The following is a 52,210-nucleotide window of genomic DNA, read 5'->3' on the forward strand; positions in this document are numbered from 1 at the left end:
CACCCATACGCCGGTGATCACCAATGGCGCGCCGACCCATGTCGACATGCTGGCCGTGGGCGTGCCGCAGACCTGACGGGCGGAGCGGCCCCGCTCAAGTTTTCAGCTTGTAGCCGGTCTCGAACATCCAGAGGCAGGTGAAGGCGAAGGCGATGACCAGGCCGGCGGCCATGCCGACGCCGCCGATCAGCGAGCCTTCCGAGTGGCCGATGAAGCCGTAGCGGAAGCCGTCGATCAGGTAGAAGAACGGGTTGAAGTGGCTGGCCGTGCGGAACGGCTCGGGCAGCTTGTCGACCAGGTAGAAGGTCCCTGACAGGAAGGTCAGGGGCATGATGACGAAGTTGGTCACCACCGCCATGTGATCGAATTTCTCGGCCCAGAGGCCGGCCATGATGCCGAGCATGCCGAGGATCAGCGCCGCGCAGATCCCGAAATAGAGCACCGCCCAGAGGTGGGCGACGGGCAGCCAAGCGAAGGGCAGGATGGCCGCGAAGGTCACCGCGCCGACCACCACGCCGCGGGTCGCCGCGCCCAGCGAAAAAGCCAGCACCTGCTCCAGCGGGGTCAGCGGCGGGGTCATGAAATCGCCGACCAGGCCGTTGAACTTGGCCTGCAGCAGCGATGACGACGAGTTGGCGAAGGCGTTGTTGAGGACCTGCATCATGATCAGGCCGGGCGCCACGAAGGTCGCGAACGGCGTGCCGTGGATCGGCGGCGCCGCGCCCCGCACCGCCACGACGAAGACCATCATGTAGAGCAGCGCCGTGACCACCGGGGCGGCCAGGGTCTGCATCCCGACCTTCCAGAAACGGCGCACCTCCCTCGTATAGAGGGTCGCGAAACCCGCCCAGTTGAACCCGTGATAATCGCGGGGCTGGGGCGGAATGACGGCTTCGGCGGCGGGCATGTCCTTCATGCGCCAGGATTTGCGCCTGCTTGCGCCGGTTCGCAAGGCGCCCCTTCAGGGTGAAGCCTGTGGACAGAATCAATATCTGGTTTCTGTGGACGAACCCAAGGGCGCCTATTGTGGCTCTTAGGGGATGAGTTACGATATGTAGTAGTCGATGGCGGTCCCCGAGAGGGGGCGCCACAAGATGTTGATCCCGACTGCCGCGGGGGCGGCGACGGGACCTTACAAGCGGGTTGGAGGCCAGACATGGGTTGGACTGACGAGCGCGTCGAAAGCCTAAAAAAACTCTGGCAAGATGGCCTTTCGGCCAGCCAGATCGCGAAACAATTGGGTGGGGTCACGCGAAACGCGGTGATCGGCAAGGTCCACCGGCTGGGCCTGTCGGGTCGCGCTGCGCCTTCGAAGCCAGCCCGCCCGACCTTCAAGGCGCCGCGTCCGGCGCGTCCCGCCGCGGCTCCGGCCGCGCCGCGTCGCATCGCCGAGCAGACCGCTCCGGTGGCCGCCTCGCCGGCCCCAGCGCCGGTTCGCTATGTCGATGAAGCGCCCGGCACGGCCACGGTCCTGACCCTGGGCGCGCACATGTGCAAGTGGCCGATCGGCGATCCGTCGAGCGACAGCTTCACGTTCTGCGGCCGCCGCCAGGATGACGGCCCGTACTGCTTGGAGCACGCGCGCGTCGCCTATCAGCCGGTGCAAACCAAGAAGCGCTCGGGCGCCAACGAGCTGGCCCGCTCCCTGCGCCGCTACATCTAATCCGAGGGGATGGGTTGGGGCGCGCCCAGGCGACGGCTTGCCGTCGCCGGCGCGCCCTAGCTTTTTCTGGGGCCGCGCGACCGCTATGTCTCACCCATGACCGACATCGCGCCTGACACCGACAGCAACGCCAAGGCCTATTCGGTCTCGGAGCTGGCTTTCGCGCTGAAGCGGACGCTGGAAGACGCCTACGGCTTTGTGCGCCTGCGGGGCGAGCTGTCCAAGGTCACCCACCACTCCAACGGCCACGTCTACCTGACCATCAAGGACGAGCGAGCCGCCATCGACGGCGTCGTCTGGAAGGGCTCGGTCAAGAACCTCTCCATCCGCCCGCAGCAGGGCATGGAGGTGGTGGTGACCGGCAAGATCACCACCTATCCCGCCGGCTCGCGCTACCAGATGGTCATCGAGACCATGGAAGCGGCCGGGGTCGGAGCGTTGCTCGCTCAGCTCGAGCGGCTGAAGGCCAAGTTGCAGGGCGAAGGGCTGTTTGATCCGGCCCGAAAGCAGCCGCTGCCGACCATGCCGGCCGTGGTCGGGGTGATCACCAGCCCGACCGGCGCGGTGATCCGCGACATCCTCCACCGCATCCGCGACCGCTGGCCCTGCCGGGTGATCGTCTGGCCGGTCGTGGTGCAGGGCGACGCCGCCGCCGGCCAGGTGGCGGGCGCCATCGCCCGCTTCAACGCGATGGCTCCCGACGGCCCCGTGCCGCGGCCGGACGTGCTGATCGTGGCGCGCGGCGGCGGCTCGGTGGAGGACCTTTGGGCCTTCAACGACGAGGCCCTGGCCCGCGCCGTGGCGGCCGGGACCATCCCGCTGATCTCCGCCGTCGGGCACGAGACCGACACCACCCTGATCGACTTCGTCTCCGACCGCCGAGCACCGACCCCGACCGCGGCGGCGGAGATGGCGACGCCAGTACTGCCGGAGCTCCGCGCCTATCTGGGCGACCTGTCGGCTCGGCTGCATCGCAGCGGGGGACGCACGGTCGATGATCGCCGCGGCCGCGTCGAGCACGCCGGCCGGGCGCTCGCCCGCGTTCCCGATCTGGTCGAGATGGCGGCCCAGCGGTTCAACCTGGCCTCCAGCCGACTGGGCGCAGGGCTGTCGCGCAACGTGGCGGCGCACGGGACCGACTTGGTGCGGATATCCTCGCGCCTCAATCCCGGCCTGCTGCAGCGGCCCCAGCAGGTGCATTCCGACCGGCTGGCGCGCCTGACCGTGCGGTTGAAGCCCGCCATGGAGCGCGGCCTGGGGCGCACCGCCGAGCGGCTGGCCAGCCTCTCCAAGCTCTACGCCTCGGTCGACCCCAGCGCGCCGCTGAAGCGCGGCTTCGCCCGGGTGCACCGGAGCGACGGCACGCTGGTGCGCGAGGGCGGTTCGCTGGTCAGCGGCGAAGGCGTGCGCCTGGTGTTCGCCGACCAGGCCCGCGAGGCGACCATCGACGGGACGCCGACCGCCGCGCCCCCTGCCCCGCCAGAGCCTGCGGCGGCCAAGCCGGCGCGGGCGCCGAAACCTTCGACGCCTTCGAACCAAGGCGATCTGTTCTGAGCCGCATTCGCGCGCTACATAGAGATCCATGAACGCCCACGACCGTGACCTTACCGGCTCCGACCTCGCGACGCTGCACTATGGCGACGGCGAGTTCGTCGTGCTCAAGCCGGGACGCTACGTGATCTGCGCCGTCTCCAAGGTGAAGATCCCGGTGGAGGCGCTGCGCTACTGGAACCCAGCCCTCCAGGAAGCCTACGCCACGCCGGTTGAAGCGCTGGCGCGGTGGAAGGATCTGAATCCCTGACGCACGCCTGAACCGCCGCGCGGCGGTTCTCGGGCTGGCCTCCGCCGCACTGTCGGGCCCCGCAATGGCGGCGCCGGATCTTGCCCTGAGCGGTCGCTTCCAGCAGGGCGGCTTCGCCATCGGTCGGACCGACCGCGGCGCCAAGGTGTACCTGGATGGCCAGCAGATCGGCCCGGTCTCGGACAGCGGCTACTTCTTCCTCGGCTTCGACCGCGACGCCGGCCCGCGGGCCGAGGTACGGGTCAACGGCCGCTTCAGCCAGGCCTCCCGAACCCTCGACGTCGGCAGGGCGTCGTACGATGTCCAACGGATCAAGGGCATTCGGCGGGTCTATGAGGGCCAGGCCGACGCCGAGCTGGAAGCCCGCATCGCCGAGGAGACCCGCCGCAAGGCGGCCGCCTTCGCCAGCCGCATCGAGGGCGACAGCTTCCGAGAGGGCTTTTCCTCTCCGCTACGTGACTTTCGGGTGACGGCCAGGTTCGGCGGCCAACGGATCATCGACGGCCGCGCCCGCCCGCCGCACTACGGCATCGACCTGGCCGCCCCGCGCGGGACGCCGGTCTACGCGCCGGCCGGCGGAACCGTGGTGCTGGCCGATCCCCGTATGCTGTTCGAGGGCGGCATGATCATGATCGATCACGGCCAGGGGCTGGTGTCGGCCTACCTGCACCTCAACGCCGTCGACGTGCGCGAGGGCCAGAAGGTGCGCCGCGGCGAGCGGATCGGCGCGGTGGGCGCGACCGGCCGCGCCACGGGCCCGCACTTGTGCTGGCGGCTCAAATGGCGGGGCCGGAACATGAACCCGATGCTGCTGGTGGGCGTGCCGGGACCAGCCTAGCGATTGCGCTTGTAGGTCTCGTTCGGCCAGCGCTTGTGGGTCCAGAACCACTCGCTGGGCCTCGCCCGTACCTGGTCCTCGATGAAGGCGTTGACCTTGTGGACGCCGGCCTCGATATCGGCGCTCAGGTCGCCGGTGTGCTCCAGGCGGATCGGCTCGTGCACCACGACCTGGAAGCGGGCCTTATGCTGGCGCTGGACCGACATCGGCTGCAGCACGGTGTTGAATCGCAAGGCCAGGCGCGTGGGGCCCGGGGCCGTGTGGCAGGTCATGCCGAAGAATGGCGCAGCCACGCCGCCATTGAACTTCTGGTCATTCATCAGCGCCACGGACTCGCCGCGGCCCAGCGCGGCCAGCAGCTCGCGCGCGCCATCCCCGCCCTTGGGCGCAAAGTAGCGGACCCCGTAGCGGAAGCGGTAGTCGCGGACGCGCTTCTCGACATGCGGATTATTCATCGCCCGATAGGTGATCTGACACTTCACAGGCGAGTTGACGATTGCAGCGGGCATCACCTCGAAATTGGCGAAGTGACCCGAAACGAACACCACCGGCTCCTCCCGCGCGGCGATTTCGTCGAACCGCTCGCCGTTGACGATCTCCACCCGGCCGGGCGCGCCGATGATACGGTCCATAATCAGCAGCTCGAGGAAGGTGCGGCCGGTGTTGTCCCATTGCGCCTTCAGGAGGTCGCCGATCTCGGCGTCCGAGGCCTGCGGGAAGACGATGCGCAAATTGGTTTCGGCGACGTAGTGCGCGCTGGTTAGCGGCCCGAAGGTCCGGAAGAACCAGGAGCCGAAATCGGACACCGCATCGACGGGCAATATGCGCGCGAACGCAATGACCACGTCGAAGGCCAGCGCCTCGAGTCGCCACAAAACATCCTGCGCCACCGAGGGCTTAGAGTGCGTCATGCCCCTCTAGTAGTCGGGACTTTCCCTGTCGCGCAACGCGAACGGCGCTCGCTTGGCGCGCGACTTGCGAAAATCAGGTCAGGCCGTCTCGCTTTGGGACGGGCGGCAAGCAGAGGACGAGGGGCGATGGAGCCCATGGGCAACAACATCGACGTTCATCTGGGTAAGCGGCTGCGCCGTCGGCGGCGCCTGCTGGGCCTGACGCAACAACAGCTGGCCGGCGCCTGCGGCGTCCGCTTCCAGCAGATCCAGAAATACGAATGCGGCGCCAACCGCATTTCGGCGGCCCGCCTGTGGCAGCTGTCCGAGGCTCTGGAGGTGCCGGTCGGGTATTTCTACGACGGCCTGACCGAGGCGCCTCTTCAGCACGCCTCGCCCGGCGAAGGCCCCGGTGAAGGCGGCGGCGAGATGCTGGCCAGCAAGGAGACCCTGGACCTCATCCGCGCTTACTACCAATTGGGCGAGCGGCCGCGACGCCGCCTGCTCGACCTCGCCAAGTCGCTGAACGGCGACCACGAGGCGGCCTAAGGCCGAAACGACGTCTGCTTTGCGCCCGACCTTTGCGATAGCCTGGGGGATATCGCGGAGGCCGGCGGCGAGGTAAAGCGGGAGCCATGCCCGCCTCCGACCTCGCCGCCGGCCGTCTGGCCGAACTGGACGCCTTCCTGATCGAACTGAACGCCGCCTCGGCCGGCGTCATCCTTCCGCTCTACCGGGCCGACCACGGCCTGGAAGACAAGGGCGGAGCCAAGGGGTTCGACCCGGTCACCGCCGCCGATCAGGGCGCGGAGGTCGCCATTCGAAAGCTGATCGCCGAGCGCTATCCCGAACACGGGGTGATCGGCGAGGAATACGGCGAGGATCGCCCCGACGCGGAGTTCGTCTGGGTGCTGGATCCCGTCGACGGCACGCGCGCCTTCATCGCAGGCCTGCCGCTGTGGACCACCCTGATCGGCCTGCGCCACCACGGCCGCCCCGTGCTGGGCTCGATCGGCCAGCCGTTCCTGGACGAGATCTTCATCGGCCACACCGGCGGCTCGCGCCTGATATCGCGCGGCGAGACGCGTCCGCTGCACGTGCGCCCCTGCCCCAAATTGACCGACGCCATCATCGCCACAACCGACCCAGAGGCCTGTTTCGACGGCGCCGAGCTCGGCGCCTGGACCCAGGTGCGCGCGGCCGCCCGCCTAGCGCGGCTGGGTTGCGACGCCTACGCCTACGCGATGGTCGCCATGGGCAAGATGGACATGGTGATCGAGGCCGGCCTGAAGTCCTGGGACATCGAGTCGGCGATCCCTCTCATCGAGGGAGCCGGCGGCCTGGTCACCAATTGGCGCGGCCAGCCAGTGGGCCAGAATGGCGGACAGATCGCCATCGCGGGCGACCGGGCCTGCCTCGACGAGGCCCTGGTCGCCCTTAAGCGCTCGGCGAAATAGCTACTTCTTCGCAGCCGGCTTCTTGGCGGCGGCGGGCTTCGTGGCAGGCGCATTCTTCGGAGCCGCAGCCTTCTTCGGCGCGGCCGCGGCCTTCGCGGGGGGCTTTGCAGGGGCCTTGGGCGTAGCGGCCTTTGCCGGCGCCGCAGCCTTGGCGGGCGCGGGTTTCGCGGCGGGCGCCTTCTTGGCCGGAGCAGCCTTCGCTACAGCCGGCTTGGCTGCAGGCTTAGCGGCCGGCTTCTTAGCGGCCGGAGCGGCCTTGGCTGCTGCAGCAGGCTTGACGGCGGGCTTGGCGGCCGCGGCCTTCGCAGGGGCTTTCACAGCGGCCTTGGCCGGAGCCTTCTCCGCCGACGTCTTGGGGGCGGGCTTTGCGGCCGGCTTGGCCGCCGCCTTCGCCTTGGCGGCTGGAGCCGGCGCGGCCGTTTCGACGGGCTTGGCCGCCGGTGCGGGAGTAACAACCGCAGGCGTCGGCGCCGCGGCCGCCGGCTGAGGCGCGGGGGCTGGTTCGACCGGTTTGGCGGCGGGGGCGGCCGGCGCGGGCGCCGACTTGCCCAGCAGGGCGTCCAGCGCGCGCAGGAAGATGTTCCGCATAGAATCCGTCTCCATCAGGATTTCGTGGTAGGCGCCGGGCACATTGATGAACTCTCCCTTGGGGAGGTTCTTCGCCACGATACGCTGAGCATTGTTATCGACGAGCTTGTCTTGTTCGGCTGACACGATGACGACGGGGATCGTCACGCTTTTCAAGTTTTCCGGCCGAGCCAGGTAGCCGGTGGCCCGGAAGGCGAAGTCCAGCCAGCCCCAGGTCGGACCGCCGAGGCCGAGGTCGGGATGAGCCGTGACCTGCGCCTTGGCGCGCTCGTAGCGCGGGCGGTCGTGGGTGAGGACGTTGTTCTCGTAAGTCTCGGACGGTCCCGGCGGCCGGGCGTAGGCGCCGGCGCCGCCGAACAGGGTCCTGAACCCGGCCAGAGCGCGCGCGATCGACAGCGGGACGCCGCCGGTCTGCAGGCCGAGCATGGGGGCCGAGAGTATCGCGCCTTCGAAGCGCGGCGACTCGCCGTGGGCCAGAGCCAGCAGCGTCAGGCAGCCGCCCATCGAGTGGCCGATCGCGAACCACGGCTTCGGCAGCCGGCTTTCATAGGCCGCCAGCAAGGCGCGATAGTCGGTCAGGAAGGCCCGGTAGCCACTCGCGTGACCAGCCAACCGGTCGCCGAGCTCGCGGTGCGACAGGCCTTGGCCGCGCCAGTCATGGGCGAGCACCACGTAGCCGCGCCCGGTGAGGTCTTGAATGACCTCGAAGTACTTCTCGATCGGCTCGGTGCGTCCGCCGCTGAGCACGACCGAACCCTTGGTCGGCCCCTTGGCCGGGAACAGGGCGGCGCGCAGCTGGGCGCCATCGGCGCCCTTGAACCACGCGGCCTCGCCGCCGGCCGGGACCGGCGCGTCCGCAATCGCGATCAGTGGGGCCCCCGCCATGTGCTTCACGCCATCTTTGCGAACAGCGCCTGCATCTGCGGCTGCAACGACATGGCTAGCCCCATGTCAGACACCTTCAAACGACCGGTGATCACCGCGGTCATCGGATTGAGGTCACCGGCGCCCAGCGCCTTCAGATCCTTCCGGCTGACCGAGACCGTCAGGTCGGCGGGCTTGTCCTCGTTGGTCACAGTGGCGCCGTCGATATGAATGTAGCCCTCGCCGCGAAGGTCGACCTTGAACGACTTGCCGAGCCCGGAGTCGCCACCGACCGCCTCGGCCACCTTCTGCGTTAGTTCTTCAAGGTTCGTCATACGCCCGTCTCACGTCACCGTGAGAGGCAGCTTCGCCTCAAGCGCGAGCCAAGTAAACGGCTCAGCCATAGTTTGAGCGGCGATTTCGTCGCAGGGCCCGCTTGGCGCCACCTCAATCAGCAGGCGTCTCCGGACAGGTCTCGGAGATTCGCTTGGCGGTGGTCGTGGCCTTGGCGCTCAGAGGCACGCCGCCGTAGGTCGTGCTGATGTTGGCCACCATGTTGAACGTGGTCGGCGAATAGGTGCCGGTCGCCTCGATCGCAGCCTTGCTGCCATTCTTGGTGGCGCAGCTGCCCTTGAGGGTGATCTTGCCGTTCTTGAACACCCGGGTGGGGTAGTCGCACTTGTAGTGCCGGTTCGAGGGTCCCATCACGAACTTGGAGACCTCGCTCGGCGTGATGCAGCGCCGTTCGGTCTTGGACTGGCTGACAATGGCCGCGACCTTGTTGGTCACGTCCCAATAGCCCGGCAGGATGGTCTGTTCCTGAGCCGACGCCGGAACAGCCAGCAGCAGGCCGGCGGGGATCAGCACGAGAGCGAAATTGCGGAACATGAGGGACATGAGGGACTTTCTGCGCATTGCGTTCGCGACCATCTAGCGGGCTGGACCTGACTGCAACCTGACCGGCCTTCGCGCAACCTGTTCATCTCGGCGTGACAGCGGTGTGCTTCAAGGGCAATATTGCGATTAATTCGCAAGAGCGAACCTGGGAGGTATTGGATGAAGACCCTGGAACTGGGCGACCTCGAGCGCCTGTACAAGCCGCCGGGCAAGCTGGTGCTCGACAAATCGCTTTGCCAGGTGGACCGGCACGGCCGCGCCTTCATCGCTCTCTCGCCGTTTTGCGTGATCAGCTCCGCCGGTCCCGAGGGCGCCATGGACGTATCGCCGCGCGGCGGCGAACCGGGCTTCGTGCACGTCAGCGAGGACGGCAAGACCCTGTTCCTGCCTGACCGCCCGGGGAACAACCGGCTCGACAACATCCGCAACCTGCTGAGCGGCCCGGGCCGGATCGGCATGATGTTCATGATCCCCGGCTTCGACGATGTGTACCGGGTCAACGGCCGCACATCGGCCACCGACGACGCCGAACTGCTGGCCCAATTCGTGGAGTTCGGGAAGACGCCGCGGCTGGTGATCATGGTCTCGGTCGAAGAGGCCTACTTCCACTGCCCAAAGGCGATCATGCGCGCGCGGCTGTGGGACCCGGAGGCTCAGGTCGAGCGCAGCGCCCTGCCCTCCGGCGCCGAAATGGTCATGGACCAGCTGAACATGGGCAAGCCGCAGGTCAGCGATGAGGCGATCATCGAGAGCTACAAGACCCAGCTCTAGACTCTTTCCGGTTCAGGTGAGACGCCTGAACCGGAGAAAAAGGGTCTATCTTCAAAAATTTAGAGCGTGACGGTCGCTTCAACCGGCATCCACTTGAAGCTGTCACGCTCTAGCTGGCGGGCTTCACGAACCGCAGGGTCATGCGGTCGCTTTCGCCGATCGCATCGTAGGGCGCGCGGTCGAACTTCGGATCGGCCGGCTCGCCACGCGGCGAGGTGAGCCGCACCGGCGGCAACGTCCAGACGCCGAACGGATGGTCTTTGGTGTCCTTGGGGTTGGCGTTGATCTCGCTGGCCTTGTCGAGGACGAAGCCGGCCTCCTGGGCCATGCGCACCACATAGGCTTCCTGCACATAGCCGTCGGGCGCCAGCACGTCCTGCACGCCGCCGGCCGGCGCGCGGTGCTCCTCGATCCCGAGGACGCCGCCCGGCTTCAGGGCCGCATAGGCGTCGCGGAACGCCTTCTCGGCGGTGCCGGCCGCCATCCAGTTGTGCAGGTTGCGGAGGAAGAGCACGAGGTCGGCGCTGCCGGCCGGCGCGACCGGCCCGCTGGTGGCGCCGAACGCCGCGATCTCCACGTCGCCATAGATCTTCGGCTTGGCCTTCAGCCTGGCGCGATAGGCTTCGACGATCTCGGTGGACGCCGGATCGGCCGGCTCGAGATTGGCGGCGATCAGCTTGCCTTTGTTGGCGGCGAGGTAGGGGGCGAGGATGTCGGTGTACCAGCCGGCGCCCGGCCAGAATTCGACCACCGACTGTCCCGGCTTGAGACCCCAGAACTCAAGGGTCTCGACCGGATGACGCCAGGGATCGCGGGCCTTGTCGGCGGGCGAACGCCACTCGCCGGCCACTGCCTCCGGCAGCGTCATGCCGGCCTTGGCCTTGTTCGGCGCGGGCTTGGGCTGGGCCTCGCCCTTTTTGCCGCAAGCCGCCAGAGCCAGCGCTCCGAGCATCAGGCCACGGCGCGAGAACGAGTTCATCGAAGTCGAGAGTGAGCGCCGCATACGGATCCTGAAGTCACCACCGTCCCAGGTTGGCTAGGCTGACCCGGGACGATGGTCAAAGCATGGCCCTATTGTTTCACGAAACGCAGCGTCATGCGGTCGCTTTCCCCAATCGCCTCGTACTTCGTGCGATCGAAGCTCGCGTCCGCAGGCTGGCCGGCGGCCGCCGATCGACGCACCGGCGGCAGGGTCCAGACGCCGAACGGGTGATCCTTGGTGTCCTTCGGATTGGCGTTGATCTCGGACTTGGCGGCCAGCTTAAAGCCGGCCTTCTCGGCCGCGGCGATCACGAAGTCGGTCGCCACATAGCCGTCCGAAGCGCCCGGAAGCTGATCCCGGGTCGGATCGGAGCGATGCTCCTCGACCGCCAGCACGCCGCCGGGCTTCAGCACGTCGTGGAAGTCCTTGAACACCTTGTCGAGCAGGCCCGGCTGGCCCATCCAGTTGTGGACGTTGCGAGCGGTGATGACGACGTCGGCCGAGCCCGGCGCGCCGAGCGGAGCCGAAACCGGGCCAAAGCCCGCATAGACGATCTTCCCGTACTTGGCCTGGTCGGCGTACTTGGCCTCGAAGTCGGCACGCGCCTTGCGGGCGCCTTCCGAGAGCTTGGGGTTGGCGGTGTCGGCGACGCCGGCCACGTAGGTTCCGCCGGTCGCCTTGGCGTAGGGCGCCAGGATCTCGGTCCAATAGCCGGTGCCCGGCGAAATCTCGACGATCGTCTGCTTGGGCTTCACACCCCAGAACGCCAGCGTCTCGTAGGGATGGCGCGCGCCGTCGCGGGCGACGTGATCGGCGCCTCGCTGCGGACCGGCGATAGCGGTCTTCAAAGCAGCATCGTCCGCGGCCGCGGCGGGTTGGGCGAGGACGGCGACCGACGCGAAGGCGGCGGCAAGGGCAAGCTTGTGGGGGGACATCTCTGACGAGGCCTCTCGATTTGTTCCTGGGCGAGGCGAACCCTAGAGGTGCAAGCGCTGCTGGCAAGCGGGTTGAGAATTCAACGCGGCCGCTCGGTGGAATTGTCGTTCAACGGTGATCTTGAACGGACGAAACGACGTCCCACCTAAGCACTCGAAGGCGCTGGACATCCGGGCCTTCCGGACACAGGGCGAGGCCGATCTTGGCTCGCGCGACGTCCGACCCAACGCAACCTTGCTTAAGCCAAGAAGGTAATTCCAATGCGCACGATCGACTTCTCCCCCCTCTATCGCTCTGTCGTCGGCTTCGACCGCCTGGCCTCGCTGCTGGAAACCGCCAGCGTTGACGCCGCGGCCGGCTATCCGCCGTACAACATCGAGCGCACCGACGAGAACGCCTACCGCGTCGAGATCGCGGTCGCCGGCTTTCGGCCGGAAGAACTGAACATTGAGGTCAAGGAAAACCTCCTGACCGTCCAGGGCCGCAAGGCCGCCAACGACGACCAGCGCCGGTTCCTTCATCGCGGCCTGGCCGAGCGCAATTTCGAGCGCCGGTTCCAGCTCGCCGACTATGTGATCGTCACCGAAGCCAAGCTCGCCGACGGCCTGCTCTCGATCTCGCTCAAGCGCGAGCTGCCGGAGGCCCTGAAGCCCCGCACGATCGAGATCAGCACCTCGGCCCAACCTGAGCTGATTGAAGGCGAGAAGGCCGCCTAACCCTCCCCCCGAGGCGGCCTCCGTTCTTCCGGGGCGGCGCAGCGACCTGCGCCGCCCCACCCCTCCCTCTCCCAGTCCCCTGGGCGGCGCTTCCCCCGGCGCCGCCCTTTCTTTTGCAGGCTGCTGACGGTCACGCTGGTCGGGGCGTCGCTCAGCCTGGCGCCGACCACGACAAATGGCTTGAGTTCAGCCACACAGACGAGGTGACAGTGACCGTCCCCCCGCATGCCGACGTGGCGGCTTTTCGGGGCGCTTGAGGCGGCTTGACGATAGGGCCTATCCGATCCGCGGCGGGGTCAGCCTGTAGACGGCATAGCCTCGATCCGCCCCGTACACCGGGGTCAAGGTCCAGCCCTCGGCCGCCAGCGCGGTCGATAGGCGGGACCAGAACGGATCGTCGCAGCGGTCTATAAAATAGCGGGCATCAGATTGGCGGGCGATTTCGTCGAGCGCCTTGCCAACCGCTCGCCCTTGGCTTGGCAGGGTCCAGCGCTGATGCGCGGAGATGGAAGCGGGCGTCTTGAGCCCGACCAGATCGATGAGGTTGAGCCGCGACCTGAAGGCTGCGACACCGGCGTCATGCACCAGGACCGGCGTCCCGGCCGGCAGGTTTCCGGACGCCCAAGCGGTCGCGGCATCGGCTTCGCGCACCAGGCGGCGGCCGTCCTCGATGCCGCCAATCGACTTGGGAAGCGTGGCGACCGCAAAGGCGACAAGCACCACGATGACGGCTTTCGACAGGAGCCCGCCCCGCTGGGCGAACGTCATGTAGCCATAGAGCGCGATCGGCGCGAGGACGTAGGGATAGCGCCACCAGTTGTGCGCGAGGCTGGACGGCAGCGCCAGGGTGAAGGCCAGCACAAAGGCGACGAGGAAGACCAAAAGCGCTAAGCCGACCTTGTCGCGCCGGATGCAAAGCAGCCCTAGCCCCAAGGCGCCGAGGGCCGTGACTAGGTGTCCAAAGGCCGTGGCCGCCTTAACGAAAGGCGCCTTTGGCGCGTCGGCGAAGAAGGCGACTTTGGCGCCGAGGGTGCCGGGCGACAGTTGGCCGATCGCGAGCCAGGACCACGCCAGCCAGGGGGCGGCGGCGGCGGCAAAGGCGGCCCAATCGAGCAGGGTGGCGCGCACATCCGAACCGCGCCGCCATGCCTGGAGCAGCATCAGCGGGCCGGCGAGCGCGGCCAGCTCCGGTCGCAGGAACGGCATCAGGCCGCACAGGACCGCCAGCCACCGGCTCGGCCGTTCGGCGGTCGCCATCAGGATCGCGGCGGTGACGGCCGCCATCGCCCAAGCGGTCTCCAGGCCGTTGAACAACTGGAACGGGATGTAGTTGGCGGCCAGGCCGACGAAAACCACACCGGCGCGCATCGGCCAGGAGATAGCGGCTCGGTTGGCGAGTTGCAGCAACGCCAGGCCGTAGGCAAGGACGCCTAGTGTGGCCACAAGGAAACCGCCAGCGACGCCCGGCAGAACGCGCGTCGCAAGGGCGACCATCGCCAGGTGGACGAGGCTCGTGGCGCCGGTCAGCGGTGATGTCTGATAGTTCGCGTCCCACCCCGCCCAGAGCGCCTCGGCGTTGTGCAAGGTGATGTAGGCGTCATCGAGCGGGAAAGCGAAGGGCCGCCCGGTCAGCCACAGCGCCGCAGCAGCCGTTAGGATCGACGCCGTCACAAGCAAGCGCGCGCAGTTCAAAGCTGAGACCCGAACCATTCGCAAGCTCTACCATAGCGCGCCCGCAGCCGCTACGCGCCGGCTGCTGACAGCATGTTGACAGCAGACTGGGCGTTCTCTCCCGCAATCACAGCGCGGAGAAAAATCATGGCCCTGAAGGGAAGCTGCCATTGCGGCGCCACGCAGTTCGAAGTGACCGAGCCGCCAGCGAGCGTCACCAGCTGCAACTGCTCATACTGCTCCAAGCGCGGCGGGCTGTGGGCGTACTACACGCCTGAGCAATTCAAGCTGACCACCGCCCGCGACCGGGTCTCCACCTATCAGTGGGGCGGCTATTTCGGTCAGCATCACTTCTGCGGAATCTGCGGCTGCACGACCTATGGCGAGAGCCCGAGCTGGGTCGACTACAAACCCGACTACGAGCATCCGAAGATCGGGGTGAACGCTCGCCTGTTCGACGACTTCGACCTGGCCGCCGTGCCGGTCGAGCACGTCAACGGCAAGGAGGACTGGTAGGTCAGAAGGCTCCGCCGCGGCCCTGACCGGCCACGAAGCGGTTGGCGCCGGCCTGGGCCTCGCCGCTGGCCAGGGTGGCGCGGCCGAGCTCGATCTCGCGAGCGGTGGCCGCGTCCCAGTCCAACGACCACTGGCCGATGGCCGAGGCGCGGTCATTGCGAAGGCAGGTCTGCGGAAAGGCTGAGATCTGGGCGGCGAGCTGCAGCGCCGCCTCCAGCGCCCGGCCTTGCGGCGCCAGCCGATTGGCCAGTCCGATGGCGTAGGCCTCGGCCGCATCGACCGGGCGGCCGGTGAGGATCAGGTCCATGGCCCGGGAGTGGCCGATCAGCCGTGGCAGGCGTACCGTGCCCAGGTCGATCAGCGGCACGCCGAACCGGCGGCAGAAGACGCCGAACACCGCGCCCTCGGCAGCCACTCGCAGGTCGCACCAGGCCGCGACCTCCAGCCCGCCGGCGACGGCATGCCCCTCGACCGCAGCGATCACCGGCTTGCTCAGCGCCAGGCGGGTGCAGCCCATCGGGCCGAGGTCGCCCTCCCTGTGCACCGGATTGCCGCGCCCCTCGCTGACGCCCTTGAGGTCAGCTCCGGCGCAGAAGGTCCCGCCGCGCCCCTGCAGGACGGCGACGTCCAGCGCCTCGTCGGCGTCGAAGGTCTTGAAGGCCTGATAGAGCGCGGTGGCCGTCTCGCCGTCGACGGCGTTGCGGCGCTCAGGGCGCTCGATGGTGACGATCGCTGTACGGTCGCGGACTTCAACGCTGACGGTCGACATGGCAGGGCCTCCTGGGTCGAAGCCCCACGATAGGCGCTTGCCCAGACGTCAGCCCACGCCCGATCAGATCACGTCGTCGAGACCGCGCGCCCCCCACTTCTGGGCGTTGGTCAGGTTGGCGCCTCGGACCATGGCGCTGGTGAAGTTGGCGCGGCTGAGGTCGGCTTCGACGAAGATCGCGTGACGGCAGTCGGCGCGCGCCAGGTCGGCGTTCTTGAGCACCGCGCCGGTCAGGTTGCTGGGCAGGGTGCGGTCGGCGCCCAGCAGCAGCGGGCCCATCTGGGCGTCGCGCAGGTCCGCGCCCGACAGCTTGGCGCCGATCAGCCGCGCGCCGCGCAGGTCGGCGCGGCGGAGGTTGCAGTTGCGCAGGTCCGCGCCGTCGAGCTGGGCGCCCTGAAGCTGCACGCCCTCCATGTCGAGGCCGTAGAACACCGCGCCCTTGGCCGACAGGGCGGTCAGGTTGAAGCCTCGGATGGTTTCCAGCGCCCGCAGGTCGGCGTTGTCGAAGACGCTGGGCGTGCCCTCGGCGCCGCCGGTCTCGCACCACTTCGCATGGTCGCGGATCATCGTCTTGTAGGGCAGGTCCTGCACCGACTTGCCGACCGGATCGTCGGTCAGCACGCCGCGCATGTCGGCCTGGGTGACGTTCCAGGCGAAGGTCTTAGCGCCCACGAGGATGACGTCGCGCATGTCGGCGCCGGCCAGGTCCGCGCCCGAGAGGTCGCAGCCGGCCATATTGGCGCCGGACATGTTGGCCTGCTTGAGGTTGGCGCGCACCAGCTTGGCGTCCTTGAGGATCGCGTCGCTGAAGTCGGCCTTGATCGCCATCACGCCAGACAGGCGCGAGCGCTCGAGGTTGGCGCCGGCGAGGATCGCCCCCGAGGCTTCGCCGACCCGGTTGATGTGTTCCAGGACCCGCAGGCCCTTGTCGCGATCGCCGACCGCGATCGAGCCCTCGCGCAGGTCGGCTTCGAACATGTCGGCGGCGGTCAGGTTGGCGCCCCGCAGGCAAGCGCCCCGCAGGTCGGCGCGGCGCAGCGAGGCGTCGGTCAAATTGGCGTTCTGGAGGTCGGCCCCGAACAGGTTGGCGTGGTCGAGGCGCACGCCCTGCATCTGGCAGTTGGCGAGCACCGCGCCGGTCAGGTCGGCGTCGCAGAGATTCTTGTTGCGCAGGTCCAGCCCCGACAGGTCCTTCCAGGCGAACACGGCGCGCGCGCCGCCGGGCTTGGACGTCCAGAGGCGGTCATGCTTGGCGCAGACGGCGTCGAGCTCGTGCTGATCGAGCTTGCGCAACTCCTGGGTTGGAGCGGTCTGGGCGGACATAGATAACCCCACTGATTTCGGCGTCGAATCTAAGCCGGACGCGATTAACGCGCCCTTTCCGCGGGTTCGTTTGAGCGTCGTTAATTTCCGGGCGGAACGTAGTCGGCGTAGAGGAACGCGGCCTCGTCGGCGAGCACGCCGAGCCGCACCGGCACCCTGGCGGCGCGTAGGCGCTCCGCGCCCTGGCCGGCTGCAAAGGGCGAGGCGTCCTCGCAGGCGATGACCACCTCGGCGACCTGCGCTGCGACCAGCCGCTCGGAGCACGAGGCCGTCCCGGTGGAGCGCGCGCCGCAGGGTTCGAGCGTCACGTAGGCGATCGCGCCACGCGCATTTTCTCCAGCCTGCTCAATAGCTTGCTCTTCGGCGTGCGGGCGGCCGCCCTTGCCGGTCACCGCTTCGCCGACCACCACGCCGTCCTTGACCAGCACACAGCCGACGCTGGGATTGGGCAAGGTCAGGCCGAGGTGCGCGCGCGCCGCCGCAATGGCGCGCCGCATGTATTCGCGATCGGCCTGGACGCTCATGCCGCCTTGGGCAGGGCGGTCGCACGGGCCTCGTCGAGGTAGCGCCCGGACACCGGCTTAAGGTTAGCGTCGAGCTCGATCAGCAGCGGATTTCCGGTGGGGATTTCGACACCGATGATCGCCTCGTCGGAGAGGCCGTAGAGCAGCTTCACAATCGCCCGTAGAGAGTTGCCGTGGGCCGCAACCAGGAGGGTCTCACCTGACTTGAGGTGCGGCGCGATCTCGGCGTCCCAATAGGGCTGCACCCGCTCGAGCGTGGTCTTCAGGCTTTCGGTGTCGGGCAGGACGGCGCCGGCGTAGCGGCGGTCCTTGGCGAAGTCGAACTCGCCGCCTGGGGCCAGCGGCGGCGGCGGCACGTCGTAGGAGCGCCGCCAGACCTTCACCTGGTCGTCGCCGTGCTTAGCGGCGGTCTCGGTCTTGTTGAGCCCGGTGAGCCCGCCGTAGTGGCGCTCGTTCAGGCGCCAGTCCTTGGTCTCCGGCACGAACACCTGGCCGGCCGAGGTGAGCGCCAGCCAGAGGGTGCGGATCGCCCGGGTCAGCACCGAGGTGTAGGCGCGGTCGATCTGCAGGCCGGCGGCCTTGATCAGCTCCCCGCCCTTGCGGGCCTGAGCTTCGCCCTCGGCGGTCAGATCGACGTCGACCCAGCCGGTGAAGCGGTCTTCGAGGTTCCACTGGCTCTGGCCGTGACGAAGAAGGATCAGGGTGGGCAAGGCGCGACGCTCCGACTGCAGGTTGCCTGCGGGCTAAGGCCCGGGGGCGCGAGCGTCAAGGTCCGCTGGCTCCGGAGGGCGGCGCTGGCTATATGAGCAGATCATGTCCGATCGCCTGTTCTTTCCGCTGATCGCCGCGCTGTTCCTGGCCCTGGTGGCGCTGGGCGCCGTCTGGCCCCAGGGCCTTGGCTCGCGCTCGCCGGGTCCGTTCGGCCACACCCCCGTACAGCAGACCGCAAAGGTGCAGGCCGCCATGAAGCGCGAGACCGAAGCCTCCGAGGCGCGCCTGAAGGCCGCGCGCGAGGCTGTCGCCGACATCCAGACCCAGAAGCTCAGCCCGACAAAATGACCGACGCAGCCACCATCCAATTCGACGCGGTCGCCGTGGGCCGCCGCGTGCTGAGCGCCGAGGCCGACGCCCTGCGGCTGCAGGCCGACACCCTGGGCGAGGCCTTCGCCGAGGCGGTCGACCTGCTCTACAACGCCAAGGGCCGGGTCATCCTGACCGGGATCGGCAAGTCCGGGCACGTGGCCAAGAAGATCGCCGCGACCTTCGCCTCGACCGGCGCGCCGGCCTTCTTCGTGCACGCCAACGAGGCCAGCCACGGCGACCTGGGCATGATCGCCGACGGCGACGTGATCCTGGCGCTGTCGAAGTCGGGCCAGAACTCAGAGCTGGCCGACGTGATCGCCTATTCGCGCCGCTTCCATATTCCGCTGATCGCGGTGACCGGCTCGACCGAAAGCCCGCTCGGCCAGGCGGCCGACGTGGTGCTGCTGCTGGCCGACGCGCCGGAGGTGACCTCCGAGGTCAAGGCCCCGACCACCTCGACCACCTTGCAGATCGCGCTCGGCGACGCGCTGGCGGTGTCGCTGCTGGAGCGCCGCGGCTTCACGGCGAAGGACTTCAAGATCTTCCATCCCGGCGGCAAGCTGGGCGCCATGCTGCGCACGGTCGGCGACCTGATGCACGGGGCCGACGAACTGCCGCTGGTCGGCATGGACACCCCGATGTCCGAGGCCCTGCTGATCATGACGGAGAAGGCGTTCGGCATCATCGGCGTCACCGACGCCAGCGGCGCGCTGAGGGGCGTGATCACCGACGGCGACCTGCGCCGGCACCTCGATGGGTTGCTGACCCACAGCGCCGGCGAAGTGATGACCCCTGGCCCGAAGAAGACCGCGCCGCCGCAGATGCTGGCCGCCGAGGCCCTGGCGCTGATGAGCGATCCGCTGCCCATGGTCACGGTGCTGTTCGTGGTGTCGGACGGCAAGCCGGTGGGAATTCTGCGGGTGCACGACCTGGTGCGCGCCGGCGTTTGACGAACGTCTGTCGGTCACGCGCGTTCGGATGGCCTTAAGGGTCGTCGGCTTTTAAGAGTGGCCTACGCGTAGAGATAACGGAGTTACGATGCTGCCCACCCCGCGCGCCGACCTCACGCCCAACACCTTGGAATACGAGGTCGCCCCGCTGGTGAAGGCGACCGGCTTTCGCGAATACGACGCGCGCTGGCTGTTCGGGCCGGAGATCAACCTGCTGGGCGTCGAGGTGCTCGGCCTGGGCCTTGGGACCTACATCCAGGAACTCGGCCAGACCAAGATCGTGGTCGGGCATGACTACCGCTCCTATTCGCTGTCGATCAAACAGGCGCTGACCGTGGGCCTGCTGTCGGCCGGGTGCGAGGTGATCGACATCGGCCTGGCCCTGTCGCCGGTCGCCTATTTCGCGCAGTTCGCGCTCGACGCCCCGTGCGTCGCCATGGTCACCGCCAGCCACAACGAGAACGGCTGGACCGGCGTGAAGATGGGGGCCCAGCGCCCGCTGACCTTCGGCCCCGTGGAAATGGGGCGGCTCAAGGAGATCGTGCTCGGCGGCCAGGGCGTGGTCCGGGCCGGCGGGTCGCTGACCCATGTGCAGGGTTTCGCCGAGACCTACATCGCCGACGTCTCCGCCCGCGTGGCGATCAAGCGGCCGCTGAAGGTGGTCTGCGCCTGCGGCAACGGCACGGCCGGGGCCTTCGCGCCCGAGGCGCTGCGCCGGATGGGCGTCGAGGTGGTCGAGATGGACTGCGATCTCGACTGGAACTTCCCGCGCTACAACCCCAACCCCGAAGACCACGAAATGCTCAAGGAGATGGCCAAGGCCGTCCGGGAGCATGGCGCGGACCTGGCGCTCGGCTTCGACGGCGACGGCGACCGCTGCGGGGTGGTGGACGACACCGGCGAGGAGATCTTCGCCGACAAGATCGGCCTGATGCTGGCCCGCGACCTCTCGGCCCTGCACAAGGACGCCACCTTTGTCGTCGACGTGAAGTCGACCGGCCTGTTCGCCACCGATCCGGTGCTGAAGGCCAACGGCGCCAAGACCGTCTACTGGAAGACCGGCCACTCCTACATCAAGCGCAAGACCGCCGAGCTGGGCGCTCTGGCCGGGTTCGAGAAGAGCGGCCACTTCTTCTTCAACGACCCGATCGGCCTGGGCTACGACTGCGGCCTGACCGCGGCGGCGGCGGTGCTGGCCATGCTGGACCGCAATCCCGACAAGAAGCTCTCGGAGCTGAAGGCGGCGCTGCCGATCGCCTACACGTCCCTGACCATGTCGCCGCACTGCCCCGACGAGGAGAAGTACGGCGTAGTCGACGAGGTGGTCGCCGAGTACGAGGCCCTGGCCAAGGCCGGCGGGACCATCCTTGGCCGCAAGATCGTCGAGGTGATCACGGTCAACGGCGTGCGCGTGGCGTTGGAGGACGGCTCGTGGGTGCTGGTCCGCGCCTCGTCCAACAAGCCCGAGATCGTGGTGGTCGTGGAGAGCACGCAGTCGGAAGCCGACATGCGCGCCCTGTTCCGCGAAGAGGTGAAGCCGCGTTTGGCCAAATGGCCACAAATCGGCGCCTACAATCAGGAAGTCTGATTCGGGTCGGCGACGGCCCTCCCGCCGCAATTGCCCGCGCGCGCGCGGCGTGGTGAAAGGCGGGACGCGAACCGTTCGTAAGGATACCCCATGCACGTCACGATGATCGGCACCGGCTATGTGGGCCTGGTGAGCGGGGCCTGCTTCGCCGACTTCGGGCACACCGTGACCTGCATCGACAAGGACGCCAGCAAGATCGAGCGCCTGCGCGCCGGCGGCATCCCGATCTATGAGCCCGGCCTGGAGAATCTCGTCGCCCAGAACGTGAAGGCCGGGCGGTTGTTCTTCGACACCGAGGCGGCTGAAGCCGTGAAGAAGGCCGACGCGGTGTTCATCGCGGTGGGCACGCCGTCGCGGCGCGGCGACGGCCATGCCGACCTCTCCTACGTCTACGCGGCGGCCGAGGAGATCGCCGGCCAGATCGACGGCTTCACCATCATCGTCACCAAGTCGACGGTTCCGGTCGGCACCGGCGATGAGATCGAGCGGATCATCAAGGCCAAGCGGCCGGACGCCCAGTTCGCCGTGGTCTCCAATCCGGAGTTCCTGCGCGAAGGCGCGGCGATCGAGGACTTCAAGCGGCCCGACCGCGTGGTCGTCGGCATCGAGGACGAGCGCGCCCGCCCGGTGATGACCGAGCTCTACCGGCCGCTGTACCTCAACGAGACGCCGATCGTGTTCACGGGCCGGCGGACCAGCGAGTTGATCAAGTACGCGGCCAACGCGTTCCTCGCCATGAAGATCACCTTCATCAACGAGATGGCCGATCTCTGCGAAGCGGTCGGCGCCGATGTTCAGCAGGTCGCGCGCGGCATCGGCCTGGACAAGCGGATCGGCGGCAAGTTCCTGCACGCCGGCCCCGGCTACGGCGGCTCCTGCTTCCCGAAGGACACCTTGGCCCTGGTGCGCACCGCAACCGACGCCGGATCGCCGGTGCGGCTGATCGAGACCACCGTCCAGGTGAACGACAGCCGCAAGAAGGCCATGGCCGCCAAGGTCTCCGACGCCCTGACCGGTGATCTGGCCGGCAAGACGGTCGGCGTGCTGGGCCTGACCTTCAAGCCCAACACCGACGACATGCGCGATGCGCCGAGCCTGGACATCGTGCCGGCCCTGCAGGCCATGGGCGCGCAAGTGCAGGCCTTCGATCCGGAAGGGACCCACGAGGCGCGCCAACTGCTGCGCGACGTCGACTTCAAGGCCGACCCCTACGAGGCGGCGGCCGGCGCCGACGTGCTGGTGATCATCACCGAGTGGGACCAGTTCCGCGCCCTCGACCTCGACCGCGTGAAGCTGCTGATGAAGGCCCCGGTGCTGGTCGACCTGCGCAACATCTACCGCCCTGAAGAGGTGCGCAGCCGCGGCTTCAAGTACGCCTCAATCGGCCGCGCCTGAGCGATGCCGACGCCGCGCCTCTTCCACGTGAGCGAAGAGGCCGGCATCGAGCGCTTCGTTCCGCGCCCGCCTCCCTCTCCGGACGCCGGAATCGTCGGCGACTGCGTGTTCGCGGTGGACGAGGATCATCTCGTCAACTTCCTGCTGCCTCGCGATTGCCCTCGGATCACCTTCCGGGCGGGGCCGCAGACCACGGCCGAAGACGCCGCGCGCTTCCTGGCCGGCGCCGAGAAGGTGGTGGCGTTCGAGGCGGCCTGGCTCGACCGGGTGCGGGCCTGCGCCCTTCGGCTCTATGAATTGCCGCCGGAAACCTTCAGCCTTGCGCTGCCGGAAGCCGGCTATTGGATCTCAAGGGAAACGGTGCGTCCGACGGAGGAGCAGGCGCGGACCAATCTCATCGACGCCGTGATCGAAGCGGGCGCGGAAGTGCGCATCCTCCAGGACTTCTGGCCGCTGTGCGACGCGGTGGCCGCGTCCAGCCTGAAGTTCTCCATCATCCGCAAGCGCAACGCCTTACCCAGAGCGTGACAGCTTCAAGTGGAAGCCGGTTGAATCGACCGTCACGCTCTAGCTATTGAAGATAGACCCTTTTTTGTCCGATTCAGGTGATCCCACCTGAATCGGAAAGGGTCTAGGCGCTGAACGTCAGCCCGTCAGGATGTGGATCAAGGTGTTGCCGATCCAGAGCGCGCCCGCCCAGAAGGCAATGGCTAGGACGGCGACAAAGGCGAGGCAGGCGATCGAGGTCAGACCCCGAGCAGTGCCCCGCGAGACGCCCCCGAAGGCGACGTTCCGTGGCATGTTTCGCTCCCAGACTTTTTATCGATCCACGCCGGTCGAGCGACATGGTCAACAAGAGGCTGACACGAATTTACCCGTCTGCAAAGTCCTGCGGCCTCTTACAATAAATACGCGCAAGAAAAGAGTTTGATCCCAGCACCACCTTCACTGTGGATAAGTTCTCGAGGCGCCGCGCTTTGCGCAATTGCAGCGCTTGCGGACATGGCTAGAGTTCGCCGCTTCCGCGCCCGTCGGCGCCGGAACCAAGGGGGCCCTAGAGCTTGCTTTCGCTGATCGGCATCGCCGTTGTCGTTGTGGGCTTCATGGCCCGCCTCAATCCGCTTCTGGTGGTCACCGTCGCCGCGCTGGTGACCGGGGTGGCCGGCGGCCTTGGTCCAGTCGAGGTCGTCGAGACCTTCGGCAAGGCGTTCAAGGAAAACCGCTATGTCAGCGTGGTCTGGGTCGTGCTGCCGGTCATCGGTCTGCTGGAACGGGCCGGCCTGCAGGAGCGCGCTAAAACCCTGATCTCGAGGGTGCGTTCGGCGACCACCGGGCGCCTGCTGCTGCTCTATTTCGTGCTGCGCCAGATCACAGCGGCGCTTGGCCTGACCTCGCTCGGCGGCCACGCCCAGATGGTCCGGCCGCTGATCGCGCCGATGGCCGAGGCCGCCGCCGAGACCCATCACGGCCCCCTGCCCGACCAGACCCGCCAACTGATCCGCGCTCACACCGCCGCCGCCGACAACATCGCCCTGTTCTTCGGCGAGGACATCTTCATCGCCATCGCCTCGATCCTGCTGATCAAGGGCTTCCTCGAGCAGAACGGAATCCTCGTCGAGCCGCTGCAGCTTTCTGTCTGGGCGATCCCGACGGCGATCATCGCCCTGCTGGTGCACGGTACCCGGCTGATGCTGCTGGATCGCCGGCTGGCCCGCACCCTGGCCGAGGCCCGCTCATGATCGGGCTGGAGGTTCTCTACGTCATCGGCGGCGCGTTCTTCGCAGCCATCGCCGTGCTCAGCGCCCGCGACGCCAGCAATCCCAAACGCTGGAAGAACACCGCCTTCTGGGGCCTGTTCGCAGTCAGCTTCCTGTTCGGCTCGCACCTTCCGGACCTGGCCAACGGCCTGGTGGTCATCGCCATGGTGATGGTCGCCGGCTTCGGCGGACTAGGCCGCGGCGAGCCGGTCACCACCACTCCGGCCGAACGCGCCGAGAGCGCCGAGCGGCTCGGCAACCGCCTGTTCCTGCCGGCCCTGGCGATCCCGGCCACGGCGCTGCTGGGCACCTTCGCCTTCAAGCGACCGGAGCTGGCCGGCCTGGTCGATCCCAAGCAGGCGACGCTGGTTTCCCTGATCCTGGGCGTGTTCGTGGCCCTGGCGATCGCCATGCCGATGCTGCGCGCCAAACCCGCCGCGCCACTGCAGGAGGGCCGGCGACTGCTGGACACCGTCGGCTGGGCGGCGGTGCTGCCGCAGATGCTGGCGGCCCTGGGCGCGGTGTTCGCCGCCGCCGGGGTCGGGACCGCGATCGGCCAGATCGCCAGCCAATGGCTGCCCGACGGCAGTCAGCTGGCGGCGGTGGCGGCCTATACTTTCGGGATGGCGATCTTCACGATGATCATGGGCAATGCGTTCGCGGCGTTCCCAGTGATGACCGCCGGGATCGGGCTTCCGCTTATCGTTCAAAGGTTTGGCGGAGATCCGGCGATCATGGGGGCGATCGGCATGCTGTCGGGGTTCTGCGGGACGCTGATGACGCCGATGGCGGCCAACTTCAACATCGTCCCGGCGGCGCTGCTGGAGCTCAAGGACCGCAACGGCGTGATCCGGGCTCAGGTCCCGACCGCCATCCTGCTGCTGCTCGCCAACACGGTGCTGATGTATGTCCTCGTCTTCCGTTTCTGAGCTCAATCAAGAGCTTGGCGAGCAGTTCGCGCGGCTCGCCCTTGGCCACGTAACCAAGCCGTACCCGTACAAGCTGGACCAGGTGCTGGCCGGCGACGCGGACGTTCTGCCGCCGCGGGTGCTGCATCCGATCTTCCACGGCAGCTTCGACTGGCACTCCTGCGTGCACGGCTACTGGCTGCTGGCGACCCTGCTCCGGCAGGTCGCCGACCTGCCTGCCGCTGGCGAAATCCGCAGCCTGTTCAACGAGATGATCACGCCCGAGAAGGTCGCCGGCGAGTTGGCCTATCTGGCGCGGCCGACCAGCGGCGGTTTCGAGCGCCCCTACGGATGGGCCTGGCTGCTGATGTTGGGGGCCGAACTGGAGCGCCACGAAGACGCCGAATGGGGCGCAACCTTGCGCCCGCTGGCCCGCGCCTTCGCCGATCGGTTCAAGGCCTTCCTGCCCAAAGCGACCTATCCGATCCGCACCGGAACCCATTCCAGCACGGCCTTTGCGCTCGCCCTGGCCAGCGAATACGCCGCGCAGGTCGGTGACCGCGAACTGGCCCAATTGATCGAAACCACGGCCCGCGGCTGGTACCTCGGCGACGCCGGCGCCCAGGCCTGGGAGCCGAGCGGCGACGACTTCCTGTCCCCGACTTTGGTGGAAGCCGAGTGCATGAGACGGCTGCTGCCATCGGCAGATTTTCGGCTGTGGTTTTCCAGGTTCCTGCCGAACGCGGCCGAGCGTCAGCCGGCGACGCTGTTCACCCCCGCCACCGTCAGCGACCGCAGCGACGGCAAGATCGCCCACCTCGACGGCCTGAACCTGTCGCGCGCCTGGTGCTGGCGCTCGATCGCCAAGTCGCTGGCCCTGAACGACCCGGCCCGGCGGGTGGTGTTGGCCTCGGCGGACGAGCACCTGGCCTCAGGACTGGAGCACGTGGCCGGCGACTATATGGGCGAGCACTGGCTGGCGACCTTCGCGCTGCTGGCGCTGAAGGCTTGATCAGTTCCTCCCCCGGCGCGAAGCGCGACGGAGTGGGACAGCTGAGTCAGCAAGCCCCCTCAGTCAGCCATTCGGCTGACAGCTCCCCCAGTGGGGGAGCAACTAGGGGTCAGTTCGCCGCCACGTAGGCGTCGATCTGCGCCAGGTGGGCGGCGATCTCGTCGGGGGCGAGGAACGAGCCGGTGAAGCTGTTGCGGGCCAGGGTGACCAGCTCGTCGCGGGTCAGGCCGAGCGCCTGGGCGGTCTCGATCCAGTTCTGGGCCAGGTAGCCGCCGAAATAGGCCGGGTCGTCGGAATTGACCGTGGCGCGCAGGCCAAGGCCGAGCATCTGCTTGAGCGGGTGCGCCGTCAGGTCGTCCACTACGCAGAGCTTGAGGTTCGAGAGCGGGCAGACGGTCAGGGTCATGCCCTGGCGCACAAGCCGCTCGGTCAGGGCGTCGTCTTCCAGCGAGCGGTTGCCGTGGTCGATGCGGTCGACCTCCAGCATGTCGAGCGCCTGGTAGACGTAGTCGGGCGGCCCCTCCTCGCCGGCATGGGCGACCACCTTGAGGCCGAGCTTGCGGGCGGCGGCGAAGACACCGGCGAACTTGGACGGTGGATGGCCGACTTCCGAGGAGTCCAGGCCGACCCCGACGATGCGGTCGAGATAGGGGCCCGCCTGCTCCAGGGTTTCGAAGGCGGCCTCTTGGGAGAGGTGGCGCAGGAAGCAGAGGATCAACTTGGAGGTCAGGCCCAGCTCCTGCTCGGCCTGGTCCATGGCCGAGAACAGGCCCTCGGCGACGACCGCGAACGGCACGCCGCGATCGGTGTGGGTCTGGGGATCGAAGAAGATCTCCGCATGGCGCGCGCCGTCTGCGGCGACCCGCCGGAAATAGGCCATGGCCAGGTCGTGAAAGTCGGCCTTGGTCAGCAGCACCTGGGCGCCCTGGTAGTAGATGTCCAGGAAGTCCTGCAGGTTGGAGAAGGCGTAGGCGGCGCGCACCTCTTCGACGCTGGCGAAGGGCAGCTTCACGCCGTTGCGCTGGGCGAACTCGAACATCTGCTCGGGCTCGAGGCTGCCCTCGATGTGCAGGTGCAGTTCGGCCTTGGGCAGGCCGCGGATGAAGGCGGCCAGGTCGCCCATCAGGCCGCCGCCTTCTTCACCGCGCCGACGATCTCCTTGACCACCTGGCTGACCAGCTTCTCGTCGTCGCCCTCGGCCATGACCCGGATCAGCGGCTCGGTGCCGGAGGCCCGGACCACGATGCGGCCCGTACCGTTCAGGCGCTGCTCGGCGGCGGCAATCACGCCCTTCACGGCGTCTGTCTCCAGCGGCTTGCCGCCGGCGAAGCGGACGTTCTCGAGCAGTTGCGGCACAGGCTCGAATTGGCGGGCCAGCTCGCTCATCGGCTTGTCGGAATCCTTGAGGACCGCCAGCACCTGCAGTGCGGCCAGCAGGCCGTCGCCCGTGGTCGAGAAGTCGGACAGGATCATGTGGCCGGACTGTTCGCCGCCGAGGTTGAAGCCCCCTTCGCGCATGCGGGCCATGACGTAGCGGTCGCCGACCTGGGTGCGTTCGAGCTTCAGGTTGCGGGCGGCCAGGAAGCGTTCGAGGCCGAGGTTCGACATCACCGTCGCCACTACGCCGCCGCCCTGCAGGCGTTCGCGCTTAGCCCAGTAGTCGGCGATCAGAGCCATGATCTGGTCGCCGTCGACCACGTGACCCTTCTCATCGCAGATCACCAGGCGGTCGGCGTCGCCGTCCAGCGCGATGCCGACGTCGGCGCGGAATTCCTTCACCGCCCGGGCGATCGCCTCGGGATGGGTCGAACCGCAGTCCTCGTTGATGTTGGTGCCGTCGGGATTGACCCCGATCTTGATGACCTCGGCGCCCAGTTCGTAGAGCACCACCGGGGCGACCTTGTAGGCCGCGCCGTTGGCGCAATCGATGACGATGCGCAGGCCGGCCAGCGACAGGCGGCGGGGGAATGTCGCCTTGGCGATCTCGACATAGCGGGCCTGGCTGTCGTCGACGCGGGCGACGCGGCCGAGCTCGGTCGGCGCGGCCAGACCTTCGGCCAGGCCGGCGTCCATGAACGCCTCGATCTCAAGCTCGCGCTCGTCCGACAGCTTGTAGCCGTCCGGGCCGAACAGCTTGATGCCATTGTCGGTATAAGGGTTATGCGAGGCCGAGATCATCACGCCGAGATCGGCGCGCAGGGAACGGGTCATCATGGCCACGCCCGGGGTTGGCATAGGGCCCAGCAGGCGCACGTCCATGCCGACGCTGGCAAAACCGGCGACCAAGGCCGGTTCGACCATGTAGCCGGAGAGCCGGGTGTCCTTGCCGATCACCACCAAGTGGCGGCGCTCGTCCTGGGACATGAACAGCTTGCCGGCGGCCAGGCCGACCCGCAGGGCGACCTCGGCGGTCATCGGATGGCTGTTGGCCAGGCCGCGGATGCCGTCGGTCCCAAAGTAGGCGCGTTTGGTCATTCGTGTTCCCGAAACGATACGAAACTCAGATTTAGTCGACGCCGCGTTTGCGAATGCTAAAGGCGGCGCAGGATTATCACGCCTTAGAACGGCAAAAGGAACTGCGCGGGCATGTGCGGCATCATCGGCATCGTCGGGAAGACCGGGGTCCAGGACCGTCTGATCGACAGCCTTAAGCGGCTTGAGTATCGGGGCTATGACAGCGCCGGCGTCGCCGGCGTGGTCGACGGCAGGGTCGAACGCCGCCGGGCCAAAGGCAAGATCCGCGCGCTCGAGGACGTGCTGGCGGCCGATCCGCTGAACGCCACGGTCGGGATCGGCCACACCCGCTGGGCGACCCACGGCGGGCCATCCGAGCGCAACGCCCACCCGCACAAGGCCGGCAAGGTGACGCTGGTGCACAACGGCATCATCGAGAACTTCGCCGAACTGCGCCGCGAGCTGGAAGCCGCCGGCCGCGTCTTCGAGAGCGAGACCGACACCGAGGTCATCGCCCAGCTGCTGGATTCCGAGCTGGCCACCGGCCTGGAGCCGCTGGCGGCGTTGAAGGTCACCCTGGACCGGCTGACCGGCGCCTATGCGCTCGGCGTGCTGATCGAGGGCGAAGAGAACCTGGTGATGGGCGCCCGCCGCGGCAGCCCGCTGGTGGTCGGCTACGGCGACGGCGAGATGTTCATCGGATCGGACGCCCTGGCGGTCGGTCCCTTCACCAACAAGATCGCCTACCTGGAAGAGGGCGACTACGTCGCCATCGACCATGCCGGCGCCCGCATTTTCGACGAGAACGGCGAGCCCGCTATCCGCAAGCTGCAGGTGGTCTCCGCCTCCGCCGCCCTGGTCGAGAAGGGCAACTACCGGCACTTCATGGAAAAGGAGATCCATGACCAGCCGGACGCGGTGCAGCGCACGCTGTCGGCCTATCTGGACCCGGTCTCCGGCAAGGCTTCCGCGCCCGGCGGGATCGATTTCACCAAGATCGATCGGCTGCAGATCGTCGCCTGCGGCACCGCCTATTACGCCGGCCTGATCAGCCGCTACCTGTTCGAGCGCCTGGCGCGCCTGCCGGTGGACATCGATGTGGCCTCGGAGTTCCGATATCGCGAGCCGCCGGTCACGGCGGCCACCCTGGCGATCGTGGTTTCGCAGTCCGGCGAGACTGCCGACACCCTGGCGGCGCTGCGCTGGTGCAAGGCGCAGGGGCTGAAGACCGCCGCAGTGGTCAACGTCCATGAATCGACCATGGCCCGCGAGGCCGACGTGCTGTTCCCGACCCATGCGGGTCCGGAGATCGGCGTCGCCTCGACCAAGGCGTTCACCGCCCAGGTCACCGCCCTGGCGGCCCTGGCCGTGGCGGCGGCCGCCGCGCGCGGGCATATCGACGCCGCCGAAGAGGCGCGGCTGTCAAAGCTGCTGCTGGAGGCTCCGCGCCTGATCGCCGAGTCGATCAAGTGCGAAGAGGCGATCCGCGCCCTGGCGCCGGAACTGGCCAAGGCCCGGGACGTGCTCTACTTCGGCCGCGGCGCGATGTCGGCGTTGGCGCTGGAAGGCGCTCTGAAGCTCAAGGAAATCAGCTACATCCACGCAGAGGGCTATGCCGCCGGGGAACTGAAGCACGGCCCGATCGCGCTGATCGACGAGGCCACGCCGGTCATCGTCATCGCGCCATCCGACGCGCTGTTCGAGAAGACCATGTCGAACATGAGCGAGGTCATGGCCCGCGGCGGCCCGATCCTGCTGATCACCGACGCCGAGGGCGCGCGCCATGCGCCCAAGGGCGCCAAGGTCATCGTGGCCCCGACCTGCGATCCGCTGATCGCGCCGCTGGTCTTCTCCGCGCCCATCCAGCTGCTGGCCTATTACGTGGCCGTCCAGAAGGGCGCGGATGTCGATCAGCCGCGCAACCTGGCCAAGTCGGTGACCGTCGAGTAGCGGCCTACTTGGCCGGCGGCGTCGTCGCCGGCGCGGCCGGAGCATCGACCGGCGGCGGGGTGGCGGCCATCGAACCGGTCGCCGGCGGCGTCGAGGACATCATCGAACCGGTGGCGGTCGGCGGCTCGGTCGGCTGGGTGGTGGCCATGGCGTTCGTGCCCGGCGTGGCCCCCATGGTGTCGGACGGGACGGTCGTGGTGTCGGCCGCGGTGTCGGCGGCCGGGGTCGCCTCTTCCGCCTTTTTGCCGCAAGCGGCCATGGTCAGCGACAGCGCGGAGACCGTCGCCAAGGCGGTGATGGTGCGAAGTTTCATGGGATGCCCTTCTCGAGAAGAATAGGTGGCGCGCCCTGAACCGTTCACGGCCTCGTGAGTTCCGAAGACCGCCGACGAAACAGGCTGGAAACCCCGCTTGGGCTTTAGACCAATACGGAATCACCTGTGCGGAACGGTGGATTTCGCGCATCCCGTCGTCTAGTCGGGGAATGTACGGGAGGGTTGCATGAGCAAACGCGTGCGCAAGGCGGTGTTGCCGGTGGCGGGTCTGGGCACCCGTGTGCTGCCGGTCGCCCGCGCGACCCCCAAGAACCTATTGAACGTCTTCGACCGCCCGATCCTGTCCTATGTGGTCGAGGAAGCGCGGGCCGCCGGGATCGAGCACCTGATCTTCATCACCGGCCGCGGCCAGGGCGCGATCGAGGACTATTTCGACGGCGCGCCGGAGATCGAGAGCGCTCTGGAGGAGAAGGGCCGGACCGAGCTGCTGGCGCAGGTGCGCCGGGACATGCTGCCGCCCGGCATGACCAGCTTCGTGCGCCAGGTCTCGCCGCTGGGGCTGGGCCACGCTGTCTGGTGCGCCAAGGACATCATCGGCGACGAGCCGTTCGCGGTGATCTTGCCCGACATGCTGATGTCGGCGCAGACCCCGGCCCTGGCGCAGGCGGTGGCCGCCTATGAGCAGGTCGGCGGCAACATCGTGGTGGTCGAGCCGGTGCCCGACAGCGAGACCCACAAGTACGGCATCGTCGCCCTGGACGGGCGCGAGGGCCGGCTGAACCGGATGACGGCGATGGTCGAGAAGCCGCCGCAAGGATCGGCGCCCTCGAACCTGATCATCTCCGGCCGCTACATCCTGCAGCCTGAGATCTTCCCGCTGCTGGAGCGGCAGGGAAAGGGCGCGGGCGGCGAGATCCAGCTCACCGACTCGATGATCGAGCTGATGAGGGCCCAGGACTTCCACGCCTTGGAATACGAGGGGACCACCTTCGACTGCGGCGACAAGATCGGCCTGCTGAAGGCCAACATCGCCTTCGCCCTGCAACGTCCCGAGTTCGCCGACGCCGCGCGCCGGGCGATCGCGGAACTGCTCTAGGACGCGGCGATGCGCCTCTTCGTCTATGGCTTCGGGTTCGCCGGCCAGGCCCTGGCCCGGCGGCTGATGGCCAAGGGCTGGGAGGTCAGCGCCACCTATCGCACCCCCGAGGCCGCCGAGGCCATGCGCGCGGCAGGCGTCGATCCGGTTCCAGCCGAGGACAAGGAGGCGGTCGCGGCGCGACTGGCCGACGTCCAGGCGCTGCTGGTCACGCCGCCGCCGGGGCCGGAGGGCTGCCCGGCGCTGCAGGTTCTGGTTCCGGCCCTGGCCAAGGCCGGGGCGTTTCCGGACTGGATCGGCTACCTCTCCACCACCGGGGTCTATGGCGACCGACGCGGCGGCTGGGTGTTCGAAGGCAGCCGGCTGGCGGCGCATTCGCCCGAGGGCGCGCGGCGGGTCGCGGCCGAGCGCGACTGGCTGGAGGTCGGGCGCGGCATGGGCCTGACGGTCACCATCCATCGGCTGCCCGGCATCTACGGTCCCGGTCGCTCGGCCTTCGACCGGCTGCGCGAGGGCCGCGCGGTGCGCTACGCCGCGCCCAGCCACGTGTTCAGCCGCATCCACGTCGAGGACCTGGCGGCGGGGCTGGAGGCCTCAATCGCCCGGCCGCGGGCCGGCGGCGTCTACAATCTCTGCGACGACGAGCCGGCGCCCAACAGCACGGTGATCGCCCACGCCGCGCAGCTGCTGGGCATTGAGCCGCCCGCCGAGCGGCCGCTGGACATCGAGGCGATGGCCCCGCAGGCGCAGCGTTTCTACACCGAGACCAAGCGGGTCTCGAACGCCCTCGCCAAGGCCGAGCTCGGCTGGCGGCCGGCCTACCCGACCTATCGCGAGGGCCTGGCGGCGGTTCTAGCGGCGGGGGGCTGACCCTCTAGTTCCTCCCCTCACGGGGGAGGTGGATCGTCGCTTCAGCGACGAGACGGAGGGGGACGACCGATCGTAGTCAAAGTCCCCCTCAGTCAACCATTCGGCTGACAGCTCCCCCAGAAGGGGAGCAACTATAGTCTCTTAGCCTCACCCGAGATCTTCGAGCGCGGCGATCAGGCGGGCGAGATCCTGCGGTCGCGAAAGGCGGTGGTCGCCGTCCTTGATCAGGCTAAAGACCACGTCGTGACCGCGGATCGCCTGGGCCAGCTCCAGCGCGTGGCGCCAAGGCACGTCGGGGTCCTCGCCGCCCTGCAGGACGCGCACCGGGACGTCGATGTTGACCGGGCCAGGCAGGATCGACCAGCGCGCGCCGTCCTCGATCAGCTCACGGGCGATCGGATAGGGCTCGCCGTACTCGGAAGGGCGCAGCCAGACGCCGGTCGCTTCCATCTGGGCGCGGTCGGCGGGGGTCATCTCCGGAGCCATCAGCTTCTCGGTGAAGTCGGGAGCCGGGGCGATCAGCACCATCGCCGAGACCCGCTCGGGCGCGGCGCCCGCGACCAGGCAGGAGATCCAGCCGCCCATCGACGAGCCGACCAGGATCGCCGGCCCTTCGACCAGCTCGTCCAGCACCGCCAGGGCGTCGGCGCGCCAGCGGGTGATCGTGCCCTGGGCGAAGTCGCCCTCGGACTCGCCGTGGCCGAAATAGTCGAACCGGACATAGGCCCGGCCGCGCTCCAGCGCCCAGTCGGCCAGGGCCTGGGCCTTGGTTCCGGCCATGTCGGACTTGAAGCCGCCCAGCCAAACCACCGCGGGACCGGCGCCCGCCACCCGCCGCCAGGCCAGCTTGGTCCCGTCCGGCCGGGTCAGGAATCCTGTGGTCTCGCTCATGTCAGCCTCGATTGCGCGCGCTTCTGACGTGCATAGCGCGCCGTCGGGCTTTACCAAACCGAGGCTTACGTTATGCAGAAGCCCGTGACGCTGCCCCCGGACTTCACCCTTTTGCAGGTCGTGCCCGAGCTAGAGACGGGCGGCGCCGAACAGACCACGATCGATGTGGCGCATGCGGTCGTGCGCGCCGGCGGCAAGGCGCTGGTCGCGACGCGCGGCGGACGCATGACGGCGCGGCTGGAAGCCGACGGCGGACGGCTGGCCCAGATGCCGGTGCAGACCAAGAACCCGCTGGTGATGCTCGGCAACGCCGCGCGGTTGGTCGACCTGATCCGGCGCGAGAAGGTCTCGATCGTCCACGCCCGCAGCCGGGCTCCGGCGTTTTCGGCCCTGTGGGCGGCGCAGTCGACCCGCACGCCGTTCGTGGCGACCTATCACGGCGTCTATAACGCCAAGAACAGCGTCAAACGCTGGTACAATGCGGTGATGACCCGCGGCGATCTGGTGATCGCCAACTCGGACTACACACGCGACCACGTGCTCAGCGAACACCACATCGACCCGGCCAAGATCGTCTCCATCCCGCGTGGCGTGGATCTGGAGCGGTTCAATCCGAGCTGGGTGACGCCTGAGCGGACGCAGGCGCTGCGCAGCGCCTGGGGCCTGGACGCCAAGGACCGGCGAGTGAAGCTGCTGCTGGCCGGGCGGCTGACGCGGATCAAGGGCCACCTGCTGATCGTCGAGGCGGCCCGGCGGATGCGCGAGCAGGGTGAGGACAATTTCGTGATCATCTTCGCCGGCGACGACCAGGGCCGCACCGGCTACCGCGAGGAGGTCGAGGGCGCGGTCGCCGCGGCCGGCCTGGCGGGCCAGGTGCTGGTGGTCGGCCATTGCGACGACATGCCGGCGGCCTATCAGATCTGCGACATCGCCATGCTGCCGACCACCAAGCCGGAGTCGTTCGGTCGCACGGCGGTGGAACCGCAGGTAATGGGCAAGCCGGTGCTGGCCTCCGACCACGGCGGCACCACGGAGACCGTGGTGCACGGCGAGACCGGCTGGCTGGTGGCCGTGGACGACGCCGACGCATGGGCCGGCGCGATGAGCAAGGCCATCAAGATGGGCCCGGCGCGGCTGGCCGCGATGGGCCAGGCGGCGGCCAATCGAGCCCGGCGCCTCTATTCGGTCGACGCCATGTGCGAGGCGACCCTAGACGCGTACGCTCGGGTGTTGGCGGCGCGCAATTCGGGGTTCAGCAACTGATGGCGCGCGAGATCAAGAAGATCCTGGTGATCAAGCTGTCGGCCCTGGGCGACTTCGTCCTGGCCCTGGCGGCGATGAAGAAGATCCGCGAGGCGCACAAGCGCGCGCACATCACCCTGCTGACCACTCCACCCTTCGAGAGCCTGGCCAAGGCCTGCCCCTATTTCAACGCGGTGGAGACCGACGGCCGGCCGCAGGGCCTGGGCGAGTGGCTGGCGCTGCGCAAACGGCTGAAGGCGGCGAAGTACGACCGGGTCTACGACCTGCAGACCTCGGCCCAGTCGGCGCGGCTCTTCCACCTGCTGACGCCGTTCCCGCCGGACTGGTCGGGCATCGCGGCCGGCTGCTCGCTACCGCACAAGAACCCTAACCGCAACCGCATGCACACGCTGGAGCGGCAGGCCGACCAGCTGAAGTTCGCCGGCATCTGGCCCGACGCCCCGACCGAGCCCGGCAGCGCGCCGGGGCCGGACCTGTCGTGGGTGACGCCCAAGCCGAGCCAGCTGCGCCCGGTGCCAGGCGGGGTGAAGCCGCGGCCCTACGCGCTGTTCGTGCCGGGCGGCTCGGCTCACCGGCTGGACAAGCGGTGGTCGGCCGAACGCTACGGCCAGCTTGGCAAAATCCTCTCCGAGCGCGGATACGACATCGTGATCATCGGCGGGCCGCAGGAGAGCGCTCTGGCTCGGCAGATCCAGCGCGAGGTCGGCCAGGCCCGCGACCTGACCGGCCGCACCGATTTCGCCAAGGTCGCGATGCTGGGGGCCAAGGCCGCCCTGGTGGTCGGCAACGACACCGGACCGCTGCACCTGGCGGCGGCGGCCGGCGCGCCGACCGTCGTGCTTTTCTCCAGCGCCTCGGACCCGCAACTGGCCGCGCCGCGCGGTCACGTGACCGTGCTGAGGTCAGGCAATCTGGCCGATCTTCCTGTGGCCGAGGTCCTACAGGCGGCGAACGCATTGTTGCCGCAGCAGTAGCGCCGCTTGATTGGGGGCATCGCCTTCGTCATATATGGCTGCCCGACCGGAGCCCCCAGCTGCCGGCCGCACCCGTTTCAACAGCTCTAGGAGCGAAAGCCTATTCGCCGCCCGATGCAGGCGCCGCCCGTCAAAGACGGACCGCGCATCAATGATGAAATCCGCGTCCCCAAAGTTCTGCTGATCGACCAGCACGGCGAGAAGCAGGGCGTGATGCCGACTTCGTCGGCCATGGAGGCCGCCGAGGAAGCTGGTCTCGACCTGGTCGAGATCGTGCCCAACGCTGATCCGCCCGTCTGCAAAATCCTGGACTACGGCAAGTTCAAGTTCCAGGAGCAGAAGAAGAAGAACGAAGCGCGCAAGCGCCAGAAGGTCGTCGAGATCAAGGAGATCAAACTCCGCCCGAACATCGACATTCACGACTACGACGTGAAGACCAAGGCGATGCATCGGTTCTTCGACGAAGGCGACAAGGTGAAGGTCACCCTGCGCTTCCGCGGTCGCGAACTGGCCCACCCGGAACTCGGCATGAAGCTGCTCCAGAAGGTCAAGGCCGACTTCGACGAAGTGGCCAAGGTCGAATACGAGCCGCGCATGGAAGGCCGCCAAATGATCATGATCCTGGCCCCGCGCTAGGGCATCTGATCCGGACACCGAAGACGGCGGGCCCTGGCCCGCCGTTTTTGTTTCCGGCGACTTCGTCGCCTCGCTGCGAAGCTTCATCTCAGGGGCGATGACCGGCAAAGCCGGAAGCGCTAGGCCTTGGGAGCCTTGACGGAGCTCCCCTTGCGCCTGATCCCGATCGCCCTTGCGGCCTGCCTCCTGTTTTCGAGCGGCGCCTTCGCCAGTCCGGCGGACGACCTCGTTCAAAGACAGATGGCGCGCAGCCATATTCCGGGCGCGGCGCTCGCGGTGGTCCGTGACGGGGAGATCATCAAGCTGCAGGGTTTCGGGACCGCCAGTCTCGAATGGGACGCCGCCGCCGACGCCGACACCGCCTTCCAGATCGCGTCGGCGACCAAGCTGTTCACCGGCATCGTCCTCATGCGGCTGGTGGAACGCGGCCAGATCCGCCTCGACGATCCGATCACCAAGTTCTTCCCGGATGCGCCCGAGAGCTGGGGGACGATCACCGTCGCTCATCTGGCGAACCACACCTCGGGCCTGCCCCAGGGGATCGAGGGGCCAAGGCCCACCGACCTGGCCCAGACCCTGGCCAGCGCCATGCGATCGCCGCTGCTGCACCCGCCGGGCGCCAAGTCGCAGTACGGCCTGACCGACTTCGTCGTCCTGCTGGCCATCCTCGAGAAGGTCTCAGGCCAATCCTTCCCGGCCCTGATCGACGCCGAGATCGTCAAGCCTCTGGGCCTGACCCGGACCAGCTTCAGCTTCGCGGCCAACAAGGGCCCGGCGCGCTGGTCGAAGGTCCTGCCGCACCGCGCGCCGGTCTACGCCTGGGAGGGCGGCGCCCAGCACGTCAGCGACGGGCTGTACCCGGAGATCACCTATGCCGCCGGCGGCCTGTTCTCGTCGGCCCGGGATCTGGCCAAGGTGTTCGCGGCTCTTGACCAGGGCCGGCTGCTGAAGCCCGAAAGCCTGCGCATTCTCGAAACCCCGCCGACCCTGACCGGGGGCGGCCGGGGCGGGTTCGGGGTCGGCTGGACCACCGGCCTGCTGCGCGGCGCGCCGGTGGTGGGCCACAGCGGCGGACCGGCCCTGGCCGACGTGCTGCGCGCCGAGGACCGCAAGCTGACCGTCATCGTGCTGACCAACCAGCAGCGGCTCTACCCCCTGCTCGCTCCCGCCGTGATGGCGCTGTACCTGCCGGCCGGGCAACAGGCCCCGGCGATCGCCGACACCCGTCCGGCGCTCACGGATCTCGCCCGTCGGACACTGGTCGCGGCGGCGGAGGGAAAATTCGACGCCGAGGTCTTCACCGCCGCCGGCGCCGAGGAAATGCGGCCGTTCTTCAATGAACTGCGCTCGATCATGCTGGACGCCATCGGCCCGATCCGCTCGATGGAGCTGGTCGCGGAGAAGTCCAGCGACGCGGGCGTCAACCGCAAGTATCGGATCGGCTTCGACGACCACCTGACGTACTGGACCCTCGAAGCCGATCGGGACGGCCATATCGCAAGCTTCGCCCCAACCAGCGAGTCCGACGACCTGAACCCGCCAGGGTGAGGCGTCGAAGTCGCACCGGCCGATCCGAACAACCAAGCGCCGAACTCGGGCTTGCGGCGCACGACGGGTCCGCTTAACAGCGTTCACATGTCAGTCGTCGCACCTCAAGGGGCGTCTCCGTCCCGATGGGCGGCGCCGTCGCTCATCGCCGTCATTTTCATCAACATGCTGGGCTTCGGGATCATCGTCCCGCTGCTGCCCTTCTATGCGAAGTCGTTCAACGCCCCCGGCTGGCAGATCGGCGTGATCTTCGCGGCCTATTCCGTGGGCGCCTTCTTCGGCGAGCCCTTCTGGGGCCGCCTGTCGGACAAGTACGGCCGCAAACCGCTGCTGATTTCGACGATCACCGGCAACTGCCTCTGCTATCTGGCCCTGGCCTTCGCCCCCAATATCTGGATCGCGTTCCTGATCCGCCTGGTCGGCGGCCTGGCCGCCGGAAACGGGGCCGTGGTGCAGGGATATCTTGCCGACGTCACGCCGCCGGAGAAGCGCGCGCGCCAGATGTCGTACCAGAGCGCGGCCTGGAACGTCGGCCTGATCGTCGGCCCGTCCGTCGGCGGGCTGTTTGTCCATACGGGGGCCGGCCCGACCGGCTTCCGCATCCCGCTGTTCATCGCCTCGGGCCTGGCCCTGCTCTGCGTCATCGCGATCATGCTGTTCATCCGCGAGAGCCGCATACGCGACACCAGCATCACCGATCGCCCGAGCCGCTGGTCGGCCATCGGCGAGGCGGTCAGCCATCCGGTGATCGGCCGCCTGATGCTGCTGACCTTCCTGGTCGGCTTCGCGTTCACCGGAATGGAAGCGATGTTCGGCCCCTGGGCCAACGCCCGCTTCGGCTGGGAGCCCCGCGACATCGGGATCTGCTTCGCCTTCGTCGGCGTGTCGGCCTTCCTCACCCAGACCCTGGTCACCGGCAACATGTCGGAACGGTTCGGCGAAGGTCCGATGCTCGCCGTCGGCATGGCCATGACCGTGGTCGGCGCTGCGCTGCAGACCGTCTCCACCGGCGGCCCGATGACCATCGCGCTGATGTGCTTCACCGCCGTCGGCCAGTCCGTGGCCTTCCCCAATGTGGGGGCGCTGATCTCGCGCACCGCCGATCCGCATAAGCAGGGCCAGATCCTGGGATTGAACAACGCTTGCGGCGCCGCGGCCCGGGTCGTCGGCCCCATCACGGCCGGCTTCGTCTTTGAGCACGTGCTCAACGGCCCCTTCATCATCGGCGCATTGGTGGTGGCGCCGGCGATCTTCCTGGCCCTATCGGCGGGCCGGCGAGCCAAGGCCCACCTGCAGGCGCAACAAGTAGAGCAGGCCGAACAGCCATGAGCCCGGCCACGCCACCGCCCGCGGGCGATCGGCGGGCTCTCATCGTGCTGCTGTCGGTGATCTTCCTGAACATCGCCGGGTTCGGCCTGGTCATCCCGTTGCTGCCGTTCTTCGGCAAGTCGCTGGACGCGCCCGCCTGGCAGATCGCCATCCTGTTCTCGGCCTTCTCGTTCGGTCAGTTCCTGGGCGAGCCGTTCTGGGGCCGGATGTCGGACCGCACCGGCCGCCGCCCGGTGCTGATGATCACCATCGCGGGCGGCGCCCTGGCCTATGTGGCCCTGGCTTTCGCGCCGAACATCTGGCTGGCCTTCCTGGCCCGGTTCGTGGGCGGCTTCCTGTCGGGCAACATCTCGACCCTGCAGGGCAGCCTCGCCGACATCACCAAGCCGGAAGAACGCGCGGCCAAGATGGGGTTGATGGGGTCGGCCTTCTCGCTGGGCTTCATGATCGGCCCGGCGATCGGCGGCCTGCTGGCTCGCCCTGAGCTCGGCCGCTTTGGCTTCCAGATCCCGCTGTTCGCCGCCGCCGCCTTCGGTCTGATGTCGGCGCTGTCGGTCATGATGTTCGTGCGCGAGAGCCGGCCCGAGCGAAAGACCGGGCCGCGCCTGGGTCAGGTTGAGGTGCTGAAACTGGCCCTGGCCCACCCGATCATCATGCGGGTGATGTTCATCAGCTTCATCACCGTGGCCGGGTTCGCCGGCATCGAGGCGACCTACGGCCTATGGACCGAGTATCGGTTCGGCTGGGGTCCGCGGCAGATCGGCTTCGCCTTCATGGCCATCGGGGTGCTGGGCGCCTATTGCCAGGGCGTGGTCACCGGCTCGCTGGTGCGCCGCCATGGCGAGGCGCGGGTGCTCACCGCCGGCCTGGCCGCGATGTGGATCGGCATGATCTTCCAGTTCGCCTCGCCCACCTGGCACGTGGCCATGGTCGGATTCGCCTTCGTCTGCTTCGGCCAGTCGATCTGTTTCCCCTGCCTGACCGCCCTGATCTCGCAGGCGACGCCGCCGGACCGTCAGGGCGAGACCCTGGGCCTCAACATGTCGAACATGGCGCTGGCGCGGATCGGCGGACCGATCTTCGCGGGCCAGATGTTCTCGCTGGTCAATCCGGGCGCGGCCTTCGTGGTCACCGCGATCCTGATCATCCCGGCGACCTACATGGCGCTGCAGATCCGCAAGCGGATGCCGCGCCCGGCCTGAGCGCCAGGGCCGCATAATCGCGATATGCCTCCAATCGCGGCGCGGTTTTCAGTAGCGTGCCGGCCATGTCCACTACCAACACCCCACAGGCTGGCGGCCTGCGCGCGCTGATCCCCTACGCCGCCCTGATCGGGGCTATCGTCTCACTGTGCGTCGGCACCTCGTTCGCCAAGCAGCTGTTCCCGTTGGTTGGCGCGCAGGGCGCCACGGCATATCGGGTCGGCTTTTCGGCCCTGCTGCTCTGCCTGATCTGGCGGCCCTGGCGCGCTTGGCCGCAGACGCAGGACCTGGCGCGGCTGGCGATGTACGGGGCGGTGCTGGGCCTGATGAACCTCAGCTTCTACATGGCGATCCGGACCATCCCGCTGGGCCTGGCCATCGCCATCGAATTCATGGGGCCGCTGTCGCTGGCCCTGGTCCATTCGCGCCGGCCCATCCATTTCCTCTGGATCGCGCTGGCGGCGCTCGGCCTCTACCTGCTGCTGCCGCTGCGGGACGCGAGCCACGCCCTCGACCCAGTCGGGGTCGGCTTTGCGGCGGCGGCCGCGGTGTTCTGGGCGCTCTACATCGTGCTGGGCAAGCGCACCGGCCACCTGCCGGCCGGGCAATCGGTGGCGCTGGGCATGAGCACGGCGGCGCTGATCGTGGTTCCCATCGGCCTCTTCGAAGCCGGGACGACGCTGTTCGATCCGGCCATTCTCGGCCTGGGTCTGGTGGTGGCGGTCGTCTCGAGCGCCATACCCTACTCGCTGGAGATGATCGCCCTGCGCGGCATTCCCAAGCGCAGCTTCGGGGTGATGCTGAGTCTGGAGCCGGCGGCGGGCGCGGTCGCCGGGTTGCTGATCCTAGGCGAACACTTGGCCGGCCTGCAGTGGCTGGCCATCGGCCTGGTCATCGCCGCCTCGGTCGGCACTATCCTGACCGACCCCGCCGCCACCAGCGAGCTGGCCGGGGAGGGCGCAGTCGCCCCCTAGGCCGTCAGAACAAGCCGGCCAGCAGGTTGATCGTCAGCGCCAGCACCACTGTGTTGAAGGTGAAGGCGACGACGCCGTGCACCGTGCCGATGCGGCGCAGCGGCTTGGACGTGAACTCGATGTCCGCGGTCTGGCAGGCGACGCCGATGACGATCGAGAAGTGCAGGAAGTCCCAGTAGTCGGGTTCCTCGCCGCCGGGGAACTTGAGCCCCTCGGCGTCCCGGGGCGTGTCGCCGTCCGGGGCGTAGTACTCGTGCGCATAGTGCAGGGCGAAGATCAGCTGCACCATGAACCAGGACAGGGCGACCGTCGCGAACACCAGGATGACCCGCAGGGCCTTGATCAGGCCGGCGTCGTGCTGGGCGGCCGAGAGCTCCTTGGCGATCACCCAGATGCTGGCCGCCGCGGCGGCGATGACCAGGCTGAGAATCACGGTCTGGCCCTGGTCCTGGGTGGCGGCGACGGCGCGCATGCGGGCCGAATTCGCGCCCCACATCATGGCCACGGTCAGGGCGATGAAGGTGACGCAGTTGGCGTCCCAGGCCAGGATCGCCGAGGTGACCAGGCTGAGATGGTTGGGCGTGAAGAGGCAGAGCAACCAGACCGCGACACCGGCCGCGCCGCCAAGCAGCAGCCGCGGACGGGCGACGAAGGTCCCGAGCAGGCGACGGCGGCGAGCCTGGCCGGAGCCGGGCGGTGCGGGCTTGGCGGTCATCGGACCCCTCGTTCCAGACCGGAGCAAACTCTATAGCGCAGCAGGCGCCGAGTCGCCGCAGGCGGACTCAAAGCCTTGCCTTCCCTCACCCTTTCGCGTAAACGCCCCGCTCTTCGGAGTCGTCTGGCCAAAGGCATGCCAGGGCGATTCATCAATACACCAGAGGACGGGGTCGCGAGGCTCCGCAGAGAAATGCCGAAGTTGAAGACCAAATCGGGCGTGAAGAAGCGCTTCAAACTGACTGCGTCTGGCAAGCTGAAGGCCGGCGTCGCTGGCAAGCGCCACCGCCTGATCAGCCACAGCGCGAAGTACATCCGTCAGAACCGTGGCACCAAGGTGATGAGCGAAGCTGACACGAAGATCGTCAAGCTTTGGCTCCCCTACGGCCTTTAAGGAGAACTGACACATGGCTCGCGTGAAACGGGGCGTTGTCGCCCACGCCAAGCACAAGAAGGTTCTCGAGCAAGCCAAGGGCTTCTACGGGCGCCGCAAGAACACCATCCGCGCCGCCAAGGCGGCCGTGGACCGCGCCGGACAGTACGCCTACCGCGACCGCAAGGTCCGCAAGCGCAACTTCCGCTCGCTCTGGATCCAGCGCATCAACGCCGCTGCGCGTCTGGAAGGCTTCACCTACTCGCAGTTTATCTTCGGCCTTGATAAGGCCGGGATCGAGATCGACCGCAAAGTCCTGTCGGACATCGCGGGCGCCGATCCGGTTGGCTTCAAGGCCATCGCCGACAAGGTTCGCGCCGCGCTGGCTTGAGGCCATTTGAGTCCAACGACTCACTGAGCATTCGAGAAGCCCTCCGGTGTGAACCGCCGGAGGGCTTTTTGCTGTCTCCGCTTCCCGCGCCCCGTCCGTTCCCTTAGACGAGCCCGTCATGACCGCCCAACTCGAAGCTGAAATCCTCGCCGCCGTCGACGGCGCGAGCGACGCCGCCGCCCTAGAGGCCGTGCGCGTCTCCGCCCTCGGCAAGTCCGGCTCCATTTCCGAGCTGCTGAAGTCGCTCGGCTCCATGAGCCCGGACGAGCGCCGTGAGCGCGGCCCGCAGATCAACGGCCTGCGCGATCGCGTCCAGAGCGCCATCGTCGCCCGCAAGCAGGTGCTGGAAGCCGCCGAGCTCGACGCCAAGCTGGCGGCCGAGCGCGTCGACCTGTCCCTGCCCGCGCCGCCGCGCCGCAAGGGCAGCGTCCACCCGACCATGCAGGTCATGGACGAGATGATCGCCGTCTTCGCGCAAATGGGCTTTTCGGTCGCCGAAGGCCCTGACATCGAGACCGACTTCAACAACTTCACCGCCCTGAACTTCCCCGAGAAGCATCCGGCGCGGGAGATGCACGACACCTTCTTCCTGCCCGAGGACGAGCACGGCGAGCGCAAGGTGCTGCGCACCCACACCAGCCCGGTGCAGGTGCGGGTGATGCATCAGGTCAACGAGAAGCTGCCGTCCTGGATCGCCAACGGTCAGGAGCCGCCGATCCGCGTGATCGTGCCGGGCCGGACCTTCCGCAAGGACTCAGACCAGACCCACACGCCGATGTTCCACCAGATCGAAGGCCTGGTGATCGACAAGGCCATCCACATGGGCCACCTGAAGTGGACGCTGGAGACCTTCCTGGCGCGCTATTTCGAGACGCCCGAAGTGGTCACCCGCTTCCGGCCGCACCACTTCCCGTTCACCGAGCCGAGCGCCGAGATGGACGTGCAGTGCGACCGCTCCGGCGGCGAGGTGAAGATCGGCCAAGGGACCGACTGGCTGGAGATTCTCGGCTGCGGGATGGTCCACCCGAACGTGCTGCGCAATTGCGGGCTCGATCCGGACGTCTGGCAGGGCTTCGCCTTTGGCTGCGGCGTCGACCGCCTGGGGGTGCTGAAGTACGGCATGCCCGACCTGCGCGACATGTTCGCCAGCGACGTCCGCTGGCTGCAGCACTACGGCTTCAGCCCCTACGCCACGCCGAACCCGGCCACGGGGCTCTCCTGAGCCTCACCGATCAGATGCTCCCCCTCTGGGGGAGCTGTCCGCGAAGCGGACTGAGGGGGACTTTGATCCCAGCCGTCGCTGCCCCCCTCGGTCATTCGTCGCTTCGCTCCGAACGCCACCTCCCCCAATGGGGGAGGATCTAGAGAGACGCACTCGATGAAGTTCACCCTCTCCTGGTTGAAAGACCACCTCGACACCGAAGCGACGACCCAGCAGGTCGTGGACGCCATGACCATGGCCGGCCTGGAGGTCGAGCATGTCGACGATCCGGCGACGAAGCTGGCCGCCTTCTCGGTGGCCAAGATCGTCGCGGCCGTGCAGCACCCGAACGCCGACCGCCTGCGCGTCTGCCAGGTCGACACCCGCGACGGGCGCAAGGAAATCGTCTGCGGCGCGCCGAACGCTCGGGCCGGGATCACCGTGGTCTACGCCCCGATCGGCGCCTATGTGCCGGGCCTGGGCGTGACCCTGGTCGAGAAGCCGGTGCGCGGCGTCGTCTCGCACGGCATGCTGTGCTCGGCCTCCGAGCTCGAGACCGCGGCGGAGTCGGACGGCATCATGGAGTTGCCGGACGACCTGGCCGTCGGCACGCCGGTGGCTCAGGCGCTTGGCCTGGAAGCCGTGATCGACTTCGAAGTGACGCCGAACCGTCCTGACTGGCTGGGCGTGGTCGGCATCGCCCGCGACCTGGCGGCCGCCGGCCTCGGGACGCTGAAGGACGTCGGCGTCAAGCCGGTGGCCGGTCAGTTCGCCAATCCCGTCGAGATCCGCCTGGACGGCTCGAACGGCTGTCGGCAGTTCGCCGGTCGGCTGATCCGCGGCGTCAAGAATGGCCCCTCGCCGGCCTGGCTGCAGCAGAAGCTGACCTCGATCGGCCTGCGCCCCATCAACGCCCTGGTCGATGTCACCAACCTGATCTCCTACGACCGTGCGCGGCCGCTGCACGTCTATGATCTCAGCAAGCTGAGCGGCGGCTTCGTCGAGGCCCGCGCCGGCAAGGACGGCGAGAGCGTCGAGGCGCTGGACGGCAAGACCTACGCCGTGAGCCCCGAGATCACCGTCATCGCCGATGGTTCGGGCCCGATCGGCCTGGGCGGCGTGATGGGCGGGCTCTCGACCGGCTGCTCGGACGAGACCACCGACGTGTTCGTGGAAAGCGCCTGGTTCGACCCGATCCGCATCGCCCAGACGGGCCGTTCGACGGGCGTCACCTCGGACGCGCAGTACCGCTTCGCGCGCGGCGTCGATCCCGAGAGCCTGGTTCCCGGTCTAGAGCTGGCCACCAAGCTGATCCTGGAGCTGTGCGGCGGCGAGCCGTCGGAAATCTCGATGGTCGGCGAGGCCCTGCCCCGGCCGTCGCCGATCGCCTTTGACCGCGGCTATGTCCGACAGCTGTCGGGCCTGGAGCTGCAGCCGCAGCGGATCGACGACATCCTGCGCGACCTGGGCTTTGGCCTGGACGGCGAGATGGTGCAGCCGCCCTCGTGGCGCCGCGACGTCGAGGGCAAAGCCGACCTGGTGGAAGAGGTGGCGCGGATCGAGGGCTACGACGCCCTGCCCGCCCTGCCGCTGCCCGAACTGCCCCCGGCCGCCGGCGGCGTGCTGACCGTGCGCCAAGGCCGGATGCGGGCCGGACGCCGCGCCATGGCCGCCAAGGGCTATGCCGAGGCCATCACCTGGAGCTTCACCAAGCGTGACACCGCGCGCCTGTTCGGCGGTGGACAGGACAGCCTGGTGATCACCAATCCGATCGCCTCGGACCTGGACTGCATGCGCCCCTCGATCCTGCCGGGCCTGATCGAGGCGGCCGGCCGCAACGCGCGGCGCGGCTTCCCCGACGTGGCGCTGTTCGAGATCGGCCCGCTCTACGCCGGCGACCAGCCGGCCGACCAGACCACGGCGATCGCCGCCGTCGTCGCCCCGCATCCGCCGCGGCGGTGGGACGGCGCCTCGGCCGACCCGCTGTTCGAGCTGAAGGCCGACCTTATGTCGCTGTTGGACGACCTGGGCGCGCCGACCGGCTCGCTGCAGGTGGTGCAGGGCGGACTGTCCGACTGGTGGCATCCCGGCCGCTCGGCCGCGCTGCGGCTGGGCAAACAGACCCTGGTCGAGTTCGGCGAGATCCATCCGCGCATCCTCAAGGCGTTGGACGTCGAGGGACCGATCGTCGGCTTCGAACTGGTGCTGGACGCCATTCCCGAGCCGAAGAAGAAGGCGACCAAGACCAAACCGGCGCTCGCGCTCTCGCCCCTGATGCCGCTCAGCCGCGACTTCGCCTTCGTGGTCGACGAGCAGGCGGCCGCCAGCGACCTGCTCAAGGCCGTGGCCGGCGCCGACAAGGCGCTGATCACCCAGGCGCGGGTGTTCGACGTCTATCGCGGAACCGGCGTGCCGGAGGGCTCGAAGTCGGTGGCGGTGGAGATCCTGCTGCAGCCGCGGGAGAAGACCCTGACCGACGCCGAGATCGAGGCCCTGTCGGCCAAGGTCGTCGCCGCCGCCGAGAAAGCCGTGAGCGCCAAGCTCCGCGCCTAGGGCTAAGGGCCTCTCCGACCAGGAGGGGCCCTTGCTAGGCCCTGGCGAGCTCGTCGAGGATGATCTCGCGGCAGACGTCCGGGGCCTGGCCCATTACGTCGTGGCCGCAGCCCTCGAGCACCTTCAGCCGCACATTCGGATAGGCGGCCAGCAAGGCATGGTCGGCTTCGTCCATCAGCGATGGGGCGGGACCGCTATCGCGCACCGGCGCCAAGGGCGCGTCCCCGCAGACGATCATGGCCGGCGCCTTGAGTCGGTCGAGTAGACCGCCATAACTGCGATTCTCGGCCAGCGCCCCGTCGCGCCAGCCCAGGGTGTCGAACAGGAAGTCGGCGTTGGCGGTCGCTGCGCCGTTGATCTGCACGAGCGCCGATTCGATCGGCCACTGCTTGGCGGTGCTGAAGTAGGGGTCAAAGGCGACGCAGGCGTAGCCTCTGGCGTTGAGCGCCAGGGCCAGGACGCCGCCGAGACCGGCGCCGGCGACGAGCACCCGCCGACCGGGGAGCATGACCTTCAGGCTCTGCTCGTAGGCGTCCACGATCTGCTCCCAGCCCCGGACGGCCAGCGGCGGCGCAGTCCCGTGCCCGGGCAGCGCCGACAGCAGGAGCTCGGCTTCGGGCTCGAGCCGGCCGAACCAGTCGGCAAGCTGGCCCGCCGAACTCAGCACCTCATGGATCAGCACGACGGCCGATTTGCTGCGTTCCTGGAGTTCCGGACGGGCGGCGAAGACCAGCTTGTCGCCGGTCGGCGTCACGCAACTGATCCACTTGGTCTCGCTGACCGGCCTCATCCCGTCCCCCGACGCATGACGGCCGGAGCGCTACCCAGGCGGCGGCCGCAGTGCTCTGTCGTCTCGAAGCAGAGCCTCAGGAAAACGCTACGGCTGATTCCGTCGAAAGCCCAAGGGCGCGCGCGCTAAAACGGCAGGGTGCGACGCTGACGACTGAAGCCGAGATAGCCCACGTTCGCGCCCAGCCGCACCCCAACCCCGGCCCGGATGGGGGCCAGCGTGATGTCGTCGGTGCGCAGGTAGTTCACGCCGAGGCCGGCGACCAGGTAGGCCGAGCCTTCGACCCCCGGGAAGCGCTGGAAGATCACTTCCGGATACTGGAGATTGTAGCAGAGCGCGAAGACGCGGCTGGCGTTGCCGCCGAAGTCCCAGCCCACCGACGGCCCTTGCCAGAAGACTTCGATCGGCTCGCGGTTCTTCATGTAGAGCAGGCCGCGGCCGTAGCGCGCGCCGCCGACAAAGGCGCCCGACGCCTCTTCGCCGGCAATGTAGGCGGTGGGACGGCCATTGTCCTGGAAGCCGCGCTCGATGGCGCCGCCCGCCGCCTCGGCGGTCACGCCGAGGAAGTCAGAGACGTTGTTGACCAGTTCCTCGCGGCTGTAGGTCTCTGCCTGGCCGGTCGGATAGCTGGGATTTGCGGTGGCGCTCGGCGAAGGCGGCGGCAGCGAGTTGTTCGCCGCAGGCGAACCGGGCGGCGGAACCGCCGTCGGCTGAGCCGTTGCACAACCCGCGGCGCCCAGAGTGGCCAAGCCAGAAACGATCAGCGTACGGCGGTCCATCGGTCGTAATTTTCCTCGAAGCTCGAACAAGCCTCACATCCCCAGAGGACATGAATGCGGCGACCAGGCTTAACGGGCGATTAACCATGAAGTCGCAGGCAGACGGCCTACTCGCGATCTTCGCTGAATGTGCTAGACGCGGGACGCAATGACGACGCCCCTCTCCCACATCCGCAATTTCTCGATCGTGGCCCACATCGACCACGGCAAATCGACCCTGTCCGACCGGCTCATCCAGGAGACCGGCGCGCTGACCAAGCGCGAGATGACGGAGCAGGTGCTGGACAACATGGAGATCGAACGCGAACGCGGGATCACCATCAAGGCCCAGACCGTGCGCCTGGAGTACAAGGCCAAGGATGGGGAGACCTACATCCTCAACCTGATGGACACCCCCGGCCACGTCGACTTCGCCTATGAGGTCAGCCGCTCGCTGGCTGCCTGCGAAGGCTCGATCCTGGTCGTGGACTCCTCACAAGGCGTCGAAGCCCAGACCCTGGCCAACGTCTACCAGGCGATCGACAACAACCACGAGATCGTCCCGGTCCTCAACAAGATCGACCTGCCCGCAGCCGAACCGGACCGGGTGCGTCAGCAGATCGAGGACGTCATCGGCATCGACGCATCGGAAGCCGTGCTCTGCTCGGCCAAGACCGGCGAAGGCATCGCCGACGTGCTGGAAGCCGTGGTCGCCCGCCTGCCCGCCCCCAAGGGCGACCGTGACGCGCCGCTGAAGGCGCTGCTGGTCGACGCCTGGTATGACCCCTATCTCGGCGTCGTGGTCCTGGTGCGCGTGCTGGACGGCGTCCTGCGCTCGGGCATGAAGGTGCGGATGATGAACGCCGGCGCCACCCACCAGGTGGACAAGATCGGCGTCTTCCGTCCGAAGCAGACCGAGGTGGCCGAACTCGGCCCCGGCGAGATCGGCTACATCACCGCCCAGATCAAGCAGGTCGCCGACGCCGCAGTCGGCGACACCATCACCGAGGAAAAGCGCCAGACCGAGACCGCGCTGACCGGCTTCCGCGTCGCCCAGTCGGTGGTGTTCTGCGGGCTGTTCCCGGTCGACGCCGCCGATTTCGAGGACCTGCGCGCCGCGATCGGCCGCCTGCGCCTGAACGACGCCTCGTTCACCTACGAGATGGAGACCAGCGCCGCGCTCGGCTTCGGCTTCCGCTGCGGGTTCCTCGGCCTGCTGCACCTGGAGATCATCCAGGAGCGCCTGAGCCGTGAGTTCGACCTCGACCTGATCGCGACCGCGCCCAGCGTCGTCTACAAGATCCACATGACCGACGGCAGCGAGATCGAGCTGCACAATCCGGCGGACATGCCCGATCCGGTGAAGATCGATTCGATCAGCGAGCCGTGGATCAAGGCGACGATCCTGACGCCGGACGAGTACCTGGGCTCGGTCATCAAGCTCTGCCAGGACCGCCGCGGCGAGCAGCGTGAGCTGAGCTATGTCGGCTCGCGCGCCCTGGTGGTCTATGACCTGCCACTGAACGAGGTGGTGTTCGACTTCTACGACCGGCTGAAGAGCGTTTCGAAGGGCTACGCGTCGTTCGATTACGCCATCGAGGGCTACCGTGTCGGCGACCTGGTGAAGATGTCGATCCTGGTCAATTCCGAGCCGGTGGACGCGCTGTCGATGCTGGTTCACCGCGACCGGGCCGAGACCCGCGGCCGCGGCATGGTCGAGAAGATGAAGGACCTGATCAGTCCGCACCAGTTCCAGATCCCGCTGCAAGCGGCGATCGGCGGCCGGATCGTGGCCCGCGAGACCATCCGCGCCCTGCGCAAGGACGTGACGGCCAAGTGCTATGGCGGCGACATGAGCCGCAAGCGCAAGCTGCTGGACAAGCAGAAGGCCGGCAAGAAGCGGATGCGCCAGTTCGGCAAGGTCGAGATCCCGCAGGAAGCCTTCATCGCCGCCCTGAAGATGGACGCCGACTAGAGCATCTGACTGTCACGCCCTAGCCGGCGGCACGAACCGCCAGAGCGCCAGCACGTAGGCGAACACCACGACATAGGCCGCGGTGAAGACCCACATCGGCAGCGGCCAGTAGATCAGGCCGTTGATCACGCGCACGATCAGCGGCGCCTGCGTCTGCGCGCCCGACAGCTGGTCCTGCCAGAGGGTCAGGAAGCAGGCCCGGCCGAGCAGCGCCTGGGCCGCGACCACCGCCAGCGACGCCAGGTGCAGCGCCCTCCACCAGCGCACACGCACGAAGCCCCAACCGCGCCAGGCGCCCAGCGGTATGGCGACCAGACCGAACAAGTTGAAGCCGATGACCGCCAGGTGCGCGGCCAGGACGGCGATCTGCATCATGTCCATGACCTGAGACTAGATCGCCGGTGCGTCGCCGGAGCGCGTTTTCTCGCAAAGGCCGCGTGCGTCGCATGGCCGCCCGGCCGGTTCTGCCGCGCTGGATTGATCCGCGCCCCGCTTAGCGCCTAAAAAGCGCCCTGAAGCTTAGCCATCAGGCGGGCTGACCAATCGGGGAGCGTCACCATGCGCAAGATCGTCGTCCTGGCCGCCGTTGCTGCGGCCCTCCTGGTTTCCGCCTGCAACACCGTCGAAGGCCTCGGCCGCGACGTCCAAGCCGCCGGGACCGCCGTGACCGGCGCCGCCTCCGACGCCAAGCGCTAGGCGTCTTCTTCGCGGGAGGCTTCCTCGGCGATCTTCGCCTTGTCCTCCGGCGTCACGATGGCCGGGTTCGCCTCGCGAGAGGCGTCCTCGGCCGGGGTCGTTGGCCCCGTATGCCCGTGCGGCGTCTTCTGGTGCGGGGTGGGATGTTCGTCGCTCATCGGCGTACCTCTGACCTCCTGAAAGCATATGCCGCTTCATGCGTTCCGCGGGCCTGTGGCGGCAGGCCATCTTTTCGCGGCGCGACGTCAGGCGCATAGCTGCGCGCACTCCTCGGAGGCGTACCATGTTCATGCAATCCATGCTCCGCGGCCTGAAGGGCCGCTGCCCCGCCTGCGGCGAGGGCAAGCTGTTCTGGCGCTACCTGAAGGTGGAGCCCCGCTGCGGCGTCTGCGACCATGACCTGGCAAGGTATCCGGCCGACGACGGTCCGGCCTATTTCACGATCCTGATCGTCGGCCACCTGCTCGTGGCGCCGCTGCTGCTGTTCCCGATCATCTGGCAGGCCCCGGTCTGGATCGTGGTGCCGGCGACCTTGATCCCGCTGGCCATCGCCACGCTGGTGCTGCTCCCGGTGGTGAAGGGCTGGTTCATCGGCCTGCTCCACGCCCTGGGCATGCGCAACACCGACGCCGCGATCCACACCGCAGACGTTTCCGACCGCTAGCAGCAAGCGGAACCGCACTCAGCGCTGATCGTTCGTCTTCCCTAAGCCGGTCATCGACTGGCGGACGGAGGAACAGTCGCCATGAGTATCGGACTCATACTGCTCATCGTACTGGTGATCCTGCTGATCGGCGCGCTGCCGACCTGGGGACACTCGCGCAGCTGGGGTTATTTTCCTTCCGGAGGCCTCGGCCTGGTCCTGGTCATCATCCTGATCTTGGTGCTGATGGGACGCATCTAGCAGATCGGAAGCGGTTCCCGTTTCGCCCCGGCGCCTCTAGCATTGCGCCGTAGCGTGATCCGGGGGGACCAGTATGACCGCAGAGGAAACGGGCGTCGAAGCCCTGGCGCCGGAGGCTGCCCTTCGGCCCGGGCTCTCCCCGATCCAGCGATTGCGGGCGATCCTGGGCGGATCGGCGGGCAATCTGGTCGAGTGGTACGACTGGTTCGCCTACTCGTCCTTCACCCTCTACTTCGCCAAGCACTTCTTCCCGGACGGCGACGAGACCACTCGCCTGCTGCAGGCGGCGTCGGTGTTCGCGCTCGGCTTCTTCGCCCGTCCGCTGGGCGCCTGGGTCATGGGCCTTTACGCCGACCGCGCGGGGCGCAAGGCGGCGCTGACCCTGGCGGTCTCGATGATGTGCGTCGGATCGCTGATCATCGCCGTCACGCCCACCTATACGACCATCGGCACGGCCGCCCCGGTCGTCCTGCTGCTGGCCCGGCTGCTGCAGGG

General features: G+C 68.1%; 59 protein-coding genes (2 of these 59 running past the window's edge). 37 read left to right on the forward strand and 22 right to left on the reverse strand.

The genetic code is table 11. The annotated features are described in order from the left end of the window. On the forward strand, positions 1-76 hold the end of the coding sequence (locus tag AC1DQJ_RS02250) for a YbaY family lipoprotein (protein WP_477599842.1). 344 nt of this gene lie to the left of the window's left edge; the window shows 76 of its 420 coding nt (coding positions 345-420); the start codon falls outside the window, past its left edge; it ends in the stop codon at positions 74-76. 18 nt (positions 77-94) lie between these two features. Here AC1DQJ_RS02250 and AC1DQJ_RS02255 read toward each other — a convergent pair whose 3' ends face one another. After that, positions 95-916, reverse strand: coding sequence for an ABC transporter permease (locus tag AC1DQJ_RS02255; RefSeq protein ID WP_477599844.1), 822 nt, complete (start codon positions 914-916; stop codon positions 95-97). A gap of 240 nt (positions 917-1,156) precedes the next feature. Here AC1DQJ_RS02255 and gcrA point away from each other — a divergent pair, with 240 nt between their 5' ends. The 4 genes from gcrA to AC1DQJ_RS02275 all read left to right on the forward strand — a co-directional run bounded on the left by gcrA (position 1,157) and on the right by AC1DQJ_RS02275 (position 4,302). Further along, complete coding sequence (gene gcrA, locus AC1DQJ_RS02260) at positions 1,157-1,663, forward strand: cell cycle sigma 70 cofactor GcrA (RefSeq protein ID WP_477599846.1); 507 nt, start codon at positions 1,157-1,159, stop codon at positions 1,661-1,663. Positions 1,664-1,759: 96 nt separating this feature from the next. Continuing rightward, positions 1,760-3,217 carry an exodeoxyribonuclease VII large subunit gene (xseA, locus tag AC1DQJ_RS02265; protein ID WP_477599848.1) on the forward strand — a complete coding sequence of 486 codons (1,458 nt, stop codon included), beginning with the start codon at positions 1,760-1,762 and terminating at the stop codon, positions 3,215-3,217. A 28-nt stretch (positions 3,218-3,245) separates the two neighbouring features. Further along, positions 3,246-3,464 carry a DUF2093 domain-containing protein gene (locus AC1DQJ_RS02270; protein ID WP_477599850.1) on the forward strand — a complete coding sequence of 73 codons (219 nt, stop codon included), beginning with the start codon at positions 3,246-3,248 and terminating at the stop codon, positions 3,462-3,464. A 64-nt stretch (positions 3,465-3,528) separates the two neighbouring features. Next, entirely contained in the window at positions 3,529-4,302 is a 774-nt protein-coding gene (locus tag AC1DQJ_RS02275; protein ID WP_477599852.1) for a peptidoglycan DD-metalloendopeptidase family protein, read from the forward strand. On the opposite strand, the gene AC1DQJ_RS02280 is transcribed toward AC1DQJ_RS02275, so the two are convergent. Then, on the reverse strand, positions 4,299-5,213 hold the full coding sequence (locus tag AC1DQJ_RS02280; RefSeq protein WP_477599854.1) for a lysophospholipid acyltransferase family protein: 915 nt from the start codon (positions 5,211-5,213) through the stop codon (positions 4,299-4,301). The genes AC1DQJ_RS02275 and AC1DQJ_RS02280 overlap by 4 nt on opposite strands. Before the next feature lie 126 nt (positions 5,214-5,339). Here AC1DQJ_RS02280 and AC1DQJ_RS02285 point away from each other — a divergent pair, with 126 nt between their 5' ends. Beyond that, positions 5,340-5,741 carry a helix-turn-helix domain-containing protein gene (locus tag AC1DQJ_RS02285; protein WP_477599855.1) on the forward strand — a complete coding sequence of 134 codons (402 nt, stop codon included), beginning with the start codon at positions 5,340-5,342 and terminating at the stop codon, positions 5,739-5,741. An 86-nt stretch (positions 5,742-5,827) separates the two neighbouring features. Further along, positions 5,828-6,649, forward strand: coding sequence for a histidinol-phosphatase (gene hisN / locus AC1DQJ_RS02290; protein WP_477599857.1), 822 nt, complete (start codon positions 5,828-5,830; stop codon positions 6,647-6,649). On the opposite strand, the gene AC1DQJ_RS02295 is transcribed toward hisN, so the two are convergent. From AC1DQJ_RS02295 to AC1DQJ_RS02305, 3 genes are all read right to left on the reverse strand, one after another. Continuing rightward, entirely contained in the window at positions 6,650-8,122 is a 1,473-nt protein-coding gene (locus AC1DQJ_RS02295; protein ID WP_477599859.1) for an alpha/beta fold hydrolase, read from the reverse strand. It lies immediately after the preceding gene. Positions 8,123-8,127: 5 nt separating this feature from the next. After that, positions 8,128-8,436 carry an SCP2 sterol-binding domain-containing protein gene (locus AC1DQJ_RS02300; protein WP_477599861.1) on the reverse strand — a complete coding sequence of 103 codons (309 nt, stop codon included), beginning with the start codon at positions 8,434-8,436 and terminating at the stop codon, positions 8,128-8,130. A 112-nt stretch (positions 8,437-8,548) separates the two neighbouring features. Next, a complete protein-coding gene (locus AC1DQJ_RS02305; protein WP_477599863.1) occupies positions 8,549-8,998 on the reverse strand; it encodes a DUF3617 domain-containing protein in 450 nt (149 codons plus the stop codon). A 159-nt stretch (positions 8,999-9,157) separates the two neighbouring features. On the opposite strand from AC1DQJ_RS02305, the gene AC1DQJ_RS02310 reads away from it, so the two are divergent. Further along, a complete protein-coding gene (locus tag AC1DQJ_RS02310) occupies positions 9,158-9,769 on the forward strand; it encodes an MSMEG_1061 family FMN-dependent PPOX-type flavoprotein (protein WP_477599865.1) in 612 nt (203 codons plus the stop codon). Positions 9,770-9,878: 109 nt separating this feature from the next. Here the strand turns inward: AC1DQJ_RS02310 and AC1DQJ_RS02315 are convergent, their stop codons facing one another. Together AC1DQJ_RS02315 and AC1DQJ_RS02320 are read right to left on the reverse strand one after the other, a co-directional pair. Then, positions 9,879-10,772 carry a class I SAM-dependent methyltransferase gene (locus tag AC1DQJ_RS02315; protein WP_477599867.1) on the reverse strand — a complete coding sequence of 298 codons (894 nt, stop codon included), beginning with the start codon at positions 10,770-10,772 and terminating at the stop codon, positions 9,879-9,881. A gap of 68 nt (positions 10,773-10,840) precedes the next feature. Beyond that, positions 10,841-11,686, reverse strand: coding sequence for a class I SAM-dependent methyltransferase (locus AC1DQJ_RS02320; protein WP_477599869.1), 846 nt, complete (start codon positions 11,684-11,686; stop codon positions 10,841-10,843). 261 nt (positions 11,687-11,947) lie between these two features. Between AC1DQJ_RS02320 and AC1DQJ_RS02325 the strand changes: the two genes are divergently transcribed. After that, the gene (locus AC1DQJ_RS02325; protein ID WP_477599871.1) at positions 11,948-12,403 is read left to right on the forward strand and encodes an Hsp20 family protein; all 456 of its coding nucleotides are present in this window, start codon (positions 11,948-11,950) and stop codon (positions 12,401-12,403) included. Positions 12,404-12,679: 276 nt separating this feature from the next. Here the strand turns inward: AC1DQJ_RS02325 and AC1DQJ_RS02330 are convergent, their stop codons facing one another. Continuing rightward, positions 12,680-13,987, reverse strand: a complete 1,308-nt coding sequence (locus tag AC1DQJ_RS02330) for a hypothetical protein (RefSeq protein WP_477599873.1) — start codon at positions 13,985-13,987, stop codon at positions 12,680-12,682. A 234-nt stretch (positions 13,988-14,221) separates the two neighbouring features. Between AC1DQJ_RS02330 and AC1DQJ_RS02335 the strand changes: the two genes are divergently transcribed. Next, positions 14,222-14,590, forward strand: coding sequence for a GFA family protein (locus AC1DQJ_RS02335; protein WP_477599875.1), 369 nt, complete (start codon positions 14,222-14,224; stop codon positions 14,588-14,590). A gap of 1 nt (position 14,591) precedes the next feature. Here the strand turns inward: AC1DQJ_RS02335 and AC1DQJ_RS02340 are convergent, their stop codons facing one another. The 4 genes from AC1DQJ_RS02340 to gpmA all read right to left on the reverse strand — a co-directional run bounded on the left by AC1DQJ_RS02340 (position 14,592) and on the right by gpmA (position 17,916). Beyond that, entirely contained in the window at positions 14,592-15,359 is a 768-nt protein-coding gene (locus tag AC1DQJ_RS02340) for a crotonase/enoyl-CoA hydratase family protein (protein WP_477599877.1), read from the reverse strand. A gap of 63 nt (positions 15,360-15,422) precedes the next feature. Next, on the reverse strand, positions 15,423-16,682 hold the full coding sequence (locus tag AC1DQJ_RS02345; protein WP_477599879.1) for a pentapeptide repeat-containing protein: 1,260 nt from the start codon (positions 16,680-16,682) through the stop codon (positions 15,423-15,425). An 80-nt stretch (positions 16,683-16,762) separates the two neighbouring features. Further along, a complete protein-coding gene (locus AC1DQJ_RS02350; protein ID WP_477599881.1) occupies positions 16,763-17,206 on the reverse strand; it encodes a bifunctional diaminohydroxyphosphoribosylaminopyrimidine deaminase/5-amino-6-(5-phosphoribosylamino)uracil reductase RibD in 444 nt (147 codons plus the stop codon). Further along, positions 17,203-17,916, reverse strand: coding sequence for a 2,3-diphosphoglycerate-dependent phosphoglycerate mutase (gpmA, locus tag AC1DQJ_RS02355; RefSeq protein WP_477599882.1), 714 nt, complete (start codon positions 17,914-17,916; stop codon positions 17,203-17,205). Before gpmA ends, AC1DQJ_RS02350 begins: the two co-directional genes overlap by 4 nt. Before the next feature lie 103 nt (positions 17,917-18,019). Between gpmA and AC1DQJ_RS02360 the strand changes: the two genes are divergently transcribed. The 5 genes from AC1DQJ_RS02360 (at position 18,020) to AC1DQJ_RS02380 (ending at position 22,750) form a co-directional block, all read left to right on the forward strand. Further along, entirely contained in the window at positions 18,020-18,265 is a 246-nt protein-coding gene (locus tag AC1DQJ_RS02360; RefSeq protein ID WP_477599884.1) for a hypothetical protein, read from the forward strand. Continuing rightward, entirely contained in the window at positions 18,262-19,239 is a 978-nt protein-coding gene (locus AC1DQJ_RS02365; RefSeq protein WP_477599885.1) for a KpsF/GutQ family sugar-phosphate isomerase, read from the forward strand. Before AC1DQJ_RS02360 ends, AC1DQJ_RS02365 begins: the two co-directional genes overlap by 4 nt. A gap of 88 nt (positions 19,240-19,327) precedes the next feature. Continuing rightward, positions 19,328-20,827, forward strand: a complete 1,500-nt coding sequence (locus AC1DQJ_RS02370; RefSeq protein WP_477599887.1) for a phosphomannomutase/phosphoglucomutase — start codon at positions 19,328-19,330, stop codon at positions 20,825-20,827. A gap of 90 nt (positions 20,828-20,917) precedes the next feature. Continuing rightward, positions 20,918-22,222, forward strand: a complete 1,305-nt coding sequence (locus AC1DQJ_RS02375) for a UDP-glucose dehydrogenase family protein (RefSeq protein WP_477599889.1) — start codon at positions 20,918-20,920, stop codon at positions 22,220-22,222. Between the two features lie 3 nt (positions 22,223-22,225). After that, positions 22,226-22,750, forward strand: coding sequence for a DUF6886 family protein (locus tag AC1DQJ_RS02380; RefSeq protein WP_477599891.1), 525 nt, complete (start codon positions 22,226-22,228; stop codon positions 22,748-22,750). A 117-nt stretch (positions 22,751-22,867) separates the two neighbouring features. On the opposite strand, the gene AC1DQJ_RS02385 is transcribed toward AC1DQJ_RS02380, so the two are convergent. Then, positions 22,868-23,023 (reverse strand): hypothetical protein, encoded by a 156-nt coding sequence (locus tag AC1DQJ_RS02385; RefSeq protein ID WP_477599893.1) that lies wholly within the window; start codon positions 23,021-23,023, stop codon positions 22,868-22,870. A 260-nt stretch (positions 23,024-23,283) separates the two neighbouring features. Between AC1DQJ_RS02385 and AC1DQJ_RS02390 the strand changes: the two genes are divergently transcribed. From AC1DQJ_RS02390 to AC1DQJ_RS02400, 3 genes are read left to right on the forward strand one after another with little or no spacing between them, the layout of a single operon-like run. Then, on the forward strand, positions 23,284-23,961 hold the full coding sequence (locus AC1DQJ_RS02390; protein ID WP_477599895.1) for a DUF969 domain-containing protein: 678 nt from the start codon (positions 23,284-23,286) through the stop codon (positions 23,959-23,961). Continuing rightward, positions 23,958-24,908: a DUF979 domain-containing protein gene (locus AC1DQJ_RS02395; RefSeq protein ID WP_477599897.1), complete on the forward strand. Its 951-nt coding sequence runs from the start codon at positions 23,958-23,960 to the stop codon at positions 24,906-24,908. The genes AC1DQJ_RS02390 and AC1DQJ_RS02395 overlap by 4 nt, the downstream gene beginning before the upstream one ends. Next, positions 24,886-25,899 carry a DUF2891 domain-containing protein gene (locus AC1DQJ_RS02400; RefSeq protein ID WP_477599899.1) on the forward strand — a complete coding sequence of 338 codons (1,014 nt, stop codon included), beginning with the start codon at positions 24,886-24,888 and terminating at the stop codon, positions 25,897-25,899. Before AC1DQJ_RS02395 ends, AC1DQJ_RS02400 begins: the two co-directional genes overlap by 23 nt. A 109-nt stretch (positions 25,900-26,008) precedes the next feature. Here the strand turns inward: AC1DQJ_RS02400 and AC1DQJ_RS02405 are convergent, their stop codons facing one another. Both AC1DQJ_RS02405 and glmM read right to left on the reverse strand, forming a co-directional pair. Beyond that, the gene (locus AC1DQJ_RS02405) at positions 26,009-27,022 is read right to left on the reverse strand and encodes an adenosine deaminase (protein ID WP_477599901.1); all 1,014 of its coding nucleotides are present in this window, start codon (positions 27,020-27,022) and stop codon (positions 26,009-26,011) included. Next, positions 27,022-28,374: a phosphoglucosamine mutase gene (gene glmM / locus AC1DQJ_RS02410; protein WP_477599903.1), complete on the reverse strand. Its 1,353-nt coding sequence runs from the start codon at positions 28,372-28,374 to the stop codon at positions 27,022-27,024. The genes AC1DQJ_RS02405 and glmM overlap by 1 nt, the downstream gene beginning before the upstream one ends. A 111-nt stretch (positions 28,375-28,485) precedes the next feature. On the opposite strand from glmM, the gene glmS reads away from it, so the two are divergent. Beyond that, complete coding sequence (gene glmS / locus AC1DQJ_RS02415; RefSeq protein WP_477599905.1) at positions 28,486-30,303, forward strand: glutamine--fructose-6-phosphate transaminase (isomerizing); 1,818 nt, start codon at positions 28,486-28,488, stop codon at positions 30,301-30,303. 4 nt (positions 30,304-30,307) lie between these two features. Here glmS and AC1DQJ_RS02420 read toward each other — a convergent pair whose 3' ends face one another. Beyond that, positions 30,308-30,616 (reverse strand): hypothetical protein, encoded by a 309-nt coding sequence (locus AC1DQJ_RS02420; protein ID WP_477599907.1) that lies wholly within the window; start codon positions 30,614-30,616, stop codon positions 30,308-30,310. Between the two features lie 187 nt (positions 30,617-30,803). On the opposite strand from AC1DQJ_RS02420, the gene AC1DQJ_RS02425 reads away from it, so the two are divergent. After that, a complete protein-coding gene (locus AC1DQJ_RS02425) occupies positions 30,804-31,673 on the forward strand; it encodes a UTP--glucose-1-phosphate uridylyltransferase (protein WP_477599909.1) in 870 nt (289 codons plus the stop codon). 9 nt (positions 31,674-31,682) lie between these two features. Then, positions 31,683-32,543 (forward strand): SDR family oxidoreductase, encoded by an 861-nt coding sequence (locus AC1DQJ_RS02430; protein ID WP_477599910.1) that lies wholly within the window; start codon positions 31,683-31,685, stop codon positions 32,541-32,543. A 147-nt stretch (positions 32,544-32,690) separates the two neighbouring features. Here AC1DQJ_RS02430 and AC1DQJ_RS02435 read toward each other — a convergent pair whose 3' ends face one another. Next, the gene (locus tag AC1DQJ_RS02435) at positions 32,691-33,434 is read right to left on the reverse strand and encodes an alpha/beta fold hydrolase (RefSeq protein WP_477599912.1); all 744 of its coding nucleotides are present in this window, start codon (positions 33,432-33,434) and stop codon (positions 32,691-32,693) included. 72 nt (positions 33,435-33,506) lie between these two features. On the opposite strand from AC1DQJ_RS02435, the gene AC1DQJ_RS02440 reads away from it, so the two are divergent. The 7 genes from AC1DQJ_RS02440 (at position 33,507) to AC1DQJ_RS02470 (ending at position 41,360) form a co-directional block, all read left to right on the forward strand. Next, on the forward strand, positions 33,507-34,697 hold the full coding sequence (locus tag AC1DQJ_RS02440) for a glycosyltransferase family 4 protein (protein WP_477599914.1): 1,191 nt from the start codon (positions 33,507-33,509) through the stop codon (positions 34,695-34,697). After that, the gene (locus AC1DQJ_RS02445; RefSeq protein WP_477599916.1) at positions 34,697-35,671 is read left to right on the forward strand and encodes a glycosyltransferase family 9 protein; all 975 of its coding nucleotides are present in this window, start codon (positions 34,697-34,699) and stop codon (positions 35,669-35,671) included. The genes AC1DQJ_RS02440 and AC1DQJ_RS02445 overlap by 1 nt, the downstream gene beginning before the upstream one ends. A 114-nt stretch (positions 35,672-35,785) precedes the next feature. Next, positions 35,786-36,307, forward strand: a complete 522-nt coding sequence (gene infC, locus AC1DQJ_RS02450) for a translation initiation factor IF-3 (protein WP_477599918.1) — start codon at positions 35,786-35,788, stop codon at positions 36,305-36,307. Between the two features lie 150 nt (positions 36,308-36,457). Continuing rightward, positions 36,458-37,855 carry a serine hydrolase domain-containing protein gene (locus tag AC1DQJ_RS02455; RefSeq protein WP_477599920.1) on the forward strand — a complete coding sequence of 466 codons (1,398 nt, stop codon included), beginning with the start codon at positions 36,458-36,460 and terminating at the stop codon, positions 37,853-37,855. An 87-nt stretch (positions 37,856-37,942) separates the two neighbouring features. Further along, complete coding sequence (locus AC1DQJ_RS02460; protein WP_477599922.1) at positions 37,943-39,184, forward strand: MFS transporter; 1,242 nt, start codon at positions 37,943-37,945, stop codon at positions 39,182-39,184. After that, positions 39,181-40,386 (forward strand): MFS transporter, encoded by a 1,206-nt coding sequence (locus AC1DQJ_RS02465; RefSeq protein WP_477599924.1) that lies wholly within the window; start codon positions 39,181-39,183, stop codon positions 40,384-40,386. The genes AC1DQJ_RS02460 and AC1DQJ_RS02465 overlap by 4 nt, the downstream gene beginning before the upstream one ends. Before the next feature lie 65 nt (positions 40,387-40,451). Beyond that, positions 40,452-41,360 (forward strand): EamA family transporter, encoded by a 909-nt coding sequence (locus AC1DQJ_RS02470; protein ID WP_477599926.1) that lies wholly within the window; start codon positions 40,452-40,454, stop codon positions 41,358-41,360. A 4-nt stretch (positions 41,361-41,364) separates the two neighbouring features. Here AC1DQJ_RS02470 and AC1DQJ_RS02475 read toward each other — a convergent pair whose 3' ends face one another. Beyond that, a complete protein-coding gene (locus tag AC1DQJ_RS02475) occupies positions 41,365-42,075 on the reverse strand; it encodes a DUF1345 domain-containing protein (RefSeq protein ID WP_477599928.1) in 711 nt (236 codons plus the stop codon). 192 nt (positions 42,076-42,267) lie between these two features. On the opposite strand from AC1DQJ_RS02475, the gene rpmI reads away from it, so the two are divergent. The 4 genes from rpmI to pheT all read left to right on the forward strand — a co-directional run bounded on the left by rpmI (position 42,268) and on the right by pheT (position 46,592). Beyond that, on the forward strand, positions 42,268-42,468 hold the full coding sequence (rpmI, locus tag AC1DQJ_RS02480; RefSeq protein ID WP_293405330.1) for a 50S ribosomal protein L35: 201 nt from the start codon (positions 42,268-42,270) through the stop codon (positions 42,466-42,468). Positions 42,469-42,481: 13 nt separating this feature from the next. After that, the gene (rplT, locus tag AC1DQJ_RS02485) at positions 42,482-42,838 is read left to right on the forward strand and encodes a 50S ribosomal protein L20 (RefSeq protein ID WP_477599930.1); all 357 of its coding nucleotides are present in this window, start codon (positions 42,482-42,484) and stop codon (positions 42,836-42,838) included. 118 nt (positions 42,839-42,956) lie between these two features. Next, positions 42,957-44,060, forward strand: coding sequence for a phenylalanine--tRNA ligase subunit alpha (gene pheS / locus AC1DQJ_RS02490; RefSeq protein ID WP_477599931.1), 1,104 nt, complete (start codon positions 42,957-42,959; stop codon positions 44,058-44,060). 156 nt (positions 44,061-44,216) lie between these two features. After that, the gene (pheT, locus tag AC1DQJ_RS02495) at positions 44,217-46,592 is read left to right on the forward strand and encodes a phenylalanine--tRNA ligase subunit beta (protein ID WP_477599933.1); all 2,376 of its coding nucleotides are present in this window, start codon (positions 44,217-44,219) and stop codon (positions 46,590-46,592) included. A 34-nt stretch (positions 46,593-46,626) separates the two neighbouring features. Here the strand turns inward: pheT and AC1DQJ_RS02500 are convergent, their stop codons facing one another. Both AC1DQJ_RS02500 and AC1DQJ_RS02505 read right to left on the reverse strand, forming a co-directional pair. After that, positions 46,627-47,382 (reverse strand): alpha/beta fold hydrolase, encoded by a 756-nt coding sequence (locus AC1DQJ_RS02500; protein WP_477599935.1) that lies wholly within the window; start codon positions 47,380-47,382, stop codon positions 46,627-46,629. A gap of 125 nt (positions 47,383-47,507) precedes the next feature. Next, positions 47,508-48,161: a DUF1134 domain-containing protein gene (locus AC1DQJ_RS02505; RefSeq protein ID WP_477599936.1), complete on the reverse strand. Its 654-nt coding sequence runs from the start codon at positions 48,159-48,161 to the stop codon at positions 47,508-47,510. Positions 48,162-48,309: 148 nt separating this feature from the next. Between AC1DQJ_RS02505 and lepA the strand changes: the two genes are divergently transcribed. After that, positions 48,310-50,115: a translation elongation factor 4 gene (gene lepA / locus AC1DQJ_RS02510; protein ID WP_477599938.1), complete on the forward strand. Its 1,806-nt coding sequence runs from the start codon at positions 48,310-48,312 to the stop codon at positions 50,113-50,115. A 12-nt stretch (positions 50,116-50,127) separates the two neighbouring features. Here the strand turns inward: lepA and AC1DQJ_RS02515 are convergent, their stop codons facing one another. After that, positions 50,128-50,496 (reverse strand): DUF2784 domain-containing protein, encoded by a 369-nt coding sequence (locus AC1DQJ_RS02515; protein ID WP_477599940.1) that lies wholly within the window; start codon positions 50,494-50,496, stop codon positions 50,128-50,130. Between the two features lie 177 nt (positions 50,497-50,673). On the opposite strand from AC1DQJ_RS02515, the gene AC1DQJ_RS02520 reads away from it, so the two are divergent. Continuing rightward, on the forward strand, positions 50,674-50,811 hold the full coding sequence (locus AC1DQJ_RS02520; protein WP_477599942.1) for an entericidin A/B family lipoprotein: 138 nt from the start codon (positions 50,674-50,676) through the stop codon (positions 50,809-50,811). On the opposite strand, the gene AC1DQJ_RS02525 is transcribed toward AC1DQJ_RS02520, so the two are convergent. Next, entirely contained in the window at positions 50,808-50,969 is a 162-nt protein-coding gene (locus tag AC1DQJ_RS02525) for a hypothetical protein (protein ID WP_477599944.1), read from the reverse strand. The genes AC1DQJ_RS02520 and AC1DQJ_RS02525 overlap by 4 nt on opposite strands. A gap of 125 nt (positions 50,970-51,094) precedes the next feature. On the opposite strand from AC1DQJ_RS02525, the gene AC1DQJ_RS02530 reads away from it, so the two are divergent. The 3 genes from AC1DQJ_RS02530 to AC1DQJ_RS02540 form a co-directional block, all read left to right on the forward strand. Beyond that, the gene (locus AC1DQJ_RS02530) at positions 51,095-51,475 is read left to right on the forward strand and encodes a DUF983 domain-containing protein (protein ID WP_477599945.1); all 381 of its coding nucleotides are present in this window, start codon (positions 51,095-51,097) and stop codon (positions 51,473-51,475) included. 81 nt (positions 51,476-51,556) lie between these two features. After that, entirely contained in the window at positions 51,557-51,715 is a 159-nt protein-coding gene (locus tag AC1DQJ_RS02535; RefSeq protein WP_477599947.1) for a DUF3309 family protein, read from the forward strand. A 73-nt stretch (positions 51,716-51,788) separates the two neighbouring features. Next, positions 51,789-52,210 carry the beginning of an MFS transporter gene (locus AC1DQJ_RS02540; protein WP_477599949.1) on the forward strand. 913 nt of this gene lie beyond the right edge of the window, so 422 of the gene's 1,335 nt are visible here — the first part of the coding sequence; the start codon lies at positions 51,789-51,791; its stop codon lies off the right edge, out of view.

It is taken from the genome of Phenylobacterium sp. P4_E10 (genome assembly GCF_056401675.1).

Bases quoted from the DNA above. Each gene is read 5' to 3' on its own strand.
- rplT (WP_477599930.1), top strand. From the start codon at position 42,482: ATGGCTCGCGTGAAACGGGGCGTTGTCGCCCACGCCAAGCACAAGAAG.
- AC1DQJ_RS02375 (WP_477599889.1), top strand. From the start codon at position 20,918: ATGCACGTCACGATGATCGGCACCGGCTATGTGGGCCTGGTGAGCGGG.
- AC1DQJ_RS02365 (WP_477599885.1), top strand. From the start codon at position 18,262: ATGACCGACGCAGCCACCATCCAATTCGACGCGGTCGCCGTGGGCCGC.
- AC1DQJ_RS02430 (WP_477599910.1), top strand. From the start codon at position 31,683: ATGCGCCTCTTCGTCTATGGCTTCGGGTTCGCCGGCCAGGCCCTGGCC.
- AC1DQJ_RS02315 (WP_477599867.1), bottom strand. From the start codon at position 10,772: ATGCGGCGCTCACTCTCGACTTCGATGAACTCGTTCTCGCGCCGTGGC.
- AC1DQJ_RS02325 (WP_477599871.1), top strand. From the start codon at position 11,948: ATGCGCACGATCGACTTCTCCCCCCTCTATCGCTCTGTCGTCGGCTTC.
- AC1DQJ_RS02300 (WP_477599861.1), bottom strand. From the start codon at position 8,436: ATGACGAACCTTGAAGAACTAACGCAGAAGGTGGCCGAGGCGGTCGGT.
- AC1DQJ_RS02535 (WP_477599947.1), top strand. From the start codon at position 51,557: ATGAGTATCGGACTCATACTGCTCATCGTACTGGTGATCCTGCTGATC.
- AC1DQJ_RS02505 (WP_477599936.1), bottom strand. From the start codon at position 48,161: ATGGACCGCCGTACGCTGATCGTTTCTGGCTTGGCCACTCTGGGCGCC.
- AC1DQJ_RS02320 (WP_477599869.1), bottom strand. From the start codon at position 11,686: ATGTCCCCCCACAAGCTTGCCCTTGCCGCCGCCTTCGCGTCGGTCGCC.
- AC1DQJ_RS02310 (WP_477599865.1), top strand. From the start codon at position 9,158: ATGAAGACCCTGGAACTGGGCGACCTCGAGCGCCTGTACAAGCCGCCG.
- AC1DQJ_RS02405 (WP_477599901.1), bottom strand. From the start codon at position 27,022: ATGGGCGACCTGGCCGCCTTCATCCGCGGCCTGCCCAAGGCCGAACTG.
- infC (WP_477599918.1), top strand. From the start codon at position 35,786: ATGCAGGCGCCGCCCGTCAAAGACGGACCGCGCATCAATGATGAAATC.
- AC1DQJ_RS02280 (WP_477599854.1), bottom strand. From the start codon at position 5,213: ATGACGCACTCTAAGCCCTCGGTGGCGCAGGATGTTTTGTGGCGACTC.
- AC1DQJ_RS02255 (WP_477599844.1), bottom strand. From the start codon at position 916: ATGAAGGACATGCCCGCCGCCGAAGCCGTCATTCCGCCCCAGCCCCGC.
- AC1DQJ_RS02460 (WP_477599922.1), top strand. From the start codon at position 37,943: ATGTCAGTCGTCGCACCTCAAGGGGCGTCTCCGTCCCGATGGGCGGCG.
- glmM (WP_477599903.1), bottom strand. From the start codon at position 28,374: ATGACCAAACGCGCCTACTTTGGGACCGACGGCATCCGCGGCCTGGCC.
- pheS (WP_477599931.1), top strand. From the start codon at position 42,957: ATGACCGCCCAACTCGAAGCTGAAATCCTCGCCGCCGTCGACGGCGCG.
- AC1DQJ_RS02520 (WP_477599942.1), top strand. From the start codon at position 50,674: ATGCGCAAGATCGTCGTCCTGGCCGCCGTTGCTGCGGCCCTCCTGGTT.
- AC1DQJ_RS02470 (WP_477599926.1), top strand. From the start codon at position 40,452: ATGTCCACTACCAACACCCCACAGGCTGGCGGCCTGCGCGCGCTGATC.
- AC1DQJ_RS02445 (WP_477599916.1), top strand. From the start codon at position 34,697: ATGGCGCGCGAGATCAAGAAGATCCTGGTGATCAAGCTGTCGGCCCTG.
- lepA (WP_477599938.1), top strand. From the start codon at position 48,310: ATGACGACGCCCCTCTCCCACATCCGCAATTTCTCGATCGTGGCCCAC.
- AC1DQJ_RS02335 (WP_477599875.1), top strand. From the start codon at position 14,222: ATGGCCCTGAAGGGAAGCTGCCATTGCGGCGCCACGCAGTTCGAAGTG.
- AC1DQJ_RS02525 (WP_477599944.1), bottom strand. From the start codon at position 50,969: ATGAGCGACGAACATCCCACCCCGCACCAGAAGACGCCGCACGGGCAT.
- AC1DQJ_RS02515 (WP_477599940.1), bottom strand. From the start codon at position 50,496: ATGGACATGATGCAGATCGCCGTCCTGGCCGCGCACCTGGCGGTCATC.
- AC1DQJ_RS02500 (WP_477599935.1), bottom strand. From the start codon at position 47,382: ATGAGGCCGGTCAGCGAGACCAAGTGGATCAGTTGCGTGACGCCGACC.
- pheT (WP_477599933.1), top strand. From the start codon at position 44,217: ATGAAGTTCACCCTCTCCTGGTTGAAAGACCACCTCGACACCGAAGCG.
- AC1DQJ_RS02400 (WP_477599899.1), top strand. From the start codon at position 24,886: ATGTCCTCGTCTTCCGTTTCTGAGCTCAATCAAGAGCTTGGCGAGCAG.
- AC1DQJ_RS02385 (WP_477599893.1), bottom strand. From the start codon at position 23,023: ATGCCACGGAACGTCGCCTTCGGGGGCGTCTCGCGGGGCACTGCTCGG.
- glmS (WP_477599905.1), top strand. From the start codon at position 28,486: ATGTGCGGCATCATCGGCATCGTCGGGAAGACCGGGGTCCAGGACCGT.
- hisN (WP_477599857.1), top strand. From the start codon at position 5,828: ATGCCCGCCTCCGACCTCGCCGCCGGCCGTCTGGCCGAACTGGACGCC.
- AC1DQJ_RS02475 (WP_477599928.1), bottom strand. From the start codon at position 42,075: ATGACCGCCAAGCCCGCACCGCCCGGCTCCGGCCAGGCTCGCCGCCGT.
- AC1DQJ_RS02440 (WP_477599914.1), top strand. From the start codon at position 33,507: ATGCAGAAGCCCGTGACGCTGCCCCCGGACTTCACCCTTTTGCAGGTC.
- AC1DQJ_RS02420 (WP_477599907.1), bottom strand. From the start codon at position 30,616: ATGAAACTTCGCACCATCACCGCCTTGGCGACGGTCTCCGCGCTGTCG.
- AC1DQJ_RS02295 (WP_477599859.1), bottom strand. From the start codon at position 8,122: ATGGCGGGGGCCCCACTGATCGCGATTGCGGACGCGCCGGTCCCGGCC.
- AC1DQJ_RS02465 (WP_477599924.1), top strand. From the start codon at position 39,181: ATGAGCCCGGCCACGCCACCGCCCGCGGGCGATCGGCGGGCTCTCATC.
- AC1DQJ_RS02380 (WP_477599891.1), top strand. From the start codon at position 22,226: ATGCCGACGCCGCGCCTCTTCCACGTGAGCGAAGAGGCCGGCATCGAG.
- AC1DQJ_RS02370 (WP_477599887.1), top strand. From the start codon at position 19,328: ATGCTGCCCACCCCGCGCGCCGACCTCACGCCCAACACCTTGGAATAC.
- AC1DQJ_RS02270 (WP_477599850.1), top strand. From the start codon at position 3,246: ATGAACGCCCACGACCGTGACCTTACCGGCTCCGACCTCGCGACGCTG.
- AC1DQJ_RS02275 (WP_477599852.1), top strand. From the start codon at position 3,529: ATGGCGGCGCCGGATCTTGCCCTGAGCGGTCGCTTCCAGCAGGGCGGC.
- AC1DQJ_RS02530 (WP_477599945.1), top strand. From the start codon at position 51,095: ATGTTCATGCAATCCATGCTCCGCGGCCTGAAGGGCCGCTGCCCCGCC.
- AC1DQJ_RS02285 (WP_477599855.1), top strand. From the start codon at position 5,340: ATGGAGCCCATGGGCAACAACATCGACGTTCATCTGGGTAAGCGGCTG.
- AC1DQJ_RS02350 (WP_477599881.1), bottom strand. From the start codon at position 17,206: ATGAGCGTCCAGGCCGATCGCGAATACATGCGGCGCGCCATTGCGGCG.
- AC1DQJ_RS02345 (WP_477599879.1), bottom strand. From the start codon at position 16,682: ATGTCCGCCCAGACCGCTCCAACCCAGGAGTTGCGCAAGCTCGATCAG.
- AC1DQJ_RS02425 (WP_477599909.1), top strand. From the start codon at position 30,804: ATGAGCAAACGCGTGCGCAAGGCGGTGTTGCCGGTGGCGGGTCTGGGC.
- AC1DQJ_RS02305 (WP_477599863.1), bottom strand. From the start codon at position 8,998: ATGTCCCTCATGTTCCGCAATTTCGCTCTCGTGCTGATCCCCGCCGGC.
- AC1DQJ_RS02395 (WP_477599897.1), top strand. From the start codon at position 23,958: ATGATCGGGCTGGAGGTTCTCTACGTCATCGGCGGCGCGTTCTTCGCA.
- xseA (WP_477599848.1), top strand. From the start codon at position 1,760: ATGACCGACATCGCGCCTGACACCGACAGCAACGCCAAGGCCTATTCG.
- gcrA (WP_477599846.1), top strand. From the start codon at position 1,157: ATGGGTTGGACTGACGAGCGCGTCGAAAGCCTAAAAAAACTCTGGCAA.
- rpmI (WP_293405330.1), top strand. From the start codon at position 42,268: ATGCCGAAGTTGAAGACCAAATCGGGCGTGAAGAAGCGCTTCAAACTG.
- AC1DQJ_RS02340 (WP_477599877.1), bottom strand. From the start codon at position 15,359: ATGTCGACCGTCAGCGTTGAAGTCCGCGACCGTACAGCGATCGTCACC.
- AC1DQJ_RS02360 (WP_477599884.1), top strand. From the start codon at position 18,020: ATGTCCGATCGCCTGTTCTTTCCGCTGATCGCCGCGCTGTTCCTGGCC.
- AC1DQJ_RS02435 (WP_477599912.1), bottom strand. From the start codon at position 33,434: ATGAGCGAGACCACAGGATTCCTGACCCGGCCGGACGGGACCAAGCTG.